This window comes from Micromonospora sp. NPDC047670 (assembly GCF_043204915.1).
Taxonomy (GTDB): domain Bacteria; phylum Actinomycetota; class Actinomycetes; order Mycobacteriales; family Micromonosporaceae; genus Micromonospora.
Map to the genome: position 1 here is coordinate 112,009 of NZ_JBIDDA010000012.1, position 56,421 is coordinate 168,429.

52 protein-coding genes (2 of these 52 cut by a window edge) are annotated in these 56,421 nt (G+C 74.4%); 37 read left to right on the forward strand and 15 right to left on the reverse strand.

Annotated features, from left to right (window positions below):
• Both ACGF7U_RS24920 and ACGF7U_RS24925 read left to right on the forward strand, forming a co-directional pair.
• On the forward strand, positions 1-187 hold the 3' portion of the coding sequence (locus tag ACGF7U_RS24920; RefSeq protein ID WP_091103798.1) for a hypothetical protein. 20 nt of this gene lie to the left of the window's left edge; the window shows 187 of its 207 coding nt (coding positions 21-207); the start codon falls outside the window, past its left edge; the stop codon is at positions 185-187.
• Positions 188-243: 56 nt separating this feature from the next.
• Positions 244-1,827 (forward strand): ATP-dependent DNA ligase, encoded by a 1,584-nt coding sequence (locus ACGF7U_RS24925; RefSeq protein ID WP_393110478.1) that lies wholly within the window; start codon positions 244-246, stop codon positions 1,825-1,827.
• A gap of 78 nt (positions 1,828-1,905) precedes the next feature.
• On the opposite strand, the gene ACGF7U_RS24930 is transcribed toward ACGF7U_RS24925, so the two are convergent.
• Both ACGF7U_RS24930 and ACGF7U_RS24935 read right to left on the reverse strand, forming a co-directional pair.
• On the reverse strand, positions 1,906-2,619 hold the full coding sequence (locus ACGF7U_RS24930) for a hypothetical protein (RefSeq protein ID WP_393110480.1): 714 nt from the start codon (positions 2,617-2,619) through the stop codon (positions 1,906-1,908).
• Positions 2,620-2,834: 215 nt separating this feature from the next.
• The gene (locus ACGF7U_RS24935; protein WP_393110482.1) at positions 2,835-3,656 is read right to left on the reverse strand and encodes an SURF1 family protein; all 822 of its coding nucleotides are present in this window, start codon (positions 3,654-3,656) and stop codon (positions 2,835-2,837) included.
• A 208-nt stretch (positions 3,657-3,864) separates the two neighbouring features.
• On the opposite strand from ACGF7U_RS24935, the gene ACGF7U_RS24940 reads away from it, so the two are divergent.
• Positions 3,865-5,256: a cobyrinate a,c-diamide synthase gene (locus ACGF7U_RS24940; protein ID WP_393110484.1), complete on the forward strand. Its 1,392-nt coding sequence runs from the start codon at positions 3,865-3,867 to the stop codon at positions 5,254-5,256.
• Entirely contained in the window at positions 5,253-5,822 is a 570-nt protein-coding gene (locus tag ACGF7U_RS24945; protein WP_393110486.1) for a GNAT family N-acetyltransferase, read from the forward strand. Before ACGF7U_RS24940 ends, ACGF7U_RS24945 begins: the two co-directional genes overlap by 4 nt.
• A gap of 140 nt (positions 5,823-5,962) precedes the next feature.
• Here ACGF7U_RS24945 and ACGF7U_RS24950 read toward each other — a convergent pair whose 3' ends face one another.
• Complete coding sequence (locus tag ACGF7U_RS24950) at positions 5,963-8,095, reverse strand: transglycosylase domain-containing protein (RefSeq protein ID WP_393110488.1); 2,133 nt, start codon at positions 8,093-8,095, stop codon at positions 5,963-5,965.
• Between the two features lie 301 nt (positions 8,096-8,396).
• Between ACGF7U_RS24950 and cobC the strand changes: the two genes are divergently transcribed.
• From cobC to cobA, 3 genes are read left to right on the forward strand one after another with little or no spacing between them, the layout of a single operon-like run.
• On the forward strand, positions 8,397-9,449 hold the full coding sequence (gene cobC, locus ACGF7U_RS24955) for an Rv2231c family pyridoxal phosphate-dependent protein CobC (protein ID WP_393110490.1): 1,053 nt from the start codon (positions 8,397-8,399) through the stop codon (positions 9,447-9,449).
• Complete coding sequence (locus ACGF7U_RS24960; RefSeq protein ID WP_393110603.1) at positions 9,449-10,588, forward strand: nicotinate-nucleotide--dimethylbenzimidazole phosphoribosyltransferase; 1,140 nt, start codon at positions 9,449-9,451, stop codon at positions 10,586-10,588. The genes cobC and ACGF7U_RS24960 overlap by 1 nt, the downstream gene beginning before the upstream one ends.
• Positions 10,589-10,634: 46 nt before the next feature.
• Positions 10,635-11,918, forward strand: a complete 1,284-nt coding sequence (cobA, locus tag ACGF7U_RS24965; RefSeq protein WP_393110492.1) for a uroporphyrinogen-III C-methyltransferase — start codon at positions 10,635-10,637, stop codon at positions 11,916-11,918.
• A gap of 132 nt (positions 11,919-12,050) precedes the next feature.
• Here cobA and otsB read toward each other — a convergent pair whose 3' ends face one another.
• Both otsB and ACGF7U_RS24975 read right to left on the reverse strand, forming a co-directional pair.
• Positions 12,051-14,612 carry a trehalose-phosphatase gene (otsB, locus tag ACGF7U_RS24970; RefSeq protein ID WP_393110605.1) on the reverse strand — a complete coding sequence of 854 codons (2,562 nt, stop codon included), beginning with the start codon at positions 14,610-14,612 and terminating at the stop codon, positions 12,051-12,053.
• 38 nt (positions 14,613-14,650) lie between these two features.
• Positions 14,651-16,051: a trehalose-6-phosphate synthase gene (locus ACGF7U_RS24975; protein WP_393110494.1), complete on the reverse strand. Its 1,401-nt coding sequence runs from the start codon at positions 16,049-16,051 to the stop codon at positions 14,651-14,653.
• Between the two features lie 331 nt (positions 16,052-16,382).
• On the opposite strand from ACGF7U_RS24975, the gene ettA reads away from it, so the two are divergent.
• The 4 genes from ettA to ACGF7U_RS24995 all read left to right on the forward strand — a co-directional run bounded on the left by ettA (position 16,383) and on the right by ACGF7U_RS24995 (position 19,955).
• On the forward strand, positions 16,383-18,059 hold the full coding sequence (ettA, locus tag ACGF7U_RS24980; protein WP_393110496.1) for an energy-dependent translational throttle protein EttA: 1,677 nt from the start codon (positions 16,383-16,385) through the stop codon (positions 18,057-18,059).
• A 2-nt stretch (positions 18,060-18,061) separates the two neighbouring features.
• Positions 18,062-18,508 (forward strand): acyl-CoA thioesterase, encoded by a 447-nt coding sequence (locus ACGF7U_RS24985; protein ID WP_393110498.1) that lies wholly within the window; start codon positions 18,062-18,064, stop codon positions 18,506-18,508.
• Positions 18,505-19,218, forward strand: coding sequence for a hypothetical protein (locus ACGF7U_RS24990; protein ID WP_393110500.1), 714 nt, complete (start codon positions 18,505-18,507; stop codon positions 19,216-19,218). Before ACGF7U_RS24985 ends, ACGF7U_RS24990 begins: the two co-directional genes overlap by 4 nt.
• Positions 19,219-19,367: 149 nt before the next feature.
• Positions 19,368-19,955: a YbjN domain-containing protein gene (locus ACGF7U_RS24995; RefSeq protein ID WP_393110502.1), complete on the forward strand. Its 588-nt coding sequence runs from the start codon at positions 19,368-19,370 to the stop codon at positions 19,953-19,955.
• A 23-nt stretch (positions 19,956-19,978) separates the two neighbouring features.
• Here the strand turns inward: ACGF7U_RS24995 and ACGF7U_RS25000 are convergent, their stop codons facing one another.
• From ACGF7U_RS25000 to ACGF7U_RS25010, 3 genes are all read right to left on the reverse strand, one after another.
• Positions 19,979-20,407, reverse strand: a complete 429-nt coding sequence (locus ACGF7U_RS25000; RefSeq protein ID WP_393110504.1) for a globin — start codon at positions 20,405-20,407, stop codon at positions 19,979-19,981.
• A gap of 52 nt (positions 20,408-20,459) precedes the next feature.
• Positions 20,460-21,884, reverse strand: a complete 1,425-nt coding sequence (locus ACGF7U_RS25005) for an MFS transporter (protein ID WP_393110506.1) — start codon at positions 21,882-21,884, stop codon at positions 20,460-20,462.
• A gap of 262 nt (positions 21,885-22,146) precedes the next feature.
• Complete coding sequence (locus ACGF7U_RS25010; protein WP_393110508.1) at positions 22,147-23,196, reverse strand: mechanosensitive ion channel family protein; 1,050 nt, start codon at positions 23,194-23,196, stop codon at positions 22,147-22,149.
• A 155-nt stretch (positions 23,197-23,351) separates the two neighbouring features.
• On the opposite strand from ACGF7U_RS25010, the gene ACGF7U_RS25015 reads away from it, so the two are divergent.
• The gene (locus ACGF7U_RS25015; RefSeq protein WP_393110510.1) at positions 23,352-24,011 is read left to right on the forward strand and encodes an STAS domain-containing protein; all 660 of its coding nucleotides are present in this window, start codon (positions 23,352-23,354) and stop codon (positions 24,009-24,011) included.
• Between the two features lie 308 nt (positions 24,012-24,319).
• Complete coding sequence (locus ACGF7U_RS25020) at positions 24,320-24,853, forward strand: HNH endonuclease (protein WP_357462945.1); 534 nt, start codon at positions 24,320-24,322, stop codon at positions 24,851-24,853.
• Positions 24,854-24,912: 59 nt separating this feature from the next.
• Here the strand turns inward: ACGF7U_RS25020 and ACGF7U_RS25025 are convergent, their stop codons facing one another.
• From ACGF7U_RS25025 to ACGF7U_RS25035, 3 genes are all read right to left on the reverse strand, one after another.
• Entirely contained in the window at positions 24,913-25,764 is an 852-nt protein-coding gene (locus ACGF7U_RS25025; RefSeq protein ID WP_393110512.1) for a class F sortase, read from the reverse strand.
• Positions 25,765-25,776: 12 nt separating this feature from the next.
• On the reverse strand, positions 25,777-26,250 hold the full coding sequence (locus tag ACGF7U_RS25030) for a hypothetical protein (protein ID WP_393110607.1): 474 nt from the start codon (positions 26,248-26,250) through the stop codon (positions 25,777-25,779).
• Positions 26,251-26,387: 137 nt separating this feature from the next.
• Positions 26,388-26,843: an Lrp/AsnC family transcriptional regulator gene (locus ACGF7U_RS25035; protein WP_393110514.1), complete on the reverse strand. Its 456-nt coding sequence runs from the start codon at positions 26,841-26,843 to the stop codon at positions 26,388-26,390.
• 170 nt (positions 26,844-27,013) lie between these two features.
• Between ACGF7U_RS25035 and ACGF7U_RS25040 the strand changes: the two genes are divergently transcribed.
• From ACGF7U_RS25040 to ACGF7U_RS25090, 11 genes are all read left to right on the forward strand, one after another.
• The gene (locus ACGF7U_RS25040; RefSeq protein WP_393110516.1) at positions 27,014-27,913 is read left to right on the forward strand and encodes a tryptophan 2,3-dioxygenase; all 900 of its coding nucleotides are present in this window, start codon (positions 27,014-27,016) and stop codon (positions 27,911-27,913) included.
• A gap of 20 nt (positions 27,914-27,933) precedes the next feature.
• On the forward strand, positions 27,934-29,241 hold the full coding sequence (kynU, locus tag ACGF7U_RS25045; RefSeq protein WP_393110518.1) for a kynureninase: 1,308 nt from the start codon (positions 27,934-27,936) through the stop codon (positions 29,239-29,241).
• Positions 29,238-30,575, forward strand: coding sequence for an FAD-dependent oxidoreductase (locus ACGF7U_RS25050; RefSeq protein WP_393110520.1), 1,338 nt, complete (start codon positions 29,238-29,240; stop codon positions 30,573-30,575). Before kynU ends, ACGF7U_RS25050 begins: the two co-directional genes overlap by 4 nt.
• A 23-nt stretch (positions 30,576-30,598) precedes the next feature.
• Positions 30,599-32,080 carry a 2-hydroxymuconic semialdehyde dehydrogenase gene (locus tag ACGF7U_RS25055; RefSeq protein WP_393110609.1) on the forward strand — a complete coding sequence of 494 codons (1,482 nt, stop codon included), beginning with the start codon at positions 30,599-30,601 and terminating at the stop codon, positions 32,078-32,080.
• A gap of 67 nt (positions 32,081-32,147) precedes the next feature.
• Positions 32,148-32,942, forward strand: coding sequence for a 2-keto-4-pentenoate hydratase (locus ACGF7U_RS25060; RefSeq protein ID WP_393110522.1), 795 nt, complete (start codon positions 32,148-32,150; stop codon positions 32,940-32,942).
• Entirely contained in the window at positions 32,939-33,907 is a 969-nt protein-coding gene (locus ACGF7U_RS25065; RefSeq protein ID WP_393110524.1) for an acetaldehyde dehydrogenase (acetylating), read from the forward strand. Before ACGF7U_RS25060 ends, ACGF7U_RS25065 begins: the two co-directional genes overlap by 4 nt.
• Positions 33,904-34,959, forward strand: coding sequence for a 4-hydroxy-2-oxovalerate aldolase (gene dmpG, locus ACGF7U_RS25070; RefSeq protein ID WP_393110526.1), 1,056 nt, complete (start codon positions 33,904-33,906; stop codon positions 34,957-34,959). The genes ACGF7U_RS25065 and dmpG overlap by 4 nt, the downstream gene beginning before the upstream one ends.
• Positions 34,956-35,729: a 2-keto-4-pentenoate hydratase gene (locus ACGF7U_RS25075; RefSeq protein WP_393110528.1), complete on the forward strand. Its 774-nt coding sequence runs from the start codon at positions 34,956-34,958 to the stop codon at positions 35,727-35,729. Before dmpG ends, ACGF7U_RS25075 begins: the two co-directional genes overlap by 4 nt.
• Before the next feature lie 124 nt (positions 35,730-35,853).
• A complete protein-coding gene (locus tag ACGF7U_RS25080) occupies positions 35,854-36,285 on the forward strand; it encodes a RidA family protein (protein WP_393110530.1) in 432 nt (143 codons plus the stop codon).
• On the forward strand, positions 36,282-36,806 hold the full coding sequence (locus ACGF7U_RS25085; protein ID WP_091103860.1) for a 3-hydroxyanthranilate 3,4-dioxygenase: 525 nt from the start codon (positions 36,282-36,284) through the stop codon (positions 36,804-36,806). The genes ACGF7U_RS25080 and ACGF7U_RS25085 overlap by 4 nt, the downstream gene beginning before the upstream one ends.
• On the forward strand, positions 36,806-37,834 hold the full coding sequence (locus ACGF7U_RS25090) for an amidohydrolase family protein (protein WP_393110532.1): 1,029 nt from the start codon (positions 36,806-36,808) through the stop codon (positions 37,832-37,834). The genes ACGF7U_RS25085 and ACGF7U_RS25090 overlap by 1 nt, the downstream gene beginning before the upstream one ends.
• 77 nt (positions 37,835-37,911) lie before the next feature.
• Here ACGF7U_RS25090 and ACGF7U_RS25095 read toward each other — a convergent pair whose 3' ends face one another.
• Complete coding sequence (locus ACGF7U_RS25095; RefSeq protein WP_393110611.1) at positions 37,912-38,766, reverse strand: dienelactone hydrolase family protein; 855 nt, start codon at positions 38,764-38,766, stop codon at positions 37,912-37,914.
• A gap of 291 nt (positions 38,767-39,057) precedes the next feature.
• Here ACGF7U_RS25095 and ACGF7U_RS25100 point away from each other — a divergent pair, with 291 nt between their 5' ends.
• The 3 genes from ACGF7U_RS25100 to ACGF7U_RS25110 all read left to right on the forward strand — a co-directional run bounded on the left by ACGF7U_RS25100 (position 39,058) and on the right by ACGF7U_RS25110 (position 41,276).
• A complete protein-coding gene (locus ACGF7U_RS25100; RefSeq protein ID WP_393110534.1) occupies positions 39,058-40,521 on the forward strand; it encodes an amidase in 1,464 nt (487 codons plus the stop codon).
• 73 nt (positions 40,522-40,594) lie between these two features.
• Positions 40,595-40,882: a hypothetical protein gene (locus tag ACGF7U_RS25105; protein WP_091103871.1), complete on the forward strand. Its 288-nt coding sequence runs from the start codon at positions 40,595-40,597 to the stop codon at positions 40,880-40,882.
• Entirely contained in the window at positions 40,869-41,276 is a 408-nt protein-coding gene (locus tag ACGF7U_RS25110; protein ID WP_393110536.1) for a DUF5130 family protein, read from the forward strand. The genes ACGF7U_RS25105 and ACGF7U_RS25110 overlap by 14 nt, the downstream gene beginning before the upstream one ends.
• 142 nt (positions 41,277-41,418) lie before the next feature.
• Here the strand turns inward: ACGF7U_RS25110 and pepN are convergent, their stop codons facing one another.
• A complete protein-coding gene (gene pepN / locus ACGF7U_RS25115; protein WP_393110538.1) occupies positions 41,419-43,968 on the reverse strand; it encodes an aminopeptidase N in 2,550 nt (849 codons plus the stop codon).
• A 213-nt stretch (positions 43,969-44,181) separates the two neighbouring features.
• Between pepN and ACGF7U_RS25120 the strand changes: the two genes are divergently transcribed.
• From ACGF7U_RS25120 to ACGF7U_RS25135, 4 genes are all read left to right on the forward strand, one after another.
• A complete protein-coding gene (locus ACGF7U_RS25120; protein ID WP_393110540.1) occupies positions 44,182-44,805 on the forward strand; it encodes a disulfide bond formation protein DsbA in 624 nt (207 codons plus the stop codon).
• 235 nt (positions 44,806-45,040) lie between these two features.
• Positions 45,041-45,436: a hypothetical protein gene (locus tag ACGF7U_RS25125; protein ID WP_393110542.1), complete on the forward strand. Its 396-nt coding sequence runs from the start codon at positions 45,041-45,043 to the stop codon at positions 45,434-45,436.
• A 99-nt stretch (positions 45,437-45,535) separates the two neighbouring features.
• Positions 45,536-46,735: a DUF1015 family protein gene (locus tag ACGF7U_RS25130; RefSeq protein WP_393110544.1), complete on the forward strand. Its 1,200-nt coding sequence runs from the start codon at positions 45,536-45,538 to the stop codon at positions 46,733-46,735.
• 71 nt (positions 46,736-46,806) lie between these two features.
• Positions 46,807-47,274: a ribose-5-phosphate isomerase gene (locus ACGF7U_RS25135; RefSeq protein ID WP_393110546.1), complete on the forward strand. Its 468-nt coding sequence runs from the start codon at positions 46,807-46,809 to the stop codon at positions 47,272-47,274.
• A gap of 118 nt (positions 47,275-47,392) precedes the next feature.
• Here the strand turns inward: ACGF7U_RS25135 and ACGF7U_RS25140 are convergent, their stop codons facing one another.
• Positions 47,393-47,713, reverse strand: a complete 321-nt coding sequence (locus ACGF7U_RS25140) for a hypothetical protein (RefSeq protein ID WP_393110548.1) — start codon at positions 47,711-47,713, stop codon at positions 47,393-47,395.
• Positions 47,714-47,956: 243 nt separating this feature from the next.
• Between ACGF7U_RS25140 and ACGF7U_RS25145 the strand changes: the two genes are divergently transcribed.
• Positions 47,957-48,502 (forward strand): hypothetical protein, encoded by a 546-nt coding sequence (locus tag ACGF7U_RS25145; protein WP_393110550.1) that lies wholly within the window; start codon positions 47,957-47,959, stop codon positions 48,500-48,502.
• Between the two features lie 150 nt (positions 48,503-48,652).
• Here ACGF7U_RS25145 and ACGF7U_RS25150 read toward each other — a convergent pair whose 3' ends face one another.
• A complete protein-coding gene (locus tag ACGF7U_RS25150) occupies positions 48,653-48,919 on the reverse strand; it encodes a hypothetical protein (RefSeq protein ID WP_393110552.1) in 267 nt (88 codons plus the stop codon).
• A gap of 190 nt (positions 48,920-49,109) precedes the next feature.
• Here ACGF7U_RS25150 and ACGF7U_RS25155 point away from each other — a divergent pair, with 190 nt between their 5' ends.
• The 5 genes from ACGF7U_RS25155 to ACGF7U_RS25175 all read left to right on the forward strand — a co-directional run.
• Positions 49,110-49,907, forward strand: a complete 798-nt coding sequence (locus ACGF7U_RS25155; RefSeq protein WP_393110554.1) for a S1 family peptidase — start codon at positions 49,110-49,112, stop codon at positions 49,905-49,907.
• 445 nt (positions 49,908-50,352) lie between these two features.
• Positions 50,353-53,952, forward strand: a complete 3,600-nt coding sequence (locus ACGF7U_RS25160; RefSeq protein ID WP_393110556.1) for an amino acid adenylation domain-containing protein — start codon at positions 50,353-50,355, stop codon at positions 53,950-53,952.
• Between the two features lie 44 nt (positions 53,953-53,996).
• Complete coding sequence (locus tag ACGF7U_RS25165; protein ID WP_393110558.1) at positions 53,997-54,980, forward strand: aldo/keto reductase; 984 nt, start codon at positions 53,997-53,999, stop codon at positions 54,978-54,980.
• Positions 54,981-55,041: 61 nt separating this feature from the next.
• Positions 55,042-55,779 (forward strand): hypothetical protein, encoded by a 738-nt coding sequence (locus tag ACGF7U_RS25170; protein WP_393110560.1) that lies wholly within the window; start codon positions 55,042-55,044, stop codon positions 55,777-55,779.
• On the forward strand, positions 55,776-56,421 hold the 5' portion of the coding sequence (locus tag ACGF7U_RS25175) for a family 3 encapsulin nanocompartment shell protein (protein WP_393110562.1). Its footprint extends 212 nt past the window's final position; only the first 646 of its 858 coding nucleotides appear in the window; its start codon is at positions 55,776-55,778; its stop codon lies off the right edge, out of view. The genes ACGF7U_RS25170 and ACGF7U_RS25175 overlap by 4 nt, the downstream gene beginning before the upstream one ends.

Consider the following 56,421-nt stretch of genomic DNA (forward strand, 5'->3'; position numbering starts at 1 on the left):
GAGCCGGCTCGAAGCCGCCGTCAGCGCTCTGGGGGACGTCGATGTCTCCGCGTGGCCCGAGGACACGCTCAAGGAACAGCTCGGCGAGCTCTCCGCCGCCCTGGTCGCGCTCGACACGGTGCTCTCCCGGGTCGCCGACGAGGTCCGCGCCCGCGGGCTCCGCATCGAGGAACCCGTCTCGGCCTGACCACCAGGGCACGGCAATGCCCGGTGGTGTCGGGGGTGGCTGGCAGGATGGAACCCGTGCGGTTCATCGACCTGGCAGCCACCTCCGCCGCCGTCGGCGCCACCCGTGCCCGGCGGGCCAAGGTGGAGCTGCTCGCCGGGGCCCTGCGCGCGCTCGATTCCGACGAGGTTCCGGCCGGCGCGGGGTGGCTGGCCGGCGAGCTGCGCCAGCGCCAGACCGGGGTGGGCTGGGCGAGCCTGCGCGACCTGCCGCCCCCGGCGGCCGAGCCGACCCTGACCGTGGCCGCCGTCGACGCGGCCATCGACGAGATCGCGGCGGTGCACGGGCCGGGTTCGCAGGTCCGCCGCCGGGCGCTGCTCGGCGCGCTCTACGCGGCGGCCACCGTCGAGGAGCAGCGGCTGCTGACCGGCCTGTTCAGCGGCGAGCTGCGGCAGGGCGCCCAGGCGGGGCTGCTCGCCGACGCGGTGGCCCGCGCGGCCGACGTGCCGGTCGCCGCCGTACGCCGGGCCCTGCTGCTCGCCGGCGACCTGCGCGCGGTCGCGGTGGCCGCGCTCGACGGCGGCGCGCCGGCGCTGGCCGCCTTCGGCCTCCGGGTCGGCCGCCCGCTCGCGCCGATGCTGGCGCAGAGCGCGCCCTCGGTCGACGAGGCGCTGGCGGCCACCGGCACGCCCGCCGTGGTCGACGTCAAGCTCGACGGCATCCGGATCCAGGTGCACCGCTCCGGGCACGACATCGCCGTCTTCACGCGCAGCCTGGACGACATCACCGCCCGGTTGCCCGAGGTGGTCGCCGCCGTGCGGGCGCTGCCCGCCCGCGAGCTGGTGCTCGACGGCGAGGCGATCGGGCTGGACGCGACGGGCCGGCCGTTGCCCTTCCAGGAGACGTCGAGCCGGGCGGCGCGGCGCACCACGCCGAGCACCACCGGCCGCGCCCAGGTCGCCCCGGCCGTGCTCGCCGCCGCCGAGACCACCGGCGAGCCGGTGCTGACGCCGTACTTCTTCGACCTGCTGCACCTCGACGGCGACGACCTGATCGACCTGCCCGGTCGGGAGCGCTGGGCGGCGCTGGCCGCCGCGGTCGACCCTTCGCTGCTGGTGGGTCGCATGGAGGTCGACGGCCCGGAGCGGGCCGGCGAGGCGTTCGCCGCCGCGATCGACGCCGGCCAGGAAGGGGTCGTGGTGAAGGCGCCCGACGCGCCCTACGACGCCGGCCGCCGGGGCGCCGCCTGGGTGAAGGTGAAACCCCGGCACACCCTCGACCTGGTGGTGCTCGCGGTGGAGTGGGGCAGCGGCCGGCGTCAGGGCTGGCTGTCCAACCTGCACCTGGGCGCGCGGGACCCGCGCACGGGCGACTTCGTGATGCTCGGCAAGACGTTCAAGGGTCTCACGGACGAGGTGCTGCGCTGGCAGACCGAGCGGTTCCTCTCCCTCGCCGTCGAGCGCGGCGACTGGGTGGTGCGCGTCCGCCCCGAGCAGGTGGTCGAGATCGCGTTCGACGGGGTGCAGACCAGCTCCCGCTATCCGGGCGGGGTGGCGCTGCGCTTCGCCCGCGTGGTGCGCTACCGCGACGACAAGACGGCGGCCGAGGCCGACACCATCGACGCGGTACGCGCCATCCACGCCGGCCGCGTCACCGGCTGAGCGGCCTACCCGGCGGCCGTCCCGCCGCGCGCCGGTCCCTGCCCGGGGGCGGCGCCGCAGCGGGCCGGGGCGACCGCCTCACATGGTCGACAGGGACCGGGCGTAGTTGACCTGGTTGTTGATGTGCTGCACCTGGCCCTGGTCGGTGACCGGGATCCGGGCCACGTACTGGTGGGCGCCGTTCATCACGCTGACCTGGACGGTGCCGTGGTGCCGGGTCTCCTTGATCAGCAGGAAGAGCAGGCTGAAGAAGGTCAGGCAGAAGAAGCCGACGATCGCGCAGACGATCGCCCACTGCGCGGTCTTCTCCTCCTTCTGCCAGTGGTCGCTGACGTGCCAGGACGCGCCGGCCAGCGGCAGCACGCCGGCCGGCGTACGGATCACCGGCGGGCTCACGATGATCTCGCCGATCTGCACGGCCACCGCGCCCTGCGCGGGCGTATAGCCGGCCGGCAGCGGTCCCGGCAGCGCCGGCGCCATCACCGGCGGGTGCGGCCCATGCCGGACGACCGCCGTGCCGGGCGGGGCGGAGTACGGCGCGGCGGGCGGGGCGGAGTACGGCGCGGCGGGGAACTGCGCGGTGGCGGGCGGGGCGGAATAGGGCGCCGCGGGGAACTCCGCGGTGGCCGGGGGCGCGGAGGGCTGGCCCGGGGCCGGCGGCGCGGGGTGGTGCGAGGCGGCGGGCGGCGCCTCGTAGGTGGTCGGGGGAGGAGTGGCCGCCCAGGGGTCGGTCGACGGGTGTGCCTGCGTCGCCGGCTCCGACGGCGGCGGCATCGTGGGATCAGGGGTCACCGCGACCCCCCACGCACGTTGATCATGTGCCGGACCCTACAACCTGACCGGTCCGGCCGATGCCCCGCCGGCCGTCCCGGCTCGGATGGTGACACCGAGGGACCGAGCCCCGCCGGGCGACCGGGTCCGCCGCGGGACAGGCCGGGTCAGCCCGGGGGGCCCACGGGGCACGGCGTCCGGCGCGTGGCGCGGTCAGGTGGCAGCGTGCGGCGCGGTCAGGCGGCAGCGTGCGACGCGGGCTCCGCGGCGCGGTCGGTGGGGCGCTCCGGCCCCACGCCCGCCAGCCGGCGGGCCTCCCGGCGGGCCACCCAGCCGTAACCGAAGAGGGTCATCGCGGCGAAGATCCACCACTGCACGACGTAGCCGAAGTTCTGCCAGTTGTTGGTGTACCCGACCGGCACGTCCTTGAAGGTCGGGTCCGCCGCCGGGGTCTGCTCGTCCAGCAGCAGGTACGCCCCGTGCACCGGGTAGGGCAGCTCCTGGGCCAGCCGGGACACGCCGATCCGCCGGGTCTCCAGCTTGCCCTCGCGCCGGGAGACGCCGACCGAGCCGCTCTCGCTCAGGTGCACCCGGCCGGTCACGGTGACCTCGCCGGTCGGGGCGGGCGGCACCTGCGGCTGGACGGTCGCGTCGCCGCCCGGGGCCGGCGGGATCCAGCCGCGGTCCACCAGCACCGCTGTGCCGTCCGCCAGCACGAGCGGGGTCACCACCTCGAAACCGACCTTGCGGTCCACCGAGCGGCCCCGGACCAGGACGACGTTCGCCAGGTCGTACCGGCCGGTCACGGTGACCTTGGTCCAGGACTTGTCCTCGGCGGGCGCGGGGCCGGCCGTGCCGCTGCCGCCGGTGGGGGCGGGCAGCACGTCGCGCAGCGGCACCGGGTCCATCCGCAGGCCGGCGTCGATCCGTTCGTTGATCTCCGTACGCCCGTGGTAGCGGTCCAGCTGCCAGTTGCCGAGCAGCACCATCACCGCGGAGGCGACCAGGGTCAGCGCGAGGATGCCCAGCCAGCGCGGCGTCAGCAGGAACCGGTACACGCCAACGAGGCTACCCCTGTGCTCCGGGCCACTGGCCTCGACGGCCCCCGGTCCCGCCGGGGCCGCCGACCCGGACGGCCCCGGACAGCGCGCCGACGGGCCCGTCCGGTGGCGGTCGCCCGCCGTCCGCTTGGGCTATCGTCACGCGGGCGGGCCGCGCGGTCGGCCCGCCGCAGGGTTTCCCCCGCCGCCCCGCAGGGAGTCGATGATGACCGTCGTGCCGCGCCTGGTGCTCAGCGCGCCGTCCTCCGGCCACGGCAAGAACGCGCTGGCGATCGGGCTGCTCGCGGCGCTCGCCGACCGGGGCGTCGACGTCGCCGGGTTCAAGATCGGTCCGGACCACGTCGACGCCGCGTACCTCGGGCTGGCCGCCGGCCGCCCCGGCCGCACCCTCGACCCCCGGCTGGTCGGCGCCGACCGGATCGCCCCGCTGGTCGCCCACGGCGCCTCGGGCGCCGGGCTCGCGCTGGTGCAGGGGAGCATGGGGCTCTACGACAGCCTCACCGGCCGGCCGGAGAGCGAGTCGACGGCGGCCGTGGCCACCGCGCTGCGCAGCCCCGTCGTGCTGGTGGTCGACGTCGCCGCGATGGGGCAGTCGGTGGCCGCCCTGGTGCACGGCTTCCGGGCGTACGACGAGCAGCTCTGGCTCGGCGGGGTGATCCTCAACCGGGTCGCCTCGGCGCGGCACGAGGAACTGCTGCGCGAGGCGCTCGACGACATCGGCGTGCCGGTCTACGGGGTGTTGCGCCGCCACGACCTGCCGGCGGTGCTGCCCCCGCGCCGGCACGGGGTGGTGCCCGCGCTCGCCCGCACCGGCGAGGCCACCCGCGCGGTCCGCCGGCTCGGCGAGGCGGTCGCCGCCACGGTCGACCTCGACCGGCTGCTGGGCCTGGCCCGCTCCGCCCCGCCGCTGCCGGCCCCGCCGTGGTCGCCGGAGGTGGACCGGCCCGCCGGCGGGCCGCGCCCGGTCGTCGCGGTCGCCGGGGCGTCGGGCGGCAGCTACGGCCACGCCGAGACCACGGAGCTGCTCCGGGCGGCCGGCGCGGAGGTGGTGACGGTCGACCCGCTGCGCGACGAGGCGCTGCCCGCCGGCGTCGGTGGGCTGGTCGTCGGCGGCGGGCTTGCCGAGTCGTACGCCGAACAGCTCTCCGCCAACCGCCGGCTCTGCATCGCCGTCGCCGAGCTGGCCCGCACGGGCCGGCCGGTCGTCGCCGAGGGGGCCGGCCTGCTCTGGCTGGCCCGGGAGCTGGACGGGCTGCCCATGTGCGGGGTGCTCGACGCGGTGGGGGCCAGCCGGGACGGCCTGGTCGTCGGCTACCGGGAGGCGACCGCGCTGACCGACAGCGTGGTGGCGTCGGCGGGCGCCGTGGTGACCGGGCACAAGGAGCACCGCGCCGTGCTCACCCCGCGCGCCGGGGCGCGGCCGGCCTGGAGCTGGGACGGCGGGGCGCCCGAGGGCTTCGTCTGGCGGGGCGTGCACGCCTCCCAGCTCACCCTGCACTGGGCGGCGTACCCGCAGCTCGCCGCCCGGCTGGTCGACGCGGCGGTGCAGGCGGCGGCCGACCCCGCGGCCGCCCGGCCCGGCGGGGTGCCCGCGTGATCGGTCAGGTGGCGGTCCGCCGCTTCCCGGCGCTGACGGTCTCCACGCCCCGCACGGAGGTGCGCGCGCTGACCGCCGCCGACGCGAAGGCGGCCGACGAGGTCTTCGCCGACCGGCAGACCCAGCGGTGGCTGCCGCTGGCCGACACGTCGGGCCAGATCGACGGGCTGGCCTGGTGCACCGACCTGGCCCGCCAGCGGCGCGACAGCGGCGACGGCGACCACTACGCGGTGGTGCGCCGGGAGGACGCCCGGGTGGTGGGCTGCCTGTGGACGCGCCGCACCGACTGGGGCGCCCGGTGCACCGAGGTCTCCTACGCGATGGCGGCGCACGCGCGGGGCTTCGGCCTGGCGGCCGAGGCGGTCGACGCGCTCGCCATCGCGCTGATCCTCGAACACGGCTTCCAGCGCGTCGAGCTGCGGGTCGCGCCCGGCAACCTGGCCTCCCGCCGGGTCGCCGAGAAGGCCGGCTTCAGCTACGAGGGCCTGCTGCGCAACGCCGGCTTCGTCCGGGGCGGCCGGGTCGACCTGGAGGTCTGGTCCTTCGTCGCCGCCGACCTCCGCTGACGGCGCTCGGCCGGGTCGACCTGGAGGTGTGGTTCTTCGTCGTCGCCGACCTCCGCTGACGGCGCTCGGCCGGGTCCGTCCGCCGGGGGCCGGCCACCTGCCCGGCCCCGCCCCGGCACGGGGCGGGAGCGGCGGCGGGGTCAGCCGACCATCCGGTCCGAGGGCGGGGTGAACTGGCGGGTGGGTTGGCCCTTGAGGGCGTCGCGGAGGGTCTGGGCCACCGCCTTGATCGGGATCTGGGACTGGCCGTCGCCGACCGCGTTGAACGGGTTGTCCGGGTCGGAGATGAAGCTCGCCGCCGCCAGCTCCGGGGTGTAGCCGACGAACCAGGCCGACCGGGTGCTGTCGGTGGTGCCCGTCTTGCCCGCCACCGGGCGGCCGACGGTCCCCCGCACGCTGTCCGCGGTCGACCAGCCGCCGCAGCTCCCCCGGGCCGGGGTGTCGCCGGTCGGGCAGCGGGCGGCGTCGGTGGCGGCCCGGGCCGCGTCGGCGTTCACCACCTGCCGGCAGCGCGGCTTGGCGACCTCGCGTTCGATCCCCGAGGCGGTCTTCCAGGTGGTCGGCGTGCCGTCCCGGTTGTAGATCGCCTGCACCGGGATCGCCTCGCAGTAGCGGCCGTCCGCGGCGATCGCGGCGTACGCGTTGGCCATCTCCAGCGGCGTGGCGTCGGAGACGCCCAGGGTGAACGCGCCCCACTTCTTCGCCTTGGCCGGGGACGCCTGCTCCTTGTCGACGTCCGTGCGCCAGCGCAGCCCGAGCTGCTCGGCGAGGTGGACCGCCTTGTCCGCGCCGACCTGTTCCTCCAGCCACACGAAGTACGTGTTGACCGACTTGCCGAAGCCGGACCACATGGTCTGCTGACCGCTCATCGCGCCGCTGGCGTTGGACGGCGCCCAGCCGTCGTAGACCTCGGAGCGGTACCGGTGCGGGGCGTTGAACGAGGTGGACAGCGGCATGCCCGCGTTCAGCGCGGCCAGCATCGGGAACATCTTGAACGTCGAACCGGCCTGGTAGCCCGGCAGGTCGCCGCCGCCGAGCAGGGGCGCCACCGTGTTGGGGTAGTTCGCCTTGACGTTCGGCCCGGCCTCGGGGTTGGAGCTCTGGCCGTTCTCGCTCAGGTCCAGCGAGTACGTCCGGTTCACCGCCATCGCCTTCACCCGCCCGGTGCCGGGCTCGGAGACCACGATGCCGTTGGCGAACGGGCTGCCCGTGTTCTCCTTGGCGCCGACGTTCTTCTCGGCGGCCTCCTGGATCTTCGGGTCCAGGCTGAGCACGATCCGGTAGCCGCCCCGGCGCAGCTTGTCCATCCGCTCCAGCCGGTTCTCCCCGAACGCCGGCTGCGCGCTCCACCAGTTCTTCAGGTAGTCGCAGGCGAAGCCCCAGCTGTTCCACTTCTCCGGCACCGAGGCGCAGTCGTTCGGCGGGTAGGTCAGCTTCAGCCGGATCGGCTCGGTCCTGGCCTGCGCCACCGCGTCCGGCGAGAGGTAGCCGAGCTGGGCCATCCGGTCCAGCACGTAGTTGCGCCGGCCGGTGGCGTCCTTCTGGTCGGAGCTGGCGGGGTCGTACTCGGACGGGGACTTGACCAGCCCGGCGAGGGTGGCCGCCTCGACGGGGGTGAGGTCCTTCGGGGGCTTGGAGAAGAAGATCTCGCTGGCCGCGTAGATCCCGTACGCGCGGTGCCCGAAGTACGCGGAGTTGAGGTAGCGCTCCAGGATCTGCTCCTTGCTCAGCTCCTTCTCCAGATCCAGCGCCATCCGCATCTCCCGGACCTTGCGCAGGCTGGTCTGCTGGGTCGCCTCCTGCACCTCCTTCGGCGTCTTCGCGCTGTCGCGCAGCGCCATCCGGACGTACTGCATGGTGAGGGTGGAGGCGCCCTGGGAGACGCCGCTGGAGCGGGCGTTGGCCACGAAGGCGCGGGCGACGCCCTTCGGGTCGACGCCCCGGTGCTGGTAGAAGCGGTTGTCCTCGGCGGCGACGATGGCCTGCTGCATGTTCGGCGAGATGTCCGACAGCTTCGTGTACTGCCGGTACTCCTCGTAGAACATCGTCAGCACCGTCTTGCCGTCGGGCGCGTAGACGTACGACGTCTCGGCCGGCAGGGCGGTGGTGAGGATCTTGGTCTTGTGTTCCATGGCGTGCGCCGTGACCTTGGCGCCGATGCCGGTGGCGGCGGCCACCGGATACGCCACGGCGGCGACCACGATGCCGGCGATCAGCCCGGCGCGGAGAAGGGGAACGAGACGACCAGCGGCAGCAAGGGGTCGGTTGCTCACCAGGCCAAGTTATGACATTTCCGATTCGTACCTGAGAAATATTCATAAACGCCCGTGTGGTGACGCGGCCCACGCCGGGATCCGCTGTCCCGTGCGCCCCCTTCCCGGCAGGATCGCGGACATGCGTGGTCAGCCGACCGAGACCCTCCCCGGAGCCGGGCCCGAACCCGAGCCCGCGGGGCCCGAATCCGAGCCCGCGGGGCCCGAACCCGAGCCCGCGGGGACCGAACCCGATCCCGCGGACCCCCGGCCCGACCCTGTCGGGGCCGAACGCGACCCCGCCGGAACCGGGCCCGACCCCGTGGGGGACGAGCCCGACCTCAGCCACCACGGTGACGCCGAGGTGGGCGAAGGGCTGGTCGACCTCGCCGTCAACGTGCGGCGGGACGCCATGCCGGACTGGCTGGCCGACCCGGTCACCGCCGCGCTCGGCGACCTCGCCGCGTACCCCGACCCGGGGCCGGCGCGGGCCGCCGTCGCCGCCCGGCACGGCCGCCCGCCGGCCGAGGTGCTGCTGACCGCCGGCGCGGCCGAGGGCTTCGTGCTGCTCGCCCGCGCCCTGCGGGGCGTCCGCCGGCCGGTGGTGGTGCACCCGCAGTTCACCGAGCCGGAGGCGGCGCTGCGCGCGGCCGGGCACCAGGTGGAGCGGCTGCTGCTCGACGCGGCCGACGACTTCCGGCTCGACCCGGCCCGGGTGCCCGCCGACGCCGACCTCGTCATGATCGGCAACCCGACCAACCCGACCTCGGTGCTGCACCCCGCCGCCGACCTGGCCGCGCTGGCCCGGCCCGGCCGGGTGCTGGTGGTCGACGAGGCGTTCGCCGACACCACCCTCGCGCCCGGGGTCGCCGGCGAACCGGAGTCGCTGGCCGCCCGGCGCGACCTGCCCGGCCTGCTGGTGGTCCGCAGCCTCACCAAGACCTGGGGGCTCGCCGGCCTGCGGATCGGCTACCTGCTCGGCGAGGCCCCGCTGCTGGCGCGGCTGGCCGCCGCCCAGCCGCTGTGGGCCGTCTCCACCCCGGCCCTGGCCGCCGCGTCGGCCTGCGCCACGCCCGTCGCGGTCGAGGCCGAGCGCGCCATCGCCGCCCGGCTCGCCGCCGACCGCGACCACCTGGTCGCCCGCCTGTCGGCCCTGCCCGGCGTACGCGTCGCCGGCCGACCCGCCAGCGCGTTCGTGCTCGTGCACCTGCCCGGGGCCACCGAGGTGCGCGCCGCCCTGCGGCAGCGCGGCTGGGCGGTGCGCCGCGGCGACACCTTCCCTGGTCTGGGCCCGGACTGGCTGCGGATCGCCGTGCGCGACCCGGCCACCACCGACGCGTTCACCGAGGTACTGGCGGAGATCCTGGAGGCATGATGCTGGAGACCACGATCGCGGCGATCCGGCCGCTGGACGAGCCGGCGATGGCCGCCGCCCGCGAGTTGCAGGGACGGCTGACCAAGCCCGCCGGTTCGCTCGGCGCCTTGGAGGAACTCTCCGTACGCCTCGCCGGCCTGGCCGGGCACTGCCCGCCGCCGCTGCCGGAGCCGGCGGCGGTCGCCATCTTCGCCGGCGACCACGGCGTGCACGCCCAGGGGGTGACGCCCTGGCCGCAGGAGGTCACCGCGCAGATGATCGGGAACTTCCTGGCCGGCGGCGCGGTGGTCAACGCGTTCGCCCGGCAGGCCGACGCTTCGGTCACCGTGGTCGACGTCGGCGTGGCCACCCCACTGCCGGTCGCCGTCGACCCGTCGGTCGCCTCGGGAACGCTCGCCGACGGCAGGACCGCCGCGGCGGGGACGGACGCCGGCGCGGTGCCGGCCCGCGACGCGCCCCGGCTGGTCGCGGCGAACGTCCGTCCCGGCACCCGGGACCTGACGGTCACGGCCGCCCTCACCCGGGACGAGGCCCGGGCGGCGGTGGAGACCGGCATCCGGGTGGCCGGGGAACTGGTCGACGCCGGCGCCGGCATCCTGCTCACCGGGGACATGGGCATCGGCAACACCACGCCCGCCGCCGCCCTGATCGCCGCCTTCGCCGGCATCGACCCGGCGGAGACGACGGGCCGGGGCACCGGGGTCGACGACCCGACGTACGCCCGCAAGGTGGACGTGGTCCGCGCCGCGCTGCGCCGGCACGCGCCCGACCCGGCCGACCCGCTGGGCGTGCTGGCCGCGGTCGGCGGCCTGGAGCACGCCGCCCTGGCCGGGCTGATCCTGGGCGCCGCCGCCCGGCGGACCCCGGTGCTGCTGGACGGCGTCATCGCGGTCTCCGCGGCGCTCGCCGCGGCGGCCTTCGCGCCGCACGCCGTGGGCGCCATGGTGGCCGGGCACCGCTCCGCCGAGCCGGGGGCCACGGTCGCGCTGCGCCGGCTGGGGCTGGAGCCGCTGATCGACCTGGGGCTGCGCCTCGGCGAGGGCACCGGCGCGCTGCTCGCCCTGCCGGTGGTCACCGGCGCGGTCCGGGTGCTGCACGAGGTCGCCACGTTCGACTCGGCGGGGGTGGCCGAGAAGTGAGCGAGCGAAGCGCGCGAACCATCCGGCTCAGTGGCGTGGCGGCGGCGTGAGCGGCAATCCGTACCCTCTCGGCCTGCGGCTCGCCGGCCGGCGGGTGGTCGTGGTGGGCGGGGGAGCGGTGGCCACCCGCCGGGTGCCGGCGCTGCTGGACGCCGGCGCCGACGTCCTGCTCGTGGCCCCCGAGCTGACCCCGGCGCTGCGCGCCCACGTCGACGCCCGGCGGCTGCACTGGGAGCCGCGCCGGTTCACCCCGGACGATCTCGACGGCGCCTGGCTGGTGCAGGTCGCGGTGGACGACCCGCTCGCCGCCGCGTCGGTCAGCGCGGCCGCCGCCGAACGCCGCATCTTCTGCGTCCGCGCCGACGACCGGGCCGCCGCCACCGCCTGGACCCCGGCGGTGACCCGGCACGGCCCGGTGACCGTGGCGGTGCTCGGCGGCGGCGACCCGCGCCGGGCGATGAGCGTCCGCGACGCCATCCGCGACCTGCTGAACGTGCGGAGGGCTCCCCTCCCGGCGGCCGCGGTGGAGCGGAGGGCCCCCGCCGGCGCCCGGCCCGGCCGGGTCGCGCTCGTCGGCGCCGGCCCCGGCGACCCGGAGCTGATCACGGTCCGGGGCTGGCGGCTGCTCACCGAGGCGGACGTGGTGGTCGCCGACCGGTTGGTGCCCGGGCTGCTCCTGGACGAGCTGCGCCCCGACGTCGAGCTGGTGGACGCCTCCAAGATCCCGTACGGCCCCTCCCGCGCCCAGGAGGAGATCAACCGGATCCTGGTGGAGCGCGCCCTCGCCGGGAGGGCCGTGGTCCGGCTCAAGGGCGGCGACCCGTACGTCTTCGGCCGGGGCGGCGAGGAGTTGCTCGCCTGCGCGGCGGCCGGCGTGCCGGTGACCGTGGTGCCCGGCGTGACCAGCTCGATCGCGGCGCCGGCCGCGGCCGGCATCCCGGTCACCCACCGCGCGGTGGCCCACGAGTTCACCGTGGTCTCCGGGCACGTCGCGCCCGACTCGCCGGCCTCCCTGGTCCGCTGGGAAGCGCTGGCCGGGCTGCGCGGCACGCTGGTCATCCTGATGGGGCTGAAGAACCTCGCCGCGATCACCGCGACGCTCCTCGCGCACGGCCGGCCGGCGGAGACGCCGGCCGCGGTGGTGCAGGAGGCGACGACCGGGGCGCAGCGGGTGCTCCGCTCCACGCTCGGCGCGGTCGCCGCCGACGTGGTCGCCGCCGGCCTGCGACCGCCGGCCGTGGTCGTGGTGGGGGACGTGGTGGCGGCCCTCGCCGGGGCTGGTCCTGACCGATCTCCGGGCAGCCCGCTCGCTGCGGGCGGTCAGGCCTGATCCCTCCGCCAGCGGTCTCCCCGGAGATCCCCGGTGGGCGCGGCTCGGGTCCGTTCGCGTCGGTCTGATCCCGTGGAACGAGCGACGGCGGCCGGAGACTGAGGTCTCCGGCCGCCGTCTTCGCTGGTCAGGTCACTGCTTGAGCATGTTGTCCAGCAGCAGGGCGCAGCGGATCAGCCCGAGGTGGCTGTAGGCCTGCGGGTGGTTGCCCAGCCCGCGCTCGGCCAGCGGGTCGTACTGCTCGGGGAGCAGGCCGGTCGGGCCGGCGGTGTCCACCATCTGGTTGAACAGTTCCTCGGCGTCGGTGCGCCGCCCGGTGCGCAGGTACGCCTCGATCAGCCACGCCGTGCAGATGTGGAAGCCGCCCTCGCGCCCCGGCAGGCCGTCGTCCCAGTGGTAGCGGTAGACGACCGGGCCGCTGCGCAGGTCCGCCTCGATCCGCAGCACCGTGGAGAGGAAGCGCGGGTCGTCGCCGGGGAGCAGGCCGGACAGCCCGATCCACAGCGACGAGGCGTCCATGTCCTCGTCCCCGTACGCCACGCTGTACGCCTCGACGGTCTCGTGCCAGCCGTACTCCAGCACGTTGGCGCCGATGCGGTCGCGCAGCTCCACCCACTCCGGCCGGTCCTCGCCGCCGTGCTGGCGCATCACGTGCAGCGCCCGGTCGACGGTCATCCAGCACATGACCTTGGAGAAGATGTGGTGCCGCGGCGGGAGGCGGGCCTCCCAGATGCCGTGGTCGGGCTCGTGCCAGCGGCGGCGGACCGCCTCGACCATGTTCTCCAGCACCCGCCACTCGTCCTCGCGGACCGAGCCCCGGGCGTCGGCCACGGCGGCGATCAGGTCCGCGATCGGGCCGAAGACGTCGAGCTGGAGCTGGTGGTTGGCGAGGTTGCCGACGCGGACCGGCCGGGAGCCGGCGTAGCCGGGCAGGGTGTCGATGACCGCCTCGGCGCCCAGCTCGTAGCCGTCCACCGTGTAGAGCGGGTGCAGCCGCTCCGGGTGCCCGCCGGTGCGCTCCACGCAGCCGTCGACCCAGCGCAGCAGCGCCTCGGCCTCCTCCGTCGAGCCCAGGTCGACCAGCGCCCGCGCGGTCATCGCCGCGTCGCGCAGCCAGCAGTAGCGGTAGTCCCAGTTGCGGACGCCGCCCAGCTCCTCGGGCAGCGAGGTGGTCGCGGCGGCGAGGATCGAGCCGGTGGCCTCGTGGCAGAGGCCCCGCAGGGTCAGCGCGCTGCGGACCACCAGCTCCCGCGCGGTGCTCGGCAGCCGGAGCGAGGCGACCCAGTCCTTCCACGGCTGCTCCGCCAGGGCCTGCCGCTCGTGGATCGGCAGCCGGTGGTGTTCCAGGCTGTGCGTGCCGAAGCGCAGCTCCAGCACGACCTGACCGCCGGCGGCGGCGAGGTCGACGACCGCCTTGGCCGTCTCGTAGCCGCCGTCGTTGCTGACCTGCCACTCGACCCCGGGGGAGTAGAGCGCGACCGGCTCGTTGGAGCCGAGCACCAGCAGGCCGTCACCGAGCGGCTGCAACTGCACCGCGACCTGGCCGAACTCGGGCCGGGGCGCGAACTCCAGCCGGGCCCGGCCGGAGCCGGTGAGCACCCGTACGAGGGTCGAGTCGCCGGTGATGACGGCCGGGCCGTCCGGGGTGGTCTCCCGGGCCGGCTTGTCCAGCCAGTCGGTGACGGTCAGGCCCGACCAGCGGGTCTCGACCGTCATCGTGCCCGAGCGGTAGCGCTGGCCGAGCGGGATGCCGCCGCGCTCCGGGGCGACGCTGAAGTGCCCCGCCGGACTGCCGCCGACCAGGTCGGCGAAGATCGCCGCCGAGTCGGGCTTGGGGTGGCAGAGCCAGGTGACCTTGGCCTCGGGGGTGAGCAGCGCCACGGTCCGCCCGTTGGCCAGCATCGAGTGCCGCTCGATCGGCACCGCCCGCTCGCCGAAGAGCCAGTGCCGGCGGGTCTCCAGCAGCAGGCCGAGGGTGCGGGCGGCCTCGATCGGGTCGGCGACCCGGTAGCCGGCGGCGGTGTCGCCGGGGCCGATCTTGATGCCCACGTCCGGCCCGTGCAGGTTGCCGAACGCGTTCTCGTCGGTGACGTCGTCGCCGATGAAGAGCACCGCGCTGGCGGAGAGCTGGGTGCGGAGCTGGTCGACGGCCGTGCCCTTGTGGGTGGCGACGACCGACAGCTCGATGACCTCCTTGCCCTGGGTGACCGTGACGCCGTCCCAGGTGGCGGGGCCGTTGCGGACCGCCTCGATGGCGGCCGCCGCGACCTGCGGGTCCACCCCGCGGGTGTGCACCGCGACGCTCGCCGGCTTGCGCTCGAGGCGGATGCCCGGATGGGCCGAGGCGATCTCGCGCAGGGCGTCGCGCAGCCGGGTGCGGACCGCGATCAGCTCGGGGGAGAGCCGCTCGACGAAGCCGATGTCGAACTCGGAGCCGTGGCTGCCGACGAGGTGGACCTCGCTGGGCAGCCGGGAGAGCGCGGCAAGGTCCCGCAGGGCCCGCCCGGAGACCACCGCCACGGTGGTCTGGGGCAGGGCGGCGAGGGCCCGGACGGCGGCCACCGACTCCGGCAGCGGCACGGCCTTGCTCGGGTCCTCCACGATCGGCGCCAGTGTGCCGTCGTAGTCGCAGGCGATCAGAAGCTGGGGCACCCGGGCGATCCGGCCGATGGCCGCGCGCAGCTCCGGGTCCATCGTGCCGGCCGCCGGGGTGACGATGTCGCTGGCGGCGTTCACGCGTCCTCCGCTTGAGGCACACCGAGCTCGGTGAGGAAAGACTTCGCCCAGTGTCCCACGTCGTGGGTGCGTAGATGGCGTTGCATTGTCCGCATTCTGCGGCGGGCCTCCGGCTTCTCGACATGCACGGCCCGCAGCAGGGCGTCCTTGACCGCGTCAGGGTCGTGCGGATTACAAAGGAACGCCTGACGCAGCTCGGTGGCGGCGCCGGCGAACTCGCTGAGCACGAGTGCACCGCCCTGGTCGGCGCGCGATGCGACGTACTCCTTGGCTACCAGGTTCATCCCGTCTCGCAGCGGCGTCACCATCATCACGTCGGCGGCGGCGTACATCGCGGCCAGCTCAGTGCGACTGTACGACTGATGCAGATAATGCACCGCCGGCACGCCGACCCTGCCGAATTCGCCGTTGATCCGACCGACCTCACGCTCCACCTTGACGCGGAGCGCCTGGTAGTGCTCGACGCGCTCGCGGCTGGGCGTGGCGACCTGCACCATGACCGCGTCCGGGACTGTCAACTTTCCGTCAGCGAGCAGCTCGCGGAATGCCTTGAGCCGCAGCTCGATGCCCTTGGTGTAGTCGAGCCGGTCGACGCCCAGGATGATCGTTCTCGGGTTGCCCAGCTCCTCGCGGATCTCCTTCGCGCGGGCCTGGATCGCCGGGTCGGCGGCCAGCCGCTCCATCTCCTTGGTGTCGATCGAGATGGGGAACGCGCCGGCCTTCACCTGGCGGCCGTCGACCTGGATCATCTGGCCCTCGTAGCGCAGCCCGAGCAGGTGCCGGGCCAGCCGGACGAAGTTCTGCGCGGCGAGCCGCTGCTGGAAGCCGACCAGGTCCGCGCCGAGCAGGCCGCGCAGGATCTCGGTGCGGAACGGCATCTGCATGAACAGCTCGATCGGCGGGAACGGGATGTGCAGGAAGAAACCGATCCGCAGGTCCGGCCGCAGCTCGCGGAGCATCGCCGGGACGAGCTGGAGCTGGTAGTCCTGCACCCAGACCGTCGCCCCCTCGGCCGCGACCTCCGCCGCGGCCTCCGCGAAGCGGGCGTTGACCAGGCGGTACGCCTCGCGCCAGCGGCGCTTGTAGGCGGGCGTCTCCACCGCGTCGTGGTAGAGCGGCCAGATCGTCGCGTTGGACTGGCCCTCGTAGTAGCGCTCCAGCTCCTCCGCGCTCAGCGGCACCGGGTGCAGCCGGATGCCCTCCAGGTCGAACGGCTCGGGGGCGGCGCCGGTGCCGCCGGCCCAGCCGACCCAGGTGCCCTGGTGCTCGGCGAGGACGGGGTGCAGCGCGGTCACCAACCCCCCGGGGCTGCGACGCCACTGCCGTCCCTCGGGTGTGCTCACCTCGTCGACGGGTAGCCGGTTCGCCACTACGACAAAGGAGCTGCGGACGGTCACGTTCGGCCACCTCCGGGTGCTGACGGGTCAACCGCGAATGAGCGTACTGAGCGTAGCTGCGGCTTCTGGGGCCCCGTGCCGGAGTCACCTACCCGTCCCACGATGGTCCAACCCCCGACGTGATCTTGTCGATACCCCTGCTCGGAAGCAGGGGTGGCGCGGCGCGCCCGCAGCGTCCGGGCGGGGTGATGTGGGCGCGGCGGCGCGTACCTGTCAGGATTGACGACGGCGTGCGTGCGGCCGGCCAGCGGCCGGCGGCGGCGGGCGGAAGTCGCAGCCCGGGCCCGCGCCCGCCGGCCCCCAGTCGCAACCTACGGAGGTAGCCCGCACCGTGGCCCAGTACATCTACGTCCTGGAAAAGGCGCGCAAGGCGCACGGCGACAAGGTCGTGCTCGACAACGTGACGCTGAGCTTCCTGCCGGGGGCCAAGATCGGTGTGGTCGGCCCGAACGGCGCCGGTAAGTCCAGCCTCCTCAAGATCATGGCAGGGCTGGACCGGCCGAGCAACGGCGACGCCCGGCTGATGCCCGGCTACACCGTCGGCCTGCTCGCCCAGGAGCCCCCGCTCAACGACGCCAAGACCGTGCTCGGCAACGTCGAGGAGGCGGTCGCCGAGACCAAGGCCAAGCTGGAGCGGTTCAACAAGATCGCCGAGCAGATGGCCACCGACTACTCCGACGAGCTGATGGAGGAGATGGGCCGGCTCCAGGAGGAGCTGGACCACGCCGACGCGTGGGACATCGACTCCAAGCTCGAACTGGCGATGGACGCGCTGCGCTGCCCGCCGCCGGACGCCGACGTGACCCAGCTCTCCGGGGGCGAGCGCCGCCGGGTGGCGCTGTGCAAGCTGCTGCTGGAGGCGCCCGACCTGCTGCTGCTCGACGAGCCCACCAACCACCTGGACGCGGAGAGCGTCTCCTGGCTGGAGCAGCACCTGGCCAAGTACGCCGGCACCGTCATGGCGATCACCCACGACCGGTACTTCCTCGACAACGTGGCCGGCTGGATCCTGGAGCTGGACCGCGGCCGGGCCGTCGGCTACGAGGGCAACTACTCCACCTACCTGGAGAAGAAGGCCGCCCGGCTGGCCGTCGAGGGCCGCCGCGACGCCAAGATGAAGAAGCGCCTCACCGAGGAGCTGGAGTGGGTCCGCTCCAACGCCAAGGCAAGGCAGACCAAGTCCAAGGCCCGCCTCGACCGCTACGAGGAGATGGCCACCGAGGCGGAGAAGACCCGGAAGCTGGACTTCGAGGAGATCCAGATCCCGCCGGGCCCGCGCCTGGGCAACACGGTGATCGAGGCGCACAACCTCACCAAGGCATTCGGCGACCGGGTGCTGATCGACAACCTGTCGTTCTCGCTGCCGCGCAACGGCATCGTCGGCATCATCGGCCCGAACGGTGTCGGCAAGACCACCCTGTTCAAGACCATCGTCGGGTTGGAGCAGCCGACCGACGGCTCCGTCCGGGTCGGCGAGACCGTCTCGCTGTCGTACGTCGACCAGAACCGGCAGGGCCTGGCCGGGGACAAGACGGTGTGGGAGGTCGTCTCCGACGGGCTGGACCACCTCATGGTGGGTAAGGTCGAGATGCCGTCGCGCGCCTACATCGCCGCGTTCGGCTTCAAGGGGCCGGACCAGCAGAAGCCGACCAAGGTGCTCTCCGGCGGCGAGCGCAACCGACTCAACCTCGCGCTGACGCTGAAGATCGGCGGCAACGTGATCCTGCTCGACGAGCCGACCAACGACCTGGACGTGGAGACCCTCTCCAGCCTGGAGAACGCGCTGCTGGAGTTCCCCGGCTGCGCCGTGGTCATCTCCCACGACCGGATGTTCCTCGACCGGGTCGCCACGCACATCCTGGCCTGGGAGGGCGACGACGAGAACCCGGCCAGGTGGTTCTGGTTCGAGGGCAACTTCGAGGCGTACGAGAAGAACAAGGTCGACCGGCTCGGCGCCGAGGCGGCCCGCCCGCACCGGGTGACCTACCGCAAGCTCACCCGCGACTGATCGTGGCGGACCGGTTCGTCTACCACTGCGCGCTGCGGTGGTCAGACCTGGACGCGTACGGCCACGTCAACAACTCGCGCTTCCTCACCCTCTACGAGGAGGCGCGGGTGGCGCTGATGTTCGCCGGCGGCCGGGCGTGGGGAGTGGGCTCGTTCGCCGACGGGGTCGTGATCCGTCGGCACGAGGTCGACTACCTGCGCCCGGTCGACTACGCCCTCGGCCGGGCCACCGCCGAGGCGGCCCCGGCCGTGCGCATCGAGCTGTGGGTGGAGGAGATCCGGGCCGCGTCCTTCACCGTCGCCTACGAGCTGTACGACGGCGACGTGCTGGCCAGCCGGGCCCGCTCGGTGCTGGTGCCGTTCGACCTGACCCGGCAGTCGCCGCGCCGGGTCACCCCGCAGGAGCGCGAGTTCCTGCTCTCGTACGCCCCGCAGGGCGGGCCGGCGTGACGGGACCCGGTGGGCCGGTCCGCGCCCCGGTCGGCGCGGCCGGCGGCGGGCACGGGATCGCGGACGTGGCCGACGCCGGGGCCTTCCTCGCCCGCCTGGTGCGACTGGACCGGGACGCGCCGGTGCGGCTGCGGCCGACCGGCGCGGCGGGCCGCACCGCCCTCTGGGGGCGTCTGCCGTGGGGGGTGCTGGCCGTCCGCACCGTGGCCGGCGAGGGCCCCGGCGACGTCACCGTCGCGGCCGGCGAGCTGCTGGCCGGGCTCGCGGCCGGCGGCGGGGCGCTGCCCCCGCGCCGGGACGAGCGGTGGCGCTGGCCGCTGCCGCCCGGGGCCGGGCGCCGGGTGGAGACGCTGCCGGCGGGGGAGCTGCGGCGGATCGCCACGGCGGCGGCGGGCACCCTGCGCGACGCCGCCGCGCACGGCGTGGCCGGCCGGGCGGTCGGGCAGCGTGCGCTGCGCGACGCGCTGCTCGACCACGTGCCCGTGGTGGTCACCCCGGACGACGCGCCCGGCGAGCCGGTCGAGGTGACCCAGCGGATGGTCCAGGGGTTGGTCCGGATGGGCTTCCTGGGTGCCGCCGAGGGGGAGGCCGGTGCGACCGGCACGGGCGACGTCCAGGTGCGCACGGTCGGCCGTTGGGTCGGACTTGTGGGACCTTACGGAGCGATCTGGTCGCAGAAGGCTACGGATCTTGCCGTAAGGCCACTCTGAGGTCATCCGTTCGGATGACCCGTGGTCATTCTTCTGTCCTGGGGCTGCCGTTGGGGGGGTGCTTCAACCCGGCTGTCCGGGTACCGTCCATCCTCGGATCCAACGCACCGTAGGCGACTGGATCCGCTGGGGAGTGAGGTGCGCGAACGATGCCGTGGTGGTCATGGCGCCCCGGTCCCGCCAACGGCGGCGGCGATCCGGAAAGTCGGAGCGGGATCACAGTGGAGGGCACCGTCCGGGTCGGACCACCGGCCCCCCGTCAGCCGGGCGACGACTGCCCGGCGGTCGAGCGGCCCGTGATGGCCGACATGCCGGCCACCGTCGCGCCGGTCACCCTGCGCCGCGTCTGCGATGCGCTCGACCTGCTCGACGTGCGCTACCTGGCCGACGGCGACGGGAACCTGCTGGCCATGTGGGAGCGGCACGCGGTGCTGGTCACCCTGGAGGGCCCCGAGGACGAGATCCTGGTGATGCGGGCCCGGCCGCACGCGACGGTGCCGCCCGACTGGGCCGACCGGGCCTACCGGGTGGTCAACGAGTGGAACCACACCCGCCGCTTCTGCAAGGCCTACATCGGCGACCCGACCGAGCGCGGTCAACTGCCGATCTACGCGGAGCTGCAGGTGCCGTTCAGCGCCGGGGCGCACGACGCGCTCCTGGTCGAGATGCTCGACTGTGGCGCGGCGGTGGCCACCAGCTTCGTGGACTGGCTGCACGACGAGGGCGCCCTGCTCTGAGCCGGCCGCCGCGCCCGTCGCGGTCAGGCCGGCCCGGCCGGGTCCTCCATCACGTTGACCATGAAGTACGCGGCCCGCTCCAGGTAGTCCCAGAGCGCGGCGGCGATCTCCGGCGGCAGGTCGAGACGGTCGACGGCGCGGCGCATGTGGAGCAGCCACGCGTCCCGCTCGGCGGCGCCGATGCGGTACGGCGCGTGGCGCATCCGCAGCCGGGGGTGCCCGCGCTGGTCGGAGTACGTGTGCGGGCCGCCCCAGTACTGCATGAGGAACAGGGCCAGCCGGTCCGCGGCAGGGCCCAGGTCCTCCTCGGGATACATGGGGCGCAGCAGCGCGTCGGTGGCGACGCCGGCGTAGAACTCGTCCACCAGCTTGCGGAAGGTGGGCTCGCCGCCTACCGCTTCGAAGAGGGTCATCGACGCGCCGGGACGGTCGGACTCACCTGCGGCATTCACCGTTCCATCCTGCCAGGTGCCGTTCGGGGCGCCGGGGGGTGGCCGCTGTGCGTCAGGTCACGGCGTGCCGTTGGCCCGTCTCGCCCGGCCGGCCGCCCACCGGGTCGCCGTCGAACCGCTCCGACGGGCCGTGCCGGTCGTCCCCGGCCGTCTTCGCGTCGACCGTGCCCCGCCCGGCGCTCGCGCCGGCCCGCGGGGCCGTTTCGCCCGCCTCGGCGGCGGTGATCGCCGCGTCGATCGTCGGGCGGCTCGGCCAGCGCAGGGCGGCGAGCGCCATCAGCAGGACGCCGACCGCGCTCCACACCCCGACGACGATCGGGATCGGGTAGCGCTCGGAGAGCAACCCGGTGACCAGGACGGCGAGGCCCTGGATCACCTGGACGCCGGTGGCCATCACCCCGAAGGCGCGGGCCCGGAAGCCGGCGGGCAGGGCCCGGACGAAGAGGCCGTTGGCCACCGGCAGCATCCCGGCGACCGCGAACCCGCAGGCCGCGGCGAGCAGCGCCACCACCAGCGGCGGCGGATCGAACAGGGCGGGCACCAGGGCCAGCGGGGAGAGCACCGCCAGGGGCCGCATCAGGCTCAGCCGCCGGTCCGGCCCGAACGCCCGGCTGACGACCAGGCCGCCGACGATGAAGCCCACGGGGCTGGCCGCCATGATGACTGCCTGGGCGGCGCCGGCGTCCAGGCCGCCGGCGTGCTCGCTGGCCCAGGCGGCGGCCAGGCCCTCCGGCACCACCGAGAAGAGCATGGCGGTGAAGACGAGGACGGCGATGGCCCGCAGCACCGGGGTGCCGAACACGATCTGGAAGCCCTGCGCGGTCTCCCGCAGCAGGTGACTGCGGTGTGCGGCGGTCATCGCCGGCGGCCGGTCCGCCACGCCGAAGCGGACCAGCGCGGCCGACAGGGCGAACGTCGCGGCGTTCACCAGGAGCGCGACGGTCGGGTTGACGGCGGCGATGGCGGCGCCCGCGAGGTAGCCGACGACCTGGGCGGCCTGGCCGACGCTGCTGTTGATCGACAGCCCGACCACCAGCCGGTCGCCGGTGAGGATCAGCGGGATCAGCGCGGACTTGGCAGCCTGGCTGGGTGGATTGGCCAGGGTGGTGGCGAAGAGCAGGGCCAGGATCAGCTCGACGGGCATGTCGGGGATGGCGATGCCCACCATCAGCACCATCCGGACGAGGTCGCAGACCACCATGACCTGCCGGTAACGGTGCCGCTCCGCGAGCGTGGCGAGCAGGGGGCCGCCGATCAGCCAGGGCAGGTAGCTCACCGCGAACGCGGCTGCGGAGAGCGCGACCGACCGGGTCTCCTCGTAGACCAGCAGGGTGACCGCGGCCTTGGCGATGTAGTCGCCGATCCAGGAGAGAGCGCTCGCCGTGAAGACGGCGCGGTATTCGCGATTGGCGAACACCTCACGGAAGGTTGCCGGGCCTTCCGGGGATGGTCGCTCGTCGGGCACCGTCGCCTCCATCGTTCCCCTGGGCGGGCCACTCGTGATGGACGGGCCCGGGAACCGTCGTCAGATCCACGGATCAGCGAGGACGTGATCACGCTCCGGGGGGAGCGCGTGCACCGGATTCTGCCCGATCGTCTGACAACTGGCTAGGGCGAACGGATTGATCGTCGCATCTCCGACTGAACGAACGGACGATACCCGAGGGGCCGCACGGACCGCGACCCCCGCCGATGCCGTCCCGGCCCGCCCCGGTCGGTCCGCTCGCCCGGTCGGCGGCTCAGGTCGCGCCGCCCTGCCCCGTCTCGCCGGGCGCGCGGGCCGGCATGCCGTAGAGCCGGGCGGCCGCGATCTTCGCGGTGATGCCGGAGTTCTCCAGCGCCTCGGCCAGCCGGCGACGCAGCTCCCGGCCGACCGCGAACTGCCCGTCGGCCGTCGTCTTGACCACCGTACGGATCACCGCGCCCTCGACCGTCATCTGCTCGACGCCCAGCACCTCGGGCGGCTCGACGATCTCCGGTGCCAGCTCGGGGTCGACCGCCACGGAGGCCGCCGCGGTCCGCAGCACCGCCGTCGCCTCCTCCGTGCCGGCGAAGCCGATCGGCAGGTCGACCACGACCAGGGCCCAGCCCTGGCTCTTGTTACCCACCCGGACGATCTCGCCGTTGCGGATGTACCAGAGCACGCCCCGCCCGTCGCGGACGGTGGTGACCCGCAGCCCCACCGACTCCACCACGCCGGTCGCCTCGCCGAGGTCCACCGTGTCACCCACGCCGTACTGGTCCTCGATCAGCATGAACAGGCCGGCGATCAGGTCCTTGACCAGGCTCTGCGCGCCGAAGCCGAGCGCCACGCCCGCGATGCCGGCGCTGGCCAGCAGCGGGGCCAGGTCGAAGCTGAACTCCTTGAGCACCATCAGCACCGCGATGCCGAAGATGAACGCGGTGCTGAGGCTGCGCAGCACGGAGCCGATCGCCTCGGCCCGCTGGCGGCGCCGCTCCGGGACGAACTCGCCCGGCTCCGCCGCGGCGGTGGGGATCCGCTCCCGCAGTGGCCGCAGCATGGTCGGCACGCCCGCGTCGCTGGTGGTGCGCACCAGCCGGCGGATCGTCCGGTGCACCAGCCACCGCGCGGCGACCGCCAGCAGCAGGATCATCACGATCCGCAGCGGCTTGAGCAGGATCCAGTAGCTGCCCTCGGCGAACCACACCGAGTGGGTCACGTCGTAGACGGTCCGGCAGAGGGCGTCGTCCAGGCAGGTCGGCGACGGGTCCGGCTGCGGCGCCTCGACGGCGGGCAGGGCGAGCGGCGGCAGGCTGGCAGCGGTCACGCTGTCTTCGTACCGCACCCGCAGGGCTCCCCTCCCGCCGACCCTCCGGGCCGTGACGCGGGCCCGCCGGGGCGTGGGGGTCGCGACCGGCGGTACGGGGGCGAACCGGTCATCGTGACAGACGCCGGGAACGCTTCCGGAGGGACCCAGGATTAGTGCGTGCGATCCCTGAGAACGGAGAGCAGCGCGGCCTTGACCTGCCGAAACGCTCAGAGAAGATCATCCGGCACGGGCATGTCAGGCCGCCTGGCGAGACTGCTCAGATGGCGGGCACCGGTAGCCGCGCGTACCGTCTGAGACGGTGCCCGAAGCGCCACGTCGAGGCCGGCATTGCCGCAACCGAGCTTGTCCTCTTCGGCGCTGGATCGATGGTGGCAACCTCATCCAGCCCTTCCACCGCCCTTCGCTGGGCGAGGACCGAGTCTCCGATGGGCGCTACCAGTGGTCGCGACGCGCTGCGATGCGACTATCACGACGTGCCTCCAGGCACTCGACACGTCATCCTGAGCGGCGAAGCCGACTTAGCCTCCGCCGAGCAACTCAGGCACGACCTGATACGACTGCTGGCTTCCTCCGAGGTAAGCCGTCTCGCTCTCGACCTGACAGCGCTGCGGCACCTCGATTGCGCTGCACTCGCCGCACTGCTGTCATTCAGAAAAATCGCTCTGGCGCGCGGTCAGCAGTTGGTCATCACTGCCGCCGACGGCGCGCCAGCGCGTGTCCTCGTCATCAGCGGAGTCGGCAGGCTCTTCTGCTACCCGCCCATCACGACACAGGTTCGTCAAGCGCCCGCAGTGATCGCTCCCGAGAGCTAGAGCGGCAGCTCAGGGAGAGTAGTGGTTCGAAGATCATCGGGCGCAGATCCGGCACGACCGAGGCCGACGACTACTGTCGAAAACTGTCAGGCAAACGCAAGGTTCGCCCAGGCCAGGACAGCGATCCGTCCGGATGCGGTTGATCCTCATACCAGTTGAGGGATTAGTACGTGCAATCCGGGGGCCGATCAGGGACGATGGGCGCACGGACGTCGGTGATCCGGCCGGCGTCGGCCGTGGTGGGTCGCTGTGCCCGTTCCCGGTCGGCGGTGGCGAGCAGGAGCCGCTGAACCGGGAGGGTGAACGCGATGCCTGACATACGACCCACGGTGGGCTCCGGTGCGCTGGTCCTCAATGCCACCTACGAGCCGCTGTGTGTCGTGTCCGTGCGTCGCGCCGCCATCCTCGTGCTCTCCGCCAAGGCGGTCTGTGTCGCCGACGGCGACGGCGTCCTGCACAGCGCCCGCAACGCGCTGCCGGTGCCGTCGGTCGTCCGGCTCACCCGCTTCGTGCGGGTGCCCTACCGCACCCACGTCGGGCTCTCGCGGCGGGCGATCTTCGCCCGCGACGGCTGGCGCTGCGCCTACTGCCGGGGGCCCGCCGAGACCATCGACCACGTCTTCCCGCGCAGCCGGGGCGGTCGGCACGCGTGGGAGAACGTCGTCGCGGCCTGCGCCCGGTGCAACCACACCAAGGGCGACAAGACCCCGGCCGAGCTGGGCTGGCGGCTGCATGCCCTGCCGGCCGCCCCGAAGGGGACGGCCTGGCGGGTGCTCGGGCACCGGGCCCCGGACCCGCGCTGGGCCGACTGGCTCGACCTGCGCGAGCCCGAGGCCGCCTGATCCCGCCGCGCCGAGCCGCCCGACCCGCGTGAGCGCCGGGCCGCCGCGCTGCCCGTGCGTCACGTGCCGCGGGCCCGGACCAGGGACGCGAAGACCACCACGTTGTCGGCGTAGCCGGTCTCCCCGCCCACCCAGCGCCCGCCGCAGGTGATCAGGCGCAGCCGGGGGCGACTGAAGTCGCCGAAGACCTCGTCGGCGGGCAACCGCTCCTTGTCGAAGCGTTCGACCGAGTCCACCTCGAAGACCGCCACCGAGCGGTCCTCGCGGGTCACCTCGATGCGGTCGCCCTCCCGCAGGTCCCGCAGCTCGTGGAAGACCGCCGGCCCGGTGCTGGTGTCGACGTGCCCGACGATCACGGCGGGGCCGTACTGCCCGGGCGTCGGCCCCTGGTCGTACCAGCCGGCCTCCTGGGCGCGGGCGGCGTCCGGCACCGCGATGCTGCCGTCCGGGGCGACGCCGACGTTGTGTACGGGCGCCTGGACGTCGATCGGTTCGATGGTGATGTCGACGGGGCGGCTGGCGGGCAGCACCGGGAACTTCTTCGGCGGCGGCCGCAGCCCCGCGATGAACCGGTCCGGCAGCACGCTCACCCCGGCGACCCGCTCCACCGCGAACATGGTGACGATCAGCACCATCAGCGTCCCGATCACGAGGACCGGGAGTCCGGGGCTCCGGCCCGGCGCCAGCCGGCGGCGGCCGGCGGGAACCCAGCGGTGTCGGGGTCGGGCGGGCAGCGGCCCGGCCGCCGGGTCGGTGGTGGCGACGCTGGCCGACACCGCCTCCCCGGCCACCCGGCGCAGCCGGCGGGTGGCGGCGACCGCCGCCCGGCGGGACGTCTGCAGCGCCCGCCGGGTGGTCGCCCGGACCCGGCCCGGATCGGATCGCCTGGTGCGCCTGTCGAAGCCGGCCATGGCGACGGCGGGTCAGGAACCGGTCCCGGTCCGACGACGGTTGCCGAAGAATCCGAAGCCGACGGCCAGGGCCACCGCGGCGAGGCCGCCCACCAGCAGCAGCGAGCCGGTGCCCGTACCGCCGGCGGTGCCGCCGCCCCCGGTCGCCGGCCCCTTGGTGGGCTGCTCCATGTTCAGCACGGTGAGCGTCGTCGTCGCGGTCTTGCCGTTGTCGCAGCGCAGGTCGACCGGGTAGTCCCCGGGCTCCTTGCTGCCCGGGACGGTGACCTGGCCGGTCAGGAAGCCGTTGTCCGGCCGGAGCACCACCCGCCCGAACGCGTCCGAGTGCACGGTCGCCTGGCGGTTGTTGGCGTTGTCGCAACTGGCCCGGATGCTGACCCGGGTGCCGGCCTGTGCGCTGTTGGGCACCACCTCGACGAAGGCGTTCTCCCCGGCCCGCGCGGGCGCGACGGTCATCAGGACGAATGCCCCGACCAGCCCCAACACGGACAGGGTGCTGGCAAGGGCACGTGTGAACGCTGTGAGCACCGGCATGATCCCCCCTTCCGGTGACGATCACCGGAATCCTCCCCGGGCAACAGCGCCTGCTTTCCCGCTGGCCCGGGGGCAAACCCGGATCGCGGTCAGCGCTGGCGGGGGGAGGAGGGCAGCGGGGTGACGGGGTGCCAGTCCAGCGGGGTGGACAGGACCATCGTGCTGGACGGCTGGCCGTACGGGGCGAGCCGGTCGATGACGGCCTCGAACTCCCCGATCGACCCGGCCGCCACCTTCAGCATGCTGCACGCGTCGCCCGTGATGCGGTGGATCTCCAGGATCTCCGGCCAGCCCGCCACGTCGGGGTCGTGCAGGATGCACCGCGACCCGTAGCAGGACATCCGGATCAGCGCGACCACCGTGCGGCCGGCCCGGGTCAGGTCGACGTGGGCGTGGTAGCCGGTGATGATCCCGGCCTCCTCCAGCCGGCGCACCCGCTCGGCGACGGCCGGCGGCGACAGGTGCACCCGCCGGGACAACTCGCTGAAGGAGAGGCGCGCGTCGGCCTGCAGTTCCCGCAGCAGCGCCCAGTCCATGTCGTCCATGAGACGACCTTACGTTCTCGAAGCCGAATCGCGCTCGCACCTTTCGCGCCGCAGGTCGGGCGGTGGTAGCGCCGTTGATCCGGCATTCCATCAGCCCGTTCCGCCGCGGGATCATGTCGGTCACCCGGCTCGGCCGACGGCCGCGCACCCGAGTGAGCAGAGGAGGACCGGTGGAGCAGACGGACCTGCGGGCGCCCACCCGGGCGGCGGTGCGCCCGGTCACCCCGCGGCAGCGCGCCGCCCGGGCGGCCCGCAACGGCGGCGAGCCGACCCTGGAGTTCGCCGAGCGGGTGCCGTACGACGCGTACGTGCAGGCCAGCACGCTGCACCGGTTGCAGCGACCACTGAGCGACGACCCCGGCGAGATGTCCTTCCTCATGGTCAGCCAGATCATGGAGCTGTACTTCGGGCTGACCTGCCACGAGCTGCGCGAGACCCAGCGGCTGCTGCGCGCCGACCGGGTGTGGGACGCGTTGGCCCCGCTGCGACGGGCCGCGCTGCACCTGGAGGCGCTGAACGCCGCCTGGAAGGGGCTGCGCTGGATGACCCCGGCCGACTTCAACCGGTTCCGCAACCTGCTGGGCGAGGGCTCCGGCTTCCAGTCGGCGATGTACCGGCACCTGGAGTTCCTGCTGGGGCTCCGCGACGAGACGCTGATCCGGCCCTTCCGTCGCCAGGCCGACGTGTACGCCGAGCTGCGGGCGACCCTGGCCGCGCCGAGCCTCTGGGACGACGTGCTCGCGCTGCTCGCCCGGCACGGCCACGACCTCCCGGCCGACCTGCTCGACCGGGACGTCGCCGTCGAGCACGAGCCGCACGCCGCGGTCGAGGCGGCCTGGGTGCGGATCTACGCCGACGCCGGGGCGGACAACCACCTCCGGCTGCTCGGCGAGGCGCTGACCGAGGTCGCCGAGCAGTTCGGCGACTGGCGGCAGCACCACGTCAAGGCCGTGCAGCGCACAATGGGCGCCAAGGTCGGCAGCGGCGGCTCCGCCGGACTGGCGTGGTTGCAGCGCAGCATGGCCCGGGTGGTCTTCCCCGAGCTGTGGTCGGCCCGGACCGCGATGTGACCGGAGAGCGAGACACCCCGATGAACACCCCCGCACCGCAGTCGTGGCGGTCGGCCGCCGGCGAGGCCGAGGCCCGCCGCCGCGACGACGCCGACCCCGGGCACCGTCACCTGTTCCACGTGCCGCCGGCCGACGGCGGCCGCTACCCCGAGGCCGCGTACCTGGCCGGCAACTCCCTCGGCCTGCAACCGCGGGCCACCCGCGGCGAACTCCTCGCCGACCTGGACGCGTGGAGCCGGCTCGGCGTCGAGGGCCACCTGGAGGCGGAGCGCCCCTGGCTGCCGTACCACGAGCTGCTGACGGCGCCCGCCGCGCGACTGGTCGGCGCCGCTCCGGCGGAGGTCGTGGTGATGAACTCCCTGACGGTCAACCTGCACCTGCTGATGGTCAGCTTCTACCGGCCGGCCGGGGCGCGGACCCGGATTGTCATCGAGGACAGCGCCTTCCCCTCGGACAGCTACGCGGTGCGCAGCCAGGCCCGCTTCCACGGCCTCGACCCGGACGCCACCGTCGTCCGGCTGCGCCCGCGCGACGGCGAGGACACCCTGCGCACCGAGGACGTGACCGACTACCTGGCCGCCGAGGGCGACCGGGTGGCGCTGGTGCTGCTCGGCGGGGTCAACTACCTCACCGGCGAGCTGATGGACATCCCGACGATCACGGCCGCCGGCCGCGCGGCGGGGGCCGTGGTCGGCTGGGACCTGGCGCACGCCGCCGGCAACGTCCCGCTGGCCCTGCACGACTGGGACGTCGACTTCGCCGCCTGGTGCTCCTACAAGTACCTCAACTCCGGGCCGGGCGCCCTGGCCGGGGTGTTCGTGCACGAGCGGCACCTCGGCAACCCCGACCTGCCCCGCTTCGAGGGCTGGTGGAGCACCGACGCGGCGACCCGGTTCGAGATGACCCCGGTCTCCCGGCCGCCGGCCACGGTGGAGGCCTGGCAGGTGTCCAACCCGCCGATCTTCGCGATGGGCCCGGTGCGGACGTCGCTGGAGCTGTTCGACTCCGTCGGCATGCCGGCGCTGCGCGAGCGCAGCCTCCGCCTCACCGGCTACCTGGCGGGGCTGCTCGACGAGGTGACCGCGGACCGCCCGCTGACCGTGGTGACCCCGCGCGACCCCGCGCGGCGGGGCTGCCAGCTCTCGGTGCGCATCGGCACGGGCAGCGCCGCCGGGCTGGCCAAGCGCCTGCGGCACGAGCACGGCGTGATCGCCGACGCCCGGGAGCCGGACATCGTCCGGTTCGCCCCGGTGCCGCTCTACTCCACGTACCTCGACTGCTGGCGGGTCGCCGACGCGCTGGCCGCCACCGTGGAGGTGACCTCATGACCGCAGAGCGCGACGAGGTCGCGGTGGTCGGCGCCGGCCTGGCCGGCTGCCTGCTGGCCTGCTTCCTGGCCCGCCGCGGCTACCGGGTGGCGCTCTACGAGCGGCGGCCCGACCCGCGTACCGGCACCGTCGAGCGGGGACGCTCGATCAACCTGGCGCTCTCCGAGCGGGGCCTGGACGCGCTGCGCCGCATCGGCCTCGACGGGCAGGTGCTGGCGGACGCGCTGCCGATGCGCGGCCGGATGATCCACCCGGTCGCCGGCGAGCCGCAGTTCCAGTCGTACAGCGCCTCCGGCGACCGGGCGATCAACTCGATCAGCCGGGGCGCGCTGAACAACGCCCTGCTGGACGCGGCCGCGGCCCTGCCCGGGGTGCGGATCGCCTTCGACCACCGGCTGGTCGGCCTCGACCCGGCCACCGCCGAGATGACCTTCGAGACCCCGACGGGCAAGGTCGCGGCCACCGCGTCGGTCGTCCTCGGCGCCGACGGCGCCGGCTCGGCGGTGCGCGGGCAGCTGCTGGCGTACGGGCTGCTGACCGAGAGCCTGGACTTCCTCGACTACGGCTACAAGGAGCTGACGATCCCGCCGCTGGGCGGGGACTTCGCCCTCGACCCGGACGCGCTGCACATCTGGCCGCGCGGCACCTCGATGATGATCGCGCTGCCGAACCCGGACCGCTCCTTCACCTGCACCCTCTTCTGGCCCACCCACGGCACCGCCAGCTTCGCCTCGCTCGGCAGCCCGGCGGCGATCGAGCGGCACTTCGCCGAGCACTACCCGGACCTGCCGCCGCTCGCCCCGAACCTGGTGGACGACTACCAGCACAACCCGGTGGGCGTGCTCGGCACCGTCCGCTGCACCCCGTGGCAGGCGTACGGACGGGTCGGCCTGCTCGGCGACGCCGCGCACGCCATCGTCCCGTTCTACGGCCAGGGCGCGAACTGCGCCTTCGAGGACGTGGTCGAGCTGGACCGCTGCCTGGACGAGTGCGCCGACGACTGGTCGGCGGCGCTGCCGCTGTTCCAGGAGCGCCGGCAGGCCAACGCCGAGGCGATCGCCCAGATGGCGCTGGCCAACTTCGTGGAGATGCGCGACAAGGTGGCCTCGCCGCTGTTCCAGGCCGGCCGGAAGGTCGAGCACGCGCTGGAACGGGCGCTGCCGGGCCGGTACGTTTCCCGGTACGAGCTGGTGTCCTTCTCGACCACCCCGTACGCCGAGGTGGTGCGGCGCGTCCGCCGACAGCACCGGCTGCTCGGCGCGGTGGCCGCCGGCGCGGCGGCGCTGCTGGCCGGCGCGGTCGGCGTGGCGATCAACCGAGGGAGGCGTCGATGACCGTCACCTGGGATCCCCGGCTGATGGCCGGGCGGGCGCCCGACGGCCCGGCCCTGCTGCGCAACTTCGTCGGCGGCGAGTTCGTCGAGGGCGGGCGGCGGTTCACCAAGCGCAGCCCGGTCACCGGCGAGCCGGTGTTCGAGGTCGCGGAGGCCGACCGGGCGTGCGTGGACGACGCGGTCGCCGCCGCGCGGGCGGCGCTGCGCGGGCCGTGGGGCCGGATGGGGGAACGGGAGCGCGCCGAGGTGCTCCGCCGGGTCGCCGACGAACTGGAGCGCCGCTTCGACGACCTGGTCACCGCCGAGGTCGCCGACACCGGCAAGGCCATCTCGCAGGCCCGCACCCTGGACATCCCGCGCGGGGCGGCGAACTTCCGCGCCTTCGCCGAGATCGTGGCGACCGCGCCGACCGAGTCCTTCACCACGGTCACCCCCACCGGCGGCCGGGCGCTGAACTACGCGGTCCGCAAGCCGGTCGGCGTGGTCGCGGTGATCGTGCCGTGGAACCTGCCGCTGCTGCTGCTCACCTGGAAGGTCGCCCCCGCCCTGGCCTGCGGCAACGCCGTGGTGGTGAAGCCCAGCGAGGAGACGCCGGCCTCGGCGACCCTGCTCGCCGAGGTGATGGCCGCCGCCGGGGTGCCGGACGGGGTGTTCAACCTCGTGCACGGCTTCGGCCCGGACTCGGCGGGCGAGTTCCTCACCCGCCACCCGGGGGTCGACGCGATCACCTTCACCGGCGAGTCGGCCACCGGCAGCGCCATCATGCGCGCCGCCGCCGACGGCGTGAAGGCCGTCTCCTTCGAGTTGGGCGGCAAGAACGCCGGGCTGGTCTTCGCCGACGCCGACCTCGACGCGGCGGTGGCCGGTTCGGTGCGCTCCAGCTTCACCAACGGCGGGCAGGTCTGCCTCTGCACCGAGCGGATCTACGTGCAGCGCCCGGTGTTCGAGGAGTTCACCGCCCGGCTGGCGAAGCGGGCCGGCGAGCTGCCGTACGGCTGGCCGGCCGACGAGGCCACGGTGAACATGCCGCTGATCTCGCACCAGCACCGCGCCAAGGTGCTCGGCCACTACGACCTGGCCCGCGCGGAGGGTGCCGAGGTGCTCGCCGGGGGCGGCGCGCCGGCCTTCGGCGACGCCCGCGACGGCGGCGCGTACGTGCAGCCGACGGTGCTGACCGGGCTGGGCCCGGACGCCCGCACCAACACCGAGGAGATCTTCGGCCCGGTGGTGCACGTCGCCCCGTTCGACACCGAGGACGAGGCGTACGCGCTGGCCAACGGCACCGAGTACGGTCTGGCGGCGACGGTGTGGACGCGGGACGTCGGGCGGGCGCACCGGGCCGGCGCCCGGCTCGACGCCGGCATCGTCTGGGTGAACACCTGGTTCCTGCGCGACCTGCGCACTCCCTTCGGCGGGGTGAAGGCGTCGGGGATCGGCCGCGAGGGCGGCGTGCACTCCCTCGACTTCTATTCCGAACTCACGAACGTCTGCGTGGACCTGACATGAGCGAGCGGATCATCAGACGCGGTGCGGGGCAGCCTCGTGGCGGCTCCGCGCGTAGCGAGGAGCCGACATGAACGTCGACTACGAGGCGGCGGCCAGGGAGCTGGTCGACGCGCGGGAGCACGGCAAGCCCTGCCCGCCGCTGCGCGGCCGCCTGCTGCCAGAGGGGGACGTCACCTCGGCGTACGTCGTCCAGCAGCTCCAGGTGCGACAGTGGGTGCAGCGGGGCTACCGCCGGGTGGGCGCGAAGATCGGGCTGACGTCGCGGGCCGTGCAGGAGAGCCTCGGCGTCTACCAGCCCGACTTCGGGGTGCTGACCGACGCGATGGCGGTGCCCGACGGCGCCGAGGTGGCGATCGACCGGCTGCTCCAGCCCCGGGTGGAGGCGGAGGTCGCCTTCGTGCTCGGCGCGGACCTGCCCGACGAGCGGGTCACCACCGCGGACCTGATCCGGGCGGTCGACCACCTGCTGCCGGCGATCGAGATCGTCGACTCGCGGATCGCCGGCTGGGACATCTCCATCGTGGACACCGTCGCCGACAACGCCTCCAGCGGCCTGTTCGTGCTCGGCACCACGCCGCGCCGGCTCGCCGACGTGGACCTGCGGCTGTGCGGGATGGTGCTGGAGCACGCCGGGGAGCCGGTGTCGGTGGGGGCGGGCGCGGCCTGCCTGGACAACCCGCTGCACGCGCTGGAGTGGCTGGCGCGGACGATGGCCCGCTCCGGCGACCCGCTGCGCGCGGGTGACGTGGTGCTCTCCGGGGCACTCGGCCCGATGGTGCCGGTGACCCCGGGCGCGGCGTACGAGGCGCGGATCTCCGGCCTCGGCTCGGTCCGGACGTGTTTCTCCCGGGAGGCGTCATGAGTGTCGGGGTGGCGGTGATCGGGTCGGGCAACATCGGCACCGATCTGATGATCAAGGTGCTCCGGCTCTCGGAGTCGCTGCGCATGGTGGCGATGGCCGGCATCGACCCGGAGTCCGACGGTCTCGCCCGGGCCCGGCGCCTCGGCGTGGCGACCACCGCCGAGGGCGTCGACGGGCTGGTGGCGATGCCCGAGTTCGCCGACGTCGAGCTGGTCTTCGACGCCACCTCGGCCGGCGCGCACCGGCACAACGACGCGGTGCTGCGCGCGCACGGCCGCACGGTGGTGGACCTGACCCCCGCCGCGATCGGCCCGTACGTGGTGCCGCCGGTCAACCTCGACGAGCACCTGCACGAGCGCAACGTCAACATGGTGACCTGCGGCGGGCAGGCCACCGTGCCGATCGTCGCCGCCGTCGGCCGGGTGACCCCGGTGGCGTACGGGGAGATCGTCGCCTCGATCGCCTCGAAGTCGGCGGGGCCGGGCACCCGGGCGAACATCGACGAGTTCACCGAGACCACCGCCCGGGCGATCGAGGTGGTCGGCGGCGCCGAGCGCGGCAAGGCGATCATCGTGCTCAACCCGGCCGACCCGCCGCTGCTGATGCGCGACACCGTCTACTGCCTCTGCCCGGACGACGACGCCGACCGGGCCGCGATCGCCGCCTCGGTCGCCGACATGGTGGCGGCCGTGCAGGAGTACGTCCCCGGCTACCGGCTCAAGCAGACCGTGCAGTTCGACTGGATCGACACGTACGTGCCGACGTTGGGCCGGAACCTCACCGGGTTGCAGGTCTCGGTCTTCCTGGAGGTCTCCGGAGCCGGGCACTACCTGCCGGCGTACGCCGGGAACCTGGACATCATGACCTCGGCCGCGCTGCGCACCGCGGAGCGGCTGGTGGCGCGGCGGGCGTCGGCCCGCGGCGTCGGCGCGTCGGCCGGCGACGTCGTGGAGGTGACCGCATGACGGACCTGTACATCCAGGACGTGACGCTGCGCGACGGCATGCACGCCATCGCCCACCGCTACACCGTCGACCAGGTGCGCACCATCGCCGCCGCCCTGGACGCGGCGGGGGTGGCCGCCATCGAGGTGGCGCACGGCGACGGGCTCGCCGGCTCCAGCGTCAACTACGGCCACGGCGCGGCCAGCGACGCCGAGTGGATCTCGGCGGCGGCCGAGGTGATGACGCACGCGAAGCTGACCACGCTGCTGCTGCCCGGGATCGGCACCATCGCCGACCTGAGGGCGGCGAAGGCGCTCGGGGTGACCAGCGTGCGGATCGCCACCCACTGCACCGAGGCGGACATCTCGGCCCAGCACATCTCGTGGGCCCGGGAGAACGGCATGGACGTCTCCGGCTTCCTGATGATGTCGCACATGAACGACCCGGCCGGGCTGGCCGCCCAGGCCAAGCTCATGGAGTCGTACGGCGCGCACTGCGTCTACGTCACCGACTCCGGGGGCCGGTTGCTGATGTCCGACGTGGCCGAGCGGGTCGACGCGTACCGGCAGGTGCTGGAGCCGGAGACGCAGATCGGCATCCACGCCCACCACAACCTCTCGTTCGGGGTGGCCAACAGCGTGGTCGCGGTCGAGCACGGCCGGATCCTCGGCGACGGGCCGGTCGGCTCGCCGCCCGGCCGGACGGTGCGGGTGGACGCCTCGCTGGCCGGCCAGGGCGCCGGGGCCGGCAACGCGCCGCTGGAGGTCTTCGTCGCGGTCGCCGAGCTGCACGGCTGGAAGCACGGCTGCGACGTCTTCGCGCTGATGGACGCCGCCGACGACATCGTCCGCCCGCTGCAGGACCGCCCGGTCCAGGTCGACCGGGAGACGCTCTCGCTCGGGTACGCCGGGGTCTACTCCAGCTTCCTGCGGCACGCCGAGCGCGCCTCGGCCAGGTACGGCGTGGACGTCCGCTCGATCCTGGTCGAGCTGGGCCGGCGCCGGATGGTCGGCGGGCAGGAGGACATGATCGTGGACGTGGCGCTGGACCTCGCCGGCAAGGGGGAATCGTGATCGGCCCGGACACGGCGGGGATCGCCGAGCGGCTGGGCGTGGCGGCCGACACGGCCACCGCGATCCCGCAACTGGCCGCCGAGACCGGCCTGGACGTCGACGCCGCGTACGCGGTGCAGACCGCGCTGCTGCAACGCCGGCTCGACCGGGGCGAACGGCTGGTCGGGTTGAAGATGGGCCTGACCAGCAGGGCGAAGATGGCCCAGGTCGGCGTGGACGAGGTCATCTGGGGCCGGCTCACCGACGCGATGCGGGTGCCCGACGGCGGCGCCGTCGACGTCGGCGACCACATCCACCCCCGGGTCGAGCCGGAGGTGGCGTTCCTGCTGGACCGGCTCCCCGAGCCCGGCGAGCCGGTCGGCGACTTCACCGACGCGGTCCGGGCGGTCGCCCCGGCCATCGAGCTGATCGACTCCCGGTACGCGAACTTCGCCTTCTCGCTGCCCGACGTGATCGCCGACAACACCTCGGCCGCCGCGTTCGTGGTCGGGCCGTGGCGCCCGGTGCCGGACGGGCTGGACAACCTGGGCGTGCTGCTGGAGGTCGACGGGCGGGTGGCGCAGGTCGGCTCGACCGCCGCCATCCTGGGCGACCCGCGCCGGGCGCTCGACGAGGGCATCCGGCTGGCCGGGCGGCACGGGGTGCGGCTGCGTTCCGGCTGGGTGTTCCTGGCCGGCGCGGCGACCGCCGCCGTGCCGCTGCGCCCCGGCGCCCATGTCCGGGCCGTCGTCGAGAAGCTCGGCACCGCTTCGCTGCGGGCGTCGTCGTGATCCGGGGTGGGGGTTCCGGCCAGCCCGGCCGGCTCCGGGCGGTCAGGCTTGATCCCTGCGCCGGCCGGGCTGCCCGCAACCCCGTCGTGGTTGCCGCTCGGGCGTGGCTGCCAGGTGGTGGGTCATGACCGGCGAGGCGCGCGTCGTGGCGGGGAAGGCCGTGCCGCGGGGAGCGTTTCCGCACGTCAAGGTGGCCGGCGGGTTCGTGTTCGTCTCCGGTACGTCGTCGCGGCGACCGGACAACACCTTCGCCGGTGTGGAGGTCGACGAGTTCGGCACCACGAACCTCGACATCCGGGCGCAGACCCGCGCGGTGATCGAGAACGTGCGGGACCTGCTGCGCTCGGTCGGCGCCGACCTGTCCGACCTGGTGCAGGTCACCAGCTACCTGGTCAACATGAACGACTTCGGTGGCTACAACGAGGTCTGGGCGGAGTTCTTCGACGCGACCGGCCCGACCCGCACGACGGTGGCGGTGCACCAGTTGCCCCACCCGCATCTGTTGATCGAGATCCAGGCCGTGGCCGTGCTCCCGCAAGGAGGTCAGTCGTCGTGAGTGAGATCGCCGAGCCGTTCAGCTTTCCCGGGTGGATCGCGGAGAACCAGCACCTGCTGAAGCCGCCGGTCGGCAACAAGGAGATGTTCCCGGGCGGGGACGACTTCATCGTGATGGTGGTGGGCGGGCCCAACCAGCGCACCGACTTCCACGTCGACCCGTACGAGGAGTTCTTCTACCAGGTCAAGGGCAACATGCACATCAACCTGATGCTCCCGGAGGGGCCGCGTACGGTGCACGTGCGCGAGGGCCAGATGTGGATGCTGCCGCGCAACACCCCGCACTCGCCGCAGCGCCCCGAGGCCGGCTCGATCGGCGTGGTCGTGGAGCGGGTCCGCGAGGAGGGCACGCTCGAGAAGTTCCAGTGGTACTGCCCCGGCTGCGGGCACAAGGTGCACGAGGTCGAGTTGCAGGTCCGCGACATCGCCGCCGACCTGCCCCCGGTCTTCCAGGCGTTCTACGCCGACGAGGCCGCCCGCACCTGCGCGAACTGCGGCGCGCTGCACCCGGGCAAGGGCTGATGCCCGCCGGGTCCACAACGGCGCGGCTCCCGGTGGTCGACGTGCACACGCACGTCGTACCGAAGGGGTGGCCGGACCTCGCCGCGGCGTGCGGCGGGTCCGGCTGGCCCTGGCTGCGGGTCGACTCCGAGCGCGCCGCCATGATCATGGTGGGGGAGACGGAGTTCCGGCCGGTCGGCGCGGAGTGCTGGGACGCCCCGACGCGGCTCGACGACATGGCCGCGGACGGCGTCGACGTCCAGGTGGTCTCGCCGACCCCGGTCTTCTTCGGTTACGACCGCCCGGCCGCGCAGGCCGCGAAGGTCGCCCGGATCTTCAACGACCTCACCCTGGAGGTCACCGCCGCGGGCGGCGACCGGCTGGTGCCGTTCTGCCAGGTGCCGTTGCAGGACCCGGACGCGGCCTGCGCGGAGCTGGACCGCTGCCTGGCGGCGGGGCACGCCGGGGTGGAGATCGGCAACCACGTCGGCGACCGCGACCTGGACGACGCCGGCATCGTGCAGTTCCTGACGCACTGCGCCGAGGTCGGCGCCCCGGTCTTCGTGCACCCCTGGGACATGCCCGGCGGGCCCCGGCTGGACCGGTGGATGGCCCGCTGGCTCACCGGGATGCCCGCCGAGACGCACCTGTCGGTGCTGGCGCTGATCCTCGGCGGCGTCTTCGACCGGGTGCCCGACACGCTGCGGATCTGCTTCGCCCACGGCGGCGGCAGCTTCCCGTTCTGGCTGGGCCGCGCCGACAACGCCTGGCACCGCCGGGGCGACCTGGTACGCGGCGCCTCCACCGCCCCGCCCAGCTCCTACGTCGACCGGTTCCGCGTCGACTCGGTGGTCTTCTCCCCGCCGGCGCTGCGGCTGCTCGTCGACACGATTGGCGTCGAGCGGGTGCTGCTCGGCAGCGACTACCCGTACCCGCTGGGGGAGCGGCCGGTCGGCCGGGTGGTGCGCGAGGCGGACTTCCTCACCGCCGAGCAGCGCGGCATGCTGCTCGGCGGCAACGCCCTGCGCTTCCTCGGCGCCCGTCCCTGACGCGCGCCCGCCCCGGGTGGGGGTGGAGTCCGGAGCCGTCGCGGCCCCAGTGCGCGCGACGGCTCCGGGGCGTGGGTTCAGGAGTGCGGGCAGGTGTCCCGGTACTCCTCGATCGCCGAGCCGCGGGGGGCCGGGCAGAGGAACTGCTCGTAGCGGGTGTCGTCGTCGACGAACCGCTTGAGCCAGGAGATGCTGTACTTCGCCACCGTCACGTTCGACGAGGTGGGCGCGGAGTGGCCGGCGGCGTCCAGCTCCAGGTACGCCTTGTCGAGGGTGGCGGGCAGGCTGGTGTAGAACGGCTCCGAGTGCGACGAGACCGGGGCCACCGTGTCGTTCTCGGCCCCGACGACCAGGGTCGGCACGCGCACTGACGACCAGCTCTTCTGGGTGTGCCAGCCGGTCAGCGGGATCGCCGCCTGCAACGTGGGGCGGGTGCTGGCCGCCGAGAGGCTGCCTCCGCCGCCCATCGAGTGCCCCATCACGGCGAGCCGGTTCCGGTCGATCCGGGTGCGCACGGCGCTGGTGTTGGTCAGGTGATCGAGGGCGGCCAGCAGTTGGGTGCCCCGGCTGGCCGGCTGGTCGTACACCGACCGGGTGTCGATGGTGATGACGACGAAGCCCTGCGAGGCCAGGCGGGGGCCGAGCCAGGCGACGGAGGACTGGCGCGCGGTGAAGCCGGGGGAGATGGCGACCGCGCCGAAGGCGCCCTCGGCGGTGCTCGTCGGGTAGTAGATGGTGCCGCCGCCGAAGCCGCTGACGCTGCCGGCGGCGACGGTGGTCTGCGCGATGGCGAACGGGCCGCGGGTGGCCTCGATGCTTGCCACGGTGGGCGCGGGGCCCCGCTCGTACGGGTTGGCGGCGAGCGGCGCGGCCGGGGGCACGTCCCGGGCGCCGGCCGGTGCGGCGGGTGCGGCGGTCAGGCTCGCGCCGATCAGGGCGAGGGCCAGCAGCGGCCGGCCGGCGCGCGAGAGCCAGCGACGGTCCGGGCCGGGGTGGATGGCGGGTACGGGTTGCACGGCGACGCTCCTCGCGGGGGTGGGGGCGGTGGCGGCGTTGCGGGACCGCCGGGGGGCAGATCGTCATCGATCGATGTTCATCCTGAGGGTGGAGCGCGGGCGGGCGGTCATCCCGATGTGGTCATGTCAGGGGGATATGCCGCCCGGGGCACGCCGGCCGGCCGTGTCGCGCGGCGCGGCGGCGGTGCGGGCGGGCAGGATGAGGGGATGGCCGAGCCGCACGACCTCACCGCGCTGGAGCAGGCCGCCGCGATCGCCCGCGGCGAGCTGTCCAGCGTCGAGTTGGTCGAGCACCACCTCACCCGGGTCGACGCGCTCGGCGACACGGTCGGCGCGTTCGTCACGGTCACCGGCGAGCGGGCCCGCGCGGCGGCCCGCGCCGCCGACGCCGCCCCCGCCGGGGAGCGCGGTCCGCTGCACGGCGTGCCTACCGCGATCAAGGACCTCACCCTCACCGCCGGGGTGCGCACCACCTTCGGCTCGGCCGCCTTCGCCGACTTCGTGCCGCCGGTCGACGCCGACGTGGTGCGGTTCATGGCGGAGGCCGGGCTCGTCAGCCTGGGCAAGACCACCACCTCCGAGCTGGGCTGCTCGCTCTACTCGGAGGGGCTGGTCGCTCCGCCGGCCCGCAACCCGTGGGACCTGGCGTACACCGCCGGGGGCTCCAGCGGCGGGGCGGCGGCGGCCGTCGCGGCCGGGCTGGTGCCGGTCGCCCAGGGCTCCGACGGCGGTGGTTCGCTGCGCATCCCCGCGTCGCTGTGCGGCCTGGTCGGCTACAAGCCCAGCCGGGGTCTGGTCTCCGGCGGTCCGGTCGGCTTCGGCGGCTACGGCCTGCCGACCAACGGGCCGGTCGGGCGGACGGTCGCCGACGTGGCGGCCCTGCTCGACGTGCTGACCCGGCCGGTGCCCGGCGAGCCCTACCTGGCGCCCGCCCCGCCCGAAGGTGGCTGGCTCGCGTCGGCCCGGGCGGCCGAGCCCGGTCGGCTGCGCGTGGGCCGGTTCACCACCCCGATGCTCGCCGACGAGCCGGTCCACCCCGACTGCGTCGCCGCCGTGGACCGGGCCGCCGCGCTGCTCACCGCCGCCGGCCACGAGGTGGTCGAGGTCCCCGCGCCGCTCGGGCCCACGGTGTGGCCGCTGTTCGAGATCGTCTGGTACGTGCTGGCACTCGCGCCCGTGCCGCCCGGGCGGGAGAGCGCGTTGCTGCCGCTGACCCGCCTCCTGCGGGCCCGGGGCGCGGAGATCTCCGCCGGCACCCTCGCCGCCACGCTCGGCGAGCTCCAGGCACAGGTGCGCCTCGGGGTCCGCCGGACCGCCGGCTGTGACCTGCTGCTCTGCCCGGCCCTCGCCACGCCCCAGGCCCCGGTGGGCTGGTTCACCGAGGGCGGCGACCCGGTCGAGGACTTCGAGCGGCAACGCCGGTTCTCGCCGTACTGCGCGGTCTTCAACGTCACGGGCGATCCGTCCGTCTCGCTTCCGGTGGGCGTCACCGCCGAAGGGCTGCCCGTGGGGGTGCTGCTGACCGGCCGGTACGGCGACGACGCGAGGTTGCTCGCCACCGCTGCGCAACTGGAGCACGCCAGTGGCGGGTGGGATCGCCACCCCGCAATCTGGCGGGCCGTCGGCTCCGCTAACGTGAATGGCAGCGGAGTCGGGCGGTCGACGCCATGATCGTCCACCCGACCCGGTCGATCGAGGTCTCTTCTTCCGCCTGGGGGCGTTGGGATTGTCTGTAACCGAGACGTTGCTGGTCTTCGTCGGCATCCCGGCGGCCGCGGTGCTGGTGATCGCCGGCCTGGCGTACGCCGGTAGCCGTGGCGGTGGCGGTGGCGGCGCCAAGCGCTACCGGCCGGGCCGGCCCTTCGACTTCACTCCGGTCTGGTTCCTGGGCCGGCCGGAGCAGCTGGCCGACTCGGCCGGCACCGCGCTGGCGGCGGGCGCGCAGGCGCCGGCGCTGACCAGCCACAAGCTTGAGCGGGCCGGCATCGAGCCGCCGGCCGGTGGAACCGGAGGCGCAAGTGACCGTTGGTGAGAAGCAGGCCGCGGCGGGCAACCCGCCCGAGGTGCTGGACGGGCCGTTCTCGACCCGCCAGCTGCTGCGCATCGACGAGGCCCTGCGCCTGGCCGACCAGGGCACCGGGCTGGTCTTCTCGGTGTTCGTCGGCGGCCTCGACGAGCCGATCCGGGAGCACGCCGAGCGGCTGCACCGCCAGCTCGCCGAGCCGGACCGGTCGGTGCTGATCGCGGTGTCGCCCAACCAGCGCCAGCTGGAGATCGTGACCGGCCGGCACGCCCGCAAGCGCATCCCGGACACGTACGCCCGGCTCGCCGCGCTCTCCATGGTGGCGGCCTTCGGCGGCGGCGACCTCGCCGGCGGCATCATCAACGGCCTCGACCAGCTCGCCAGCCACGCCGGCAGGGGCTGAGCGCCCGCACCTCGCAGCGAAGCCCGGTCCGCTCACAGCGGACCGGGCTTCGTCGTGTGCGCGGATGCCGCGCAGAGACCCTGGTGGGAAGCAACCCCTCCAGGGGCCGTTTCCCACCAGGATCTCCCAGCGGTACGTCCGCTCAGGCGCTCTGGGCGTCCTTGGCGCGGGCCTTGAGGGCGCGGACGACGCCGTCGCGGCCCTCGGCGACCAGCCGGCGCAGCGGGGCCGGGTGGCCGTCGCCCGCCAGCCACGCGTCGGTCGCCGCCACGGTGTCGTCCTCCACCAGGTACGCCGGGTACGCCAGCTGCGCGAACTCCTGCGCCGGCTCGCTGTCGCGGTTGGCCCAGACCGTGGCCACCTCGGCGAAGTACCTCTCCCGGTACGGCGTGACCAGCTCCAGCTGCGCCGGGTGGGCGAGACCCTGCAGCAGCGCCCGGTTGCGCCAGTTCGGCAGCGCCTCCGGGCCGGTCAGCTCGGCCCAGACCGCGGCCTTGTTCTCCGCCGTCGGCACCAGCGCGCGGGCGTACGCGGCCTCCCGCTCGCCGCTGGCCGTCCGGTCCGTGGCCAGCTCGGCGTCGATCTCGGCGGGGCCGGCAGCGCCGTTGGCGACCAGCGCGTCCAGCACCGTCCAGCGCAGCTCGGTGTCGACGGTCAGCCCGGCGGGGACGCCGGTGCCGGCCAGCCAGCCGCGCAGGGCGGCCAGGTCCTCGGCGGAGCGGGCCGCCGAGGCGTACGCCCGGGCCCAGGCGAGCTGGAAGCCGCTGCCCGGCTCCGCGGCGGCCAGCGCGGTGCGGGCGGTACGCGCCAGCTCCGCCCAGCCGGTCGGCGCCCAGGCCGGGTCGGCGTAGTAGGTGAGCGTGGTGGTGGCCTGCCGCAGCGTCGCGGTGACCAGGTTGATGTCGGTCTCGGCGGGCAGCCCGGCCAGCACCAGCGCCACGTAGTCGCGGGCGGCCAGCTCGGCGTCCCGGGTCATGTCCCACGCGGCCGTCCAGCAGAGCGCGCGGGCCAGCGACGACTCGAGCCCGGCGATGTGCTGCACGACGGTGGCCATCGACCGCTCGTCCAGCCGCAGCTTGGTGTAGGTGAGGTCGTCGTCGTTGAGCAGCAGCACGTCGGCGGCGCGCACGCCGCGCAGCTCGGCCAGCTCCGTCCGGTCGCCGGTCACGTCCGCCTCGAGCCGCTGGCGCCGGACCAGCCGGCCGTCGGTCAGGTCGTAGAGGCCGACCCCGATCCGGTGCGTGCGCAGCGTCGGATGCCCGGCCGGCGCCTCCTGGCGCACCACGACGTTCTCGTAGGTGCCGTCGGCGCCGATCGTCACCTCCGGCCGCAGCGTGTTGACCTGCGCGGTCTCCAGCCACTGGGCGGCGAACTTGCGCAGCTCCCGGCCGGAGGCGGTCTCCAGCTCGGAGAGCAGGTCGTCGAAGGTGGCGTTGCCCCACGCGTGCTTGCCGAAGTACGCCCGCAGCCCGGCCAGGAACGGCTCCTCGCCCACGTACGCGACCAGCTGCTTGAGCACGCTGGCGCCCTTGGCGTAGGTGATGCCGTCGAAGTTGACCTCGACGGCCTCCAGGTCCGGCATCTCGCAGTACACCGGGTGGGTGGAGGAGAGCTGGTCCTGCCGGTAGCCCCAGTTCTTGCGGATGGACAGGAAGGTCGTCCACGCCTCGCGGAACCGGGTGGCGTGGGTGTTGCACCAGTGGCTGGCCCACTCGGCGAACGACTCGTTCAGCCACAGGTCGTTCCACCAGCGCATGGTGACCAGGTCGCCGAACCACATGTGGGCCAGCTCGTGCAGGATCGTGTTGGCGCGCTGCTCGTACTCGAAGTCGGTGACCTGCGAGCGGAAGATGTAGTGCGCCTCGGCGTGCGTGACGCAGCCGAAGTTCTCCATCGCGCCGGCGTTGAAGTCGGGCACCCAGAGCTGGTCGTACTTGGGCAGCGGGTAGCGCACGCCGAACTGCTCGTGGAAGAAGTCGAAGCCCTGCTTGGTGATCAGGAAGAGGTCGTCCGAGTCCATGTACTGCGCCATCGAGGCCCGGCAGTACGCGCCCAGGTCGATGCCGTCGTGGCTGTCCCGCACCTCGTGGTACGGGCCGGCGCAGAGGGCGGTGATGTAGGTGCTCATCCGCACGGAGGTGGCGAAGTGCACCGTCTTCAGGCCCTCGCCCGCCGCCTCCTCGCGCTCCACCGGCATGTTCGAGACCACCTTCCAGTGGTCCGGAACGGTGGCGTGCCAGGTGTAGACGCTCTTCAGGTCGGGCTGGTCGAAGCAGGCGAAGACACGCTGGGCGTCGGCCGTCTCGAACTGGCTGTAGAGGTAGGTCTCGCCGTCGACCGGGTCGACGGTGCGGTGCAGGCCCTGCCCGCTGTTCGAGTACGCGAAGTCCGCGTCGACCACCAGCGTGTTCTCGCCCGCCAGCCCGGAGAGCGTCAGGCCCTTCTCCGCCGACCAGCCGCTGAGGTCGACCGGGGCGCCGTTCAGCGTGGCGGACCGCACCGAGTCGGCGGCCACCTCGATGAAGGTGCTCGCCCCCGGCTCGGTGCACCGGAACCGGACCTCGGTGGTCGATCGGAAGGTGCGACCCTCGGCCGCCTGGACGGCGGTCGAGAGGTCCAGACTGATGTCGTACCCGGTCACGTCGAGCAGGCGGGCCCGCTCGGTGGCCTCGACCTGCGTCAGGTTGCGCACTCCCGGCACTGTTCGTCTCCATCCCGTCTCGCCGTACGCCTCGTTGGCGCCCGTCACCGACCGCTCGTGACGGCCGGATTCGAGTCTTCCATGCACGAACACCCCGCGGTGGGCGAGGTCACGCTCTCATTCCGCTGTCGGTCGATGCCCGCCGGGGTGAAGATCGCAGGACGGCGCCGGGAGGCCGGCGCCCTGGTCGTGAAGGGACCCACCGTGAGCGAGCGTGTCGCCGTAGACATGTGGTTCGACCCCATCTGCCCATGGGCGTGGATCACCTCCCGCTGGCTGCTGGAGGTGGAGCAGGTCCGGGAGGTGGACATCCGCTTCCACGTGATGAGCCTGTCGGTGCTCAACGAGGGGCGGGAGCTGCCCGAGCAGTACCAGGAGCTGATGCGCACGGGCTGGGGCCCGGTGCGGGTCTGCATCGCGGCGGAGCAGCGGTACGGCCAGGAGGCGGTCCGCAAGCTCTACACCGCGCTGGGCACCCGGATCCACCTCGGGCAGGAGAAGCTCTCGCCGGAGCTGTTCGCGGCCGCGCTGACCGACGCCGGGCTCGACCCCGCGCTGGCGGACGCCGCCGACAGCGCCGGCCACGACGAGGCGCTGCGGGCCAGCCACGAGGCCGGCATGCGCCCGGTCGGCACCGACGTCGGCACCCCCGTGATCCACGCGCCCGGCCCGGACGGCGGCACGGTCGCCTTCTTCGGCCCGGTGATCACCCCGGCCCCGAAGGGCGAGGCGGCCGGTCGGCTGTGGGACGGCGTCCTGCTGGTCGCCGGCACCCCGGGCTTCTACGAGCTCAAGCGCTCCCGCGAGCTCGGCCCCATCTTCGACTGACCCCGACGGCGCGGGTGCCGGGTCCGGCCCCGGCACCCGCGCCGGTCGGCGCGCCGACGCCGTCGGCCCGGCCCGTCGGCTCGGCCCCGGCCCGCGCGCCCGGCGTGCGCCGCCCGGGGGCTACGGCCTCCCCGCCGACCACGGCGTCACCGGGGGACCGGCGGGATCGTTCTCTTCGGTGTCCGCCGCAGCGACCCGCAGGGCCGCACCCTCGCAGCTCGTGGAGGCAATCCCGATGGCCAAGCACCGTGCGTCCGGTGACGATCCGTCGACCCGGGAGGAGGTGACCGAGAGCCCGGATGCGGCGTACTGGTCGGTCGACGACTCCCGCTGGCCGGCCGTCCGCCCCGACCTGCCCGCGCACATGGCGGACCTGCTCGCCCCGCCGATCGTGGTCGGGGTCGCCCGGGTGCCGGCGACCTCCCGGCTCACCCCGCCGCCCGAGCACCGGCGCAACGCGCCGATCGAGCACCTGCTCGCCCCGGTGGCCGAGCACCGGCGCAACGCCTCCGCCGAGCACCGGCCGGCGGCCAGGCCACGGACGAACGTGCCCGCCGGGCCGGGTGGTTCGGGCCGGCGTTCGGCGAACGCCCCCGCCTCGGGCGGTCGGCACCGCCTGCCGGCGAAGTAGCCGGCCCGGCGTCGCCCCGGCCCGGTCGCGCTTTCACCTGATGGACGTCGCGCGGGTCCGGCGGCGCCGGGACCTCCGCCGCCGGTAGCGTGACCGCACATGACGGTCGTGCATCCGATCGCCCGGGCCTGGATCACCACTGGCGGCACCGGCGCGCAGAACTACGACGAGTTCGCAGACGACGCGGAGATCACCGCGATCATCGAGGCGAACCCGCACAGTGCCCTCGGCATCGAGATGCCGCACCGGGCCCCGGAAAGCCTGGGCAAGTCCTTCCTCGACGCCCTGCCGGACGCGGTGGCCCGCCTCGCCGAGGCCAAGGCCGACGGCAGCTACACCCCCGCCGAGCAGGTCGTGGTCCTCTACCGGATCAGCGCCCCGGGGGAGGAGACGGCGTACGGGCTCTGGGCCATGACCGACACCGACCAGATCTCCACCCGGGCCGACGAGCCCGGTCTGGTCATCCGCAACGAGGACGTCTTCATCGCCAAGGTGCGGGAGCGGGTGGCCCTGGCCGAGGCGCTGGGGCACCTGCTCTCGCCGGTACTCCTGCTCCAGACCGGGCGCGGCGACGAGCTGCACGCCGCGCTCGCGGCGGCGACCGACGCGGCCGGGGCGCCCGCGGCGACCGACACCGACCAGGCCGGTCGCACCCATGCCATCTGGCTGCTCGGGCCCGGCCCGCGGCAGGACGAGCTGACCGCCCTCGCGGGCGGCGGCGAGCTGGTCGTGGCCGACGGCAACCACCGCAGCCTCGCCGCGCAGACCGGCGGGCTGCCGCGCTTCCTGTCGGTGATCACCACGCCGGCGTCGGTGGCGATCCAGCCCTACAACCGCCTCGTCAGCGAGCTGACCACCACCGCCGACGAACTGCTCGACCGGCTCCGCGCCGCCGGCGCCGAGATCACCGATCTCGACGGCCCCGTCGAGGTCCCGGCCGCCGGCGGCACCGTCCACCTCCGGCTGCCCGGCGGGGGATACGCGGTCACCCTGCCGCACGTCGGCGGCGGCCGGCTGGAGAACCTGGACCACGCGCTGGTCGAGCGGCTGCTGCTGCGCGACGCCCTCGGGCTCGACCCGGGCGACAAGCGGATCACCTACGTCGGCGGCGACTACCCGGCGAGCTGGCTGACCGGCGAGGTCGACGCGGGCCGGGCCGAGCTGGCCGTCCTGATCGCCCCGGTGACGGTGGACGACTTCGTGGCCGTGAACCTGGCGCGGGAGAAGATGCCGCGCAAGAGCACCTGGTTCACCCCGAAGGCCCGCGGCGGCCTGGTGGTCGCCGAGCTGTCCCGCTGAGTTGTGACTAATCCGCCCCGGGGCGCCGCCCGCGCGGCGTCCCGGGCGCGGGCCCTGCAAGACTGCGCGGTATGCGCGTCTACCTGGGATCCGACCACGCCGGTTTCGAGTTGAAGGTGCACCTGGTCAACCACCTGACCAAGGAGGGGTACGACGTCGTCGACGTCGGCCCGCACGCCTACGACCCGGACGACGACTACCCGGCCTTCTGCCTGCACACCGGTGACCGGGTGGTGGCGGACGCCGGCAGCCTCGGGGTGGTCATCGGCGGCTCCGGCAACGGCGAGCAGATCGCCGCGAACAAGGTGGCCGGCGTCCGGGCGGCCCTCGCCTGGAGCATCGACACCGCCCAGCTCGCCCGCGAGCACAACGACGCGAACGTCGTCGCGGTCGGCGCCCGCCAGCACACCCTGGACGAGGCGACCGCCATCGTCGAGGCGTTCCTGACCACCCCGTTCTCGGGCAACGAGCGGCACGCCCGCCGGATCGGCCAGATGGCCGACTACGAGCGCACCCGCCAGCTCCCCGACCTGCCCTGACGCCCCCTCCGCGCCCACGCCGGGCAGGCCGCCCTGCCCGGCGCGCGGCGCGGATCGTGGCGGGGTGGACGGCCGCGGGGCCCACACCGCGGCCCGTGGTGGCAGCCGGGCGGCGACGTCAACGGCGGGGCAGGTCCTCGCGGGGGGTCCAGTTCCGGCGGATGACCACCACGCGTTCCTCGGCCGCGGCCAGGTCCTCGTCGGTCGGTCGGGCGGCGTCGCGGGCCCGCATCGCGGCCGTCACGCTCACCTGGGACGAGCCGGAGCCCACCAGCCCGCGCAGGCCGCGCTCGCCCTCGTCGCCCGGGCCGCCCCGGCGAGCGCGCGGGGGATCGGCGCCGTCGTGCACGCCGGCGGTGGCCGCCTGCGGCCCGTCGGTCGCGCCCGGGTCGCCGCCCGAGTGCCGTAGCCGGCGTCGCCGTCGCTCCACGTCCCCCATCAGCCGACCGTACCGCCCGTGGCCCACCCCCGCCGCCCGCCCGCCCCACCTGCTGTCCTGAGGTGCCCGAGGAGCCCGGCCGGTTCGCCGAGGCCCACGGCCGGAGCGCCGCGACCGGAAGTGGGGGATTCGTCACGCCGCTGTGCGCAGATCGGTGCGGGCTCGGCTACCGATTTGCCGGCTGGCTACCCTCGGAACCGGACGGCGGCCGGTGGCCGCCATCGGTCCAGGGGAGGGGACGAGATGGCCGACCAGACACAGCCGTGGGCCGAGCGGACCGTCGAGGTGCCGCCGCAGCCCGGTGTCGGGGTGCCGCCGCAGCGGGACGCGTACCGGCGGGGGGTGGCCTCGGTCGGGCAGCCCCGGACTCCGCGCACCGAACCGTTCCCTGTCGTGGAGCAGGAGCCGACCGGCACGGGCTGGCCCGGCGAGCCGGCGCCGCGGCGGCCGCTGAGCTGGCACGTCGCGCAGCTCAAGCGCGGCGGCGAGTGGAGCGCCGCCGGCGCGCTCTTCGCGTTCGTCTGCTGGGGGATCTGGGCGATCTCCGGCGGGGGCGACCTGGCCGGGCCGCTGTTGATCTTCGTGCTCAGCCTGCTGGTGGCGGCCGGCCTCTTCGCGCTGGCCCGGCTGCTGGGCCGGGTGGTGCTGGAGCGGCAGCTGGGCCGGGTGCGGCGCAGCGCGCGGGGGGCGCACCTGGTCACGGCGGTCTTCCTGACCGGCCTGGGCATCGCCTACCTGCAACAGACCGAGTGGGTCGTGTCCGCCTGGAACTGGATCAGCGGGAACTGACCGCACGCCCGGGCGGGTCGGCTCCGCCGCCCGCCCGCGCGTCCGGTCGCGGGGTGCCGCGACCCCGGTCGTTCTCCACCCCACCAGGTCGGCGGCTGCTTACCCGGCCGGCCGCGGTTCATCCGCGCCCCGGCCGGGCTGACCTGCCGGTCAGTGCTTGCCGCCGTGCCCCTCCGCGTCCGCCTTCGGGGAGGCCACCCGGGCCGCCGGGTCCTCGACGCCCGGCTGTCCGCCGTCCGGCGCGACCATGCCGTCGTAGTTGTAGATCGTGCCGTCCTCGCCGTGCTGCTTCGTCGTGCGGATGTAGCGGTGCATCATGCCGTCGATCTCCACCTCCACGAGGGCGTCGCCGCCCGCGTCGATGGTGCTGCCGTCCCGGGGTCCGCCGACCAGGTATGCCTTCGTGTTCGTGTCCATGAGGCTGCGGTACCCGGGCCGTCCCACCGCAAAACGGACGTCACCCGCCCGGGGGCGTCGCCCGGTGCCGGTGGTATGACCGACGCGGGATGATCCGCGACATTGCCGCTCATCGATAAACGTCCATAGGATCCCGCCATCGGTTGCCGGCGCGTCGACCCCGCGCGCCGCGAAGGTTGGGGAGGCTCCCATGGTCCGTTGGCGCAGACTCGTCGGGCGGTTGGCCGCCGCGTTGGTGGCGATCACCGCAGGCTCGTTCGTCCTGGCCGTGCCGGCCGGCGCCAAGCCCGCGTCCGACGTGACCCCGTACGTCGTCGGCGGGACCCTGGCGGCGCAGGGCGAGTTCCCCTTCATGGTCCGGCTCTCGATGGGCTGCGGCGGGTCCCTCTACAGCCCGCGGCTGGTGCTGACCGCCGCGCACTGTGTCGGCGGGACCGGCGCCAACACCAGCATCACCGCCACCCTCGGCGTGGTCGACCTCCAGTCGTCGAGCCGGATCCAGGTGCGGTCCAACTACGTCTACCGCGCGCCCGGCTACAACGGCAACGGCAAGGACTGGGCCCTGATCCGCCTGGCGACCCCGGTGACCACGCTCCCCACGCTCAAGATCGCCACCAGCACCGCGTACGACAACGGCACCTTCACTATCGCCGGGTGGGGTGCCACCCGGGAGGGTGGCGCGCAGCAGCGCTACCTGCGCAAGGCCACCGTGCCGTTCGTCAGCGACGCCACCTGCAACTCGTACTACGGCGGCCAGATCATCGCGAGCGAGGAGATCTGCGCGGGCTACGCCAGCGGCGGCGTCGACACCTGCCAGGGCGACTCGGGCGGCCCGATGTTCCGGCGGGACGCGAGCAACGCCTGGATCCAGGTCGGGATCACGAGCTGGGGCAACGGCTGCGCGCGGCCCAACTATCCCGGCGTCTACACCCAGGTGAGCACCTTCGCCCCGGCGATCGCCTCGGCGGCGGCGAGCCTCGGCGGCTGATCGCACGACGACACGCGGGGACCCGACCGGCCTGCCGGTCGGGTCCCCGCGTGTCCGCTCCGGCGGCTACCGGAGGTGATCGGCCCTGCTCGGCCGGGTGAAGCGGGTGGCCCGCGCGGCTCCGCCGCGACCGGGGCGCCCCGGCGGCGGCGGGTGGGGAATCTCCGCCCGGGGCCGGCCGTGCGCGGAGGATCGCCTGGTCGCGGGCGGATTTCCCGGACGGTCGGGCGTCCGGTGGGGTGCCGACCCGCCGCCACTCCTGAAAGTGATCGCCATCGATGTAGCAGAAAGTTGCATATTCCCTACGGTCGATCAGCCCTCTAATGTCCATGACCAACGGCCGGCCATCGACCAGCGCCGATCACTGTCGGCGTGCGTCGGGCCGGCTCGGCTCCGTCCGCGGCTGGCAACGGGACAGCCGCGCGGGCTCGGGACAGGAGGCGTGATGAGGTCGGGCGACAGCGGGTGCGCGGCACCGGTTCCCGTCTCGGACGGGTCGACGTACCGGTACACCGCCACCCGCCCGGCGGCCGCCGGGCCGCAGCCCGCGGACGACCGGGCGGCCACGGCCGCCCTGGCCGCCGTGGAGCTGCTCGACCGGCTGGGCCGCCAGGCGCCGGTGCGGGTCCGGGCCGGCGCGGCGGTGCTCGACCTGCCGGCCTGGCCGGCGCGGGTGCACCGGATGCCCGGCGACCGGGCCCGCGCCACGCTCCGCGCGTGCGCCGCCGCCCTCGACCACGAGGGCGCCGACCACGTCCTCGTGCTGCTCGACGGCGGGTCGCCCGCGTCCTCCGCCGGCGTCCCGCCGGTGCTGCTCACCGCCGACGTCACCGACGCTGCCGTCGCGGTCGTGCTCCACTGCGCCGCCGACGACCCGTGGTCGGCCGGCGGCGCCGCCGTGGCGGAGATGTACGCCGAACTGCTCGCCGCCCTGCTCGCCGACCCGGCGCTGCCCACGTCGGCGGCGCCGGCCCTCGGGCCCGCCTCCCGGGCGCTGGTCGACGGGGCCGCCGGCCGCCGGCACGACGACGGGCCCTTCGTCGCGGTGCCCCGCATGATCGAAGACCGCGTCGACCTGCATCCGCACCGCCGGGCGGTGTCCTTCCGAGGGCGCTCGCTGACCTACCGGGAACTGGACGACCTGGCCAACGGCGTCGCCGCCGCCCTCGCCGCCCGGGGCGTCGGCCGGGGCGACGTGGTGCCCGTCCTGCTCGCCGACGGCCTCGAACTGCCCGTCGTCGACCTGGCGCTGATGAAGCTCGGCGCGGCCTTCGTGCCCGTCGACCCCGGCTGGCCGGCGGACCGGCTGCGCGCGTCGCTGCGGGTGATCCGCCCCCGGCTCGCCGTGGTCCGCGGCGGCGACCCGCGCCCCGGCACCGGGGACGTCCCCTGCCTAACGGTGGATCTCGACGCCGTCACCCCGACCCGCCGCCGGCCCGGCGTGCCCGTCGGCCCCGGCGACCTGATCTACGGCATCTTCACCTCCGGCACCACCGGCACCCCGAAGTGCGCGGTCAACCGGCACGACGGCATCGCCAACCGGTTCCGGTTCATGACCCGCTACTTCGCGGCCACCGGCACGGAGGTGGTGCTGCAGAACAGCCGGCACACCTTCGACTCGTCGGTCTGGCAGATGTTCTGGCCGCTGACCACCGGCGGTCGGGTGGTGGTGCCCGTCGAGGGCGGCTTCCTCGACGTCGAACGGACCGTCCGGACCATCGCCGACGAGGCCGTCACGATGACCGACTTCGTGCCGAGCGTGCTCGGCGCGCTCGTGTCGGTCCTGGACCGGGACCCGTCCGCCCGCCGCGCCGTCGCCACCCTGCGGCACGTGATCGTCGGCGGTGAGGAGATCGACCCGTGGGCGGTGCACCGCCTGGCGGACCTGGTGCCGGGGGTGTCGGCCACCAACGGGTACGGCCCGACCGAAGCCTCCATCGGCATGGTCTTCCACACCGTCACCCGGTCCGACGGCGACGTCATCCCCATCGGCCGGCCCATCGACAACTGCTACGCGGCCGTGGTGGACGCCGAGCTGCGTCCCCTGCCGCCCGGCGCGACGGGTGAGATCGTCATCGGCGGGGTCTGCCTCGGCGAGGGCTACCTCGGCGACCCGGCCCGCACCGCCGAGGTGTTCGTTCCCAACCCGCTGCCCGGCATCCCCGGCTCCCGGCTCTACCGCACCGGAGACCTCGGCCGCCTCGCCGCCGACGGCCGGCTGCACTTCGCCGGCCGTCGCGACTTCCAGCTCAAGGTCAACGGCGTGCGGATCGAGGCGGGCGAGATCGAGACCGCCGCCACCCGCCTGTCCGGGGTGCGGCAGGCGAAGGTGCTGCTGGCCCGGGAGGGCCGGGCGAAGTCGCTGGCCCTCTTCGTCGCCGCCGACCCGGAGGTGACCGAGCCGGCGCTGCGGGCGCACCTGCGCCGGCTGCTGCCCCGGCCGCACGTCCCCCGGCACGTCGTGGTGCGCGACGCGCTGCCGCTGACCGGCAACGGCAAGGTCGACCGGCGGGCGTTGGAGACCTGGCTCGACCGTACGCTCGCCGAGCGGGCGCGGGCGTCCGCCGCGCGCGCCGAGGCGCGTACGCTGCCGGACCGGGTGCTGGCGGTGTTCCGGAGCGTGCTCGGCCGGCCGGACCTCGGCCCGGACACCGACTTCCTCGACGCCGGGGGCGACTCGCTCCAGGCCCTCGACGTGGTGACCGCGCTCGGTGCCGACCACCGCGTCCGGGTCGGCGTGCAGGACCTCTTCGCCCACCCCACCGCCGCCCGCCTCGCCCGGACGATTGCCGCGCGGCTGGGCGCGGCCGAATCCGCCGAGACCGAGGCGGAGCTGGTCGAACGCGACGCGTCCGTCCCGGCCGACCTGCCGGTGCGTCCCGTGGCCCGGCGCCGGTCGCCGCGCACCGTCCTGGTCACCGGCGCCACCGGGTTCGTCGGCGCGCGGCTGGTCCACGAACTGCTCGCCACCACCGACGTCCGGGTGCTGTGCCTCGCCCGCGCCGGCGACGACGCCGGGGCCACCGCCCGGGTGGTCCGGGCGCTGACCGAGCGGGGCCTGTGGCGTCCCGGCCACACCCCGCGCCTGCGCGGGTACGCCGCCGACCTGGCCCGGCCGGCCCTCGGCCTGGACCCGGACGCCTGGGCCCGGCTCGCCCACGACTGCGACCTCGTGCTGCACGCCGGGGCCCTGGTCAACTTCCTGTTCGACTACCGGGCCCACCGCCAGGCGAACGTCCTCGGCACGGCCGAGCTGCTCCGGCTGGCGCTCACCGGCCGGCCGAAGCCGCTGCACCACGTCTCCACCCTCGGCGTCCTCGACACCGAGGCCGCCCGCCGCACCGACCCCCTGCCGGAGGACTGCGACCCGGCCCTCGCCGTCGCGCCGACCAGCGGCTACAGCCGGTCGAAGTGGGTGGCGGAGCGGTATCTCGCCGAGGCCCGACGGCGCGGCGCCACCGTCACCGTGCTGCGCCTCGGCGAGGTGATGCCGGCCGCCGACGACGGGGTGCCCAACCCCCGGGCGCTGACCCACCTGCTGCTGGCCGCCTGCCACCGGCTGCGGATGCGCCCCGACGCGCCGGTCCGCTCCGACTGGACGCCGGTGGACTGGGCCGCCCGGCGGATCGCCGCCACCGTCGTCGACCCGCGGCTGTGGGGCGGCACCCTGCACGTGCTGCACCCGGTCAGCGTCGACTTCACCGACCTGCCACTGGCCGGCGCGCACGCCCTGCCCCGGGTGAGCTGCGTGCGCTTCGTGGCGGCGCTGCGCGAGGCGGCGACCGACGGCGACCGGGCCGCCGCCGTGCTGCTCGCGCTCTTCCCGCCCGGCGCCGCCGACGAGCAGCGGCTGCGGGCGGTCTTCGCGACGCTGCTCACCGACAATCCCCGGCTGTTCCGCCGCGACGGCTGCGCCGAGCTGGAACGGCGCCGGGGCTTCACCGACCACCGGCTCGGCCCGTCCGTCGACGCCTACCGGGCGTGGCTGGGCGAGCACGAGCGGCGGGAGACCGACCGGCTACTGCTGCCGGCGGGACCAGGGTGACCAGCCGCGCGCGGCGCGGCGACCGGCACGGATGAGGGAGTGGGATGCGATACCGCAGGATGGGTCGGCTCGGCTGGCAGGTCAGCGAGGTCGGGTACGGGATGTGGGGCATCGGGGGCGGTCCCGGCGGCTTCACCGGCTGGGACTACGACACCGCGCCGGCCTGCCTCGACGAGGCGGTGGAACGGGGCTGCAACTTCTTCGACACCGCCTGGGTCTACGGGCGGGGCGTCAGCGAGCGGCTGCTGGGCGCCCTGGTGCGCCGGCACCCGGACCGCCGGCTCTACCTGGCCACCAAGATCCCGCCGAAGAACCGGGAGTGGCCGCCCGGCCCGCAGGACACCCTGGACGACGTCTTCCCGGTCGACCACATCCGCGAGTACACCCACCGCAGCCTGGAGAACCTGGGGGTGGACCGCATCGACCTGCTCCAGTTCCACGTCTGGGAGGACCGCTGGGCCGCCGACGGCCGCTGGCAGGAGGCCGTCGCGGGCCTCAAGAAGGAGGGCGTGGTCGACGGCGTCGGCATCAGCGTCAACCGGTGGGAGCCGACGAACTGCCACGCCGCCCTCGACACCGGGCTGATCGACGTCATCCAGGTCATCTACAACATCTTCGACCAGGCGCCCGAGGACGAGTTGCTCCCGCGCGCCCAGCGCGACGACATCGGGATCATCGCCCGCGTCCCGTTCGACGAGGGCACGCTGACCGGCACCCTGACCGCCGACAGCACCTGGCCGGAGGAGGACTGGCGCAGCACGTACTTCGGCCCGGAGAACCTGCTGCCCAGCGTGGAGCGCGCCGAGCGGCTGGCCGCCGACGTGCCGCCGGGGATGACCATGCCGGAGTTGGCCCTGCGGTTCATCCTGCACCACCCGGCGGTGAGCACGGTGATCCCCGGCATGCGCCGGGTCGAGCACGTCCGCGCCAACCTGGCGGTCAGCGACGGCGCGCCGCTGGCGGCGGGGCTGCTGGAGCGGCTGCGCGCCCACCGCTGGGACCGCAAGCCCACCTGGTGGTCCCAGTGAGGCCCGTGCGCCGCGCCGGCGCCGCGCCGGTCCCGCGGGTGTGGCGGTACGGGGGGCCGGCATGCCGGTGATCGCCATGTGGGCGCATCCCCGCGCGCTCTCCACCGCGTTCCTGCGCATGATGATCGCCCGGGGTGACGTGACGGTCGTCCACGAGCCGCTGGTCACCCTCGTCGACGAGGGGCACGTCGACCTGCCCACCGCCGACGGCGGCACCGTCACCGTGACCGACCCGGCCGACGTCGTCGCGCACCTGAACGCGCTGGGCCGGGACCGGACGGTCTTCGTCAAGGACACCCTGGAATACCGGTACCGGCACCTGTTCGACGATCCCGAGGCGATCGCCGACGTCACGCACACCTTCATCGTCCGGGAGCCGGCCCGCACGATCAGCTCGCACTACGCGATCAAGCCCACGGTGACCTGCCCAGAGATCGGCTTCGAGCACCAGTGGGAGCTGTTCGACCTGGTCCGCCGGACCGCGCGCCGGCCGCCGGTGGTGATCCGGGCCGAGGACCTGCTGCGCCGCCCGGGGGACACGGTGGCGGCCTGGTGCGCCGCCGTGGGGCTGCCGTTCCGGCCGGAGGCGCTGAACTGGGCGCCGGGGGAGCGCGCCGAGTGGCGGCGTACCCGCAAGTGGCACCTCGACGTCGAGCGCACCTCGGGCTTCTCGCCGGTCGCCAAGTCCTTCGCGGTGACCGTCGAGAACAACGACACCCTGCGGTCGTACCACGACCACCACCAGCCCTTCTACCAGCGGCTGATCCGGCACGCCATCTCCATCGGGGAGGACTCATGACCACCACCGCCGCGCCGCCCGTGACCGCGTCGGCGACCCTGTCGCCCGGCGAGGAGTTCGCCCGCGCGTACGCCGCCGACCCCGCCGGCGCCGAGGTGCGCTTCGACTACACCATCACGGACGCCTTCCAGCCGACCAAGGAACGCCCCCGGGTGACCGTCCGCAACCTGTTCCGCAAGCGGTCCGTCGGGATGGAGCCGGTGCGGTTCTGGTGCGAGGGCCGGCCCGACGCCGGGGAGGCCGCCGCGGTGCGCGAGTCGGGCCTGCGCCGCGAGGCGGCCTTCCGGTTCGGCACCGCCACGGCCGGCGTGCACCCGATCCGGGCCTGGGTGCGCATCCCCGAGGAACTCGCCGACGACCCGGAGGGGCTGGCCGTCTTCATCGACTACCGGCTGCTGGTCCGCCTCGCCACGGCGGAGAACCAGGCGCTGACCATCGGCGAGCACGGCCTGCTGCGGCACCCGGAGATCGGGCGGCTGCCGTACCGGCACGACTGGCTGACCGGCCTGCTCGCCGCCTGCGACGAGATCGAGCAGACCGGCGCCACCCCACACGCGATGATCGTGAACCCGAGGGACTACTACACCCACCTGCTCGGGCGCGACGCGCTCCTGGCGGACCTGCACCGCAACGGCGTCCTGA

What these genes read in the sequence shown, in the direction of transcription:
- ACGF7U_RS24940 (WP_393110484.1), top strand. Translation starts at nt 3,865, where the DNA reads ATGACCGTCGTGCCGCGCCTGGTGCTCAGCGCGCCGTCCTCCGGCCAC.
- ACGF7U_RS24960 (WP_393110603.1), top strand. Translation starts at nt 9,449, where the DNA reads ATGCTGGAGACCACGATCGCGGCGATCCGGCCGCTGGACGAGCCGGCG.
- otsB (WP_393110605.1), bottom strand. Translation starts at nt 14,612, where the DNA reads ATGGACCCGGAGCTGCGCGCGGCCATCGGCCGGATCGCCCGGGTGCCC.
- ACGF7U_RS24995 (WP_393110502.1), top strand. Translation starts at nt 19,368, where the DNA reads ATGCCGTGGTGGTCATGGCGCCCCGGTCCCGCCAACGGCGGCGGCGAT.
- ACGF7U_RS25005 (WP_393110506.1), bottom strand. Translation starts at nt 21,884, where the DNA reads ATGGAGGCGACGGTGCCCGACGAGCGACCATCCCCGGAAGGCCCGGCA.
- ACGF7U_RS25020 (WP_357462945.1), top strand. Translation starts at nt 24,320, where the DNA reads ATGCCTGACATACGACCCACGGTGGGCTCCGGTGCGCTGGTCCTCAAT.
- ACGF7U_RS25025 (WP_393110512.1), bottom strand. Translation starts at nt 25,764, where the DNA reads ATGGCCGGCTTCGACAGGCGCACCAGGCGATCCGATCCGGGCCGGGTC.
- ACGF7U_RS25035 (WP_393110514.1), bottom strand. Translation starts at nt 26,843, where the DNA reads ATGGACGACATGGACTGGGCGCTGCTGCGGGAACTGCAGGCCGACGCG.
- kynU (WP_393110518.1), top strand. Translation starts at nt 27,934, where the DNA reads ATGAACACCCCCGCACCGCAGTCGTGGCGGTCGGCCGCCGGCGAGGCC.
- ACGF7U_RS25050 (WP_393110520.1), top strand. Translation starts at nt 29,238, where the DNA reads ATGACCGCAGAGCGCGACGAGGTCGCGGTGGTCGGCGCCGGCCTGGCC.
- ACGF7U_RS25055 (WP_393110609.1), top strand. Translation starts at nt 30,599, where the DNA reads ATGGCCGGGCGGGCGCCCGACGGCCCGGCCCTGCTGCGCAACTTCGTC.
- ACGF7U_RS25060 (WP_393110522.1), top strand. Translation starts at nt 32,148, where the DNA reads ATGAACGTCGACTACGAGGCGGCGGCCAGGGAGCTGGTCGACGCGCGG.
- ACGF7U_RS25065 (WP_393110524.1), top strand. Translation starts at nt 32,939, where the DNA reads ATGAGTGTCGGGGTGGCGGTGATCGGGTCGGGCAACATCGGCACCGAT.
- dmpG (WP_393110526.1), top strand. Translation starts at nt 33,904, where the DNA reads ATGACGGACCTGTACATCCAGGACGTGACGCTGCGCGACGGCATGCAC.
- ACGF7U_RS25080 (WP_393110530.1), top strand. Translation starts at nt 35,854, where the DNA reads ATGACCGGCGAGGCGCGCGTCGTGGCGGGGAAGGCCGTGCCGCGGGGA.
- ACGF7U_RS25090 (WP_393110532.1), top strand. Translation starts at nt 36,806, where the DNA reads ATGCCCGCCGGGTCCACAACGGCGCGGCTCCCGGTGGTCGACGTGCAC.
- ACGF7U_RS25100 (WP_393110534.1), top strand. Translation starts at nt 39,058, where the DNA reads ATGGCCGAGCCGCACGACCTCACCGCGCTGGAGCAGGCCGCCGCGATC.
- ACGF7U_RS25125 (WP_393110542.1), top strand. Translation starts at nt 45,041, where the DNA reads ATGGCCAAGCACCGTGCGTCCGGTGACGATCCGTCGACCCGGGAGGAG.
- ACGF7U_RS25130 (WP_393110544.1), top strand. Translation starts at nt 45,536, where the DNA reads ATGACGGTCGTGCATCCGATCGCCCGGGCCTGGATCACCACTGGCGGC.
- ACGF7U_RS25135 (WP_393110546.1), top strand. Translation starts at nt 46,807, where the DNA reads ATGCGCGTCTACCTGGGATCCGACCACGCCGGTTTCGAGTTGAAGGTG.
- ACGF7U_RS25140 (WP_393110548.1), bottom strand. Translation starts at nt 47,713, where the DNA reads ATGGGGGACGTGGAGCGACGGCGACGCCGGCTACGGCACTCGGGCGGC.
- ACGF7U_RS25145 (WP_393110550.1), top strand. Translation starts at nt 47,957, where the DNA reads ATGGCCGACCAGACACAGCCGTGGGCCGAGCGGACCGTCGAGGTGCCG.
- ACGF7U_RS25150 (WP_393110552.1), bottom strand. Translation starts at nt 48,919, where the DNA reads ATGGACACGAACACGAAGGCATACCTGGTCGGCGGACCCCGGGACGGC.
- ACGF7U_RS25155 (WP_393110554.1), top strand. Translation starts at nt 49,110, where the DNA reads ATGGTCCGTTGGCGCAGACTCGTCGGGCGGTTGGCCGCCGCGTTGGTG.
- ACGF7U_RS25160 (WP_393110556.1), top strand. Translation starts at nt 50,353, where the DNA reads ATGAGGTCGGGCGACAGCGGGTGCGCGGCACCGGTTCCCGTCTCGGAC.
- ACGF7U_RS25165 (WP_393110558.1), top strand. Translation starts at nt 53,997, where the DNA reads ATGCGATACCGCAGGATGGGTCGGCTCGGCTGGCAGGTCAGCGAGGTC.
- ACGF7U_RS25170 (WP_393110560.1), top strand. Translation starts at nt 55,042, where the DNA reads ATGCCGGTGATCGCCATGTGGGCGCATCCCCGCGCGCTCTCCACCGCG.